The organism is Janthinobacterium sp. ROICE36, assembly GCF_002869965.1.
In the GTDB taxonomy this organism is placed as follows: Bacteria; Pseudomonadota; Gammaproteobacteria; order Burkholderiales; family Burkholderiaceae_D; genus Janthinobacterium.
In genome coordinates this window covers 1-57076 of sequence record NZ_PEBS01000025.1, presented here as the reverse complement: position 1 = coordinate 57076, position 57076 = coordinate 1, and the positions used below count along the sequence as shown (strand labels likewise).

Annotated in this window: 48 protein-coding genes, 5 tRNA genes and 3 pseudogenes (1 of these 56 cut by a window edge); 35 read left to right on the top strand and 21 right to left on the bottom strand. The window is 62.4% G+C overall.

Annotated elements, in window-relative coordinates; genetic code table 11:
• Positions 1-189 carry the beginning of a S9 family peptidase gene (locus CSZ94_RS12645; RefSeq protein WP_374703577.1) on the bottom strand. The gene continues 1905 nt to the left of window position 1, outside the view, so 189 of the gene's 2094 nt are visible here — the first part of the coding sequence; it begins with the start codon at positions 187-189; the stop codon falls past the left edge of the window.
• A 306-nt stretch (positions 190-495) separates the two neighbouring features.
• Between CSZ94_RS12645 and CSZ94_RS12640 the strand changes: the two genes are divergently transcribed.
• On the top strand, positions 496-1086 hold the full coding sequence (locus CSZ94_RS12640; protein ID WP_102121823.1) for a hypothetical protein: 591 nt from the start codon (positions 496-498) through the stop codon (positions 1084-1086).
• Between the two features lie 382 nt (positions 1087-1468).
• Positions 1469-2698: an HD-GYP domain-containing protein gene (locus tag CSZ94_RS12635; RefSeq protein WP_102121822.1), complete on the top strand. Its 1230-nt coding sequence runs from the start codon at positions 1469-1471 to the stop codon at positions 2696-2698.
• Positions 2699-2962: 264 nt separating this feature from the next.
• On the opposite strand, the gene CSZ94_RS12630 is transcribed toward CSZ94_RS12635, so the two are convergent.
• The 3 genes from CSZ94_RS12630 to CSZ94_RS12620 all read right to left on the bottom strand — a co-directional run bounded on the left by CSZ94_RS12630 (position 2963) and on the right by CSZ94_RS12620 (position 5827).
• On the bottom strand, positions 2963-3811 hold the full coding sequence (locus CSZ94_RS12630; RefSeq protein ID WP_102121821.1) for a DUF2071 domain-containing protein: 849 nt from the start codon (positions 3809-3811) through the stop codon (positions 2963-2965).
• A 64-nt stretch (positions 3812-3875) separates the two neighbouring features.
• On the bottom strand, positions 3876-4658 hold the full coding sequence (locus CSZ94_RS12625; RefSeq protein WP_102121820.1) for a 3-hydroxybutyrate dehydrogenase: 783 nt from the start codon (positions 4656-4658) through the stop codon (positions 3876-3878).
• Between the two features lie 92 nt (positions 4659-4750).
• A complete protein-coding gene (locus CSZ94_RS12620) occupies positions 4751-5827 on the bottom strand; it encodes an AraC family transcriptional regulator (RefSeq protein ID WP_102121819.1) in 1077 nt (358 codons plus the stop codon).
• 126 nt (positions 5828-5953) lie between these two features.
• Between CSZ94_RS12620 and CSZ94_RS12615 the strand changes: the two genes are divergently transcribed.
• Genes CSZ94_RS12615 through CSZ94_RS12600 form a run of 4 tightly spaced genes read left to right on the top strand, consistent with a single transcriptional unit; the run spans position 5954 to position 11078 of the window.
• Positions 5954-7564 carry an FAD-binding oxidoreductase gene (locus CSZ94_RS12615; RefSeq protein ID WP_102121835.1) on the top strand — a complete coding sequence of 537 codons (1611 nt, stop codon included), beginning with the start codon at positions 5954-5956 and terminating at the stop codon, positions 7562-7564.
• Entirely contained in the window at positions 7561-9129 is a 1569-nt protein-coding gene (locus CSZ94_RS12610; RefSeq protein WP_102121818.1) for a glycerol-3-phosphate dehydrogenase/oxidase, read from the top strand. Before CSZ94_RS12615 ends, CSZ94_RS12610 begins: the two co-directional genes overlap by 4 nt.
• A gap of 59 nt (positions 9130-9188) precedes the next feature.
• A complete protein-coding gene (locus CSZ94_RS12605; protein WP_102121817.1) occupies positions 9189-9494 on the top strand; it encodes a hypothetical protein in 306 nt (101 codons plus the stop codon).
• Positions 9495-9497: 3 nt separating this feature from the next.
• Entirely contained in the window at positions 9498-11078 is a 1581-nt protein-coding gene (locus CSZ94_RS12600; protein ID WP_102121816.1) for an FGGY-family carbohydrate kinase, read from the top strand.
• Between the two features lie 12 nt (positions 11079-11090).
• Here CSZ94_RS12600 and CSZ94_RS12595 read toward each other — a convergent pair whose 3' ends face one another.
• The 3 genes from CSZ94_RS12595 to CSZ94_RS12585 all read right to left on the bottom strand — a co-directional run bounded on the left by CSZ94_RS12595 (position 11091) and on the right by CSZ94_RS12585 (position 15027).
• Positions 11091-12449, bottom strand: coding sequence for a diguanylate cyclase domain-containing protein (locus tag CSZ94_RS12595; RefSeq protein WP_102121815.1), 1359 nt, complete (start codon positions 12447-12449; stop codon positions 11091-11093).
• 291 nt (positions 12450-12740) lie between these two features.
• Positions 12741-13934, bottom strand: a complete 1194-nt coding sequence (locus CSZ94_RS12590; protein WP_102121814.1) for an aminotransferase-like domain-containing protein — start codon at positions 13932-13934, stop codon at positions 12741-12743.
• Positions 13935-14109: 175 nt separating this feature from the next.
• Positions 14110-15027, bottom strand: a complete 918-nt coding sequence (locus tag CSZ94_RS12585; RefSeq protein WP_102121813.1) for a DMT family transporter — start codon at positions 15025-15027, stop codon at positions 14110-14112.
• Positions 15028-15154: 127 nt separating this feature from the next.
• Between CSZ94_RS12585 and CSZ94_RS12580 the strand changes: the two are divergent.
• The 3 genes and pseudogenes from CSZ94_RS12580 to CSZ94_RS12570 all read left to right on the top strand — a co-directional run bounded on the left by CSZ94_RS12580 (position 15155) and on the right by CSZ94_RS12570 (position 19031).
• Positions 15155-16574 (top strand): annotated as a pseudogene (locus tag CSZ94_RS12580) (aminotransferase-like domain-containing protein).
• A gap of 98 nt (positions 16575-16672) precedes the next feature.
• Entirely contained in the window at positions 16673-18592 is a 1920-nt protein-coding gene (gene htpG, locus CSZ94_RS12575) for a molecular chaperone HtpG (RefSeq protein ID WP_102121812.1), read from the top strand.
• Between the two features lie 73 nt (positions 18593-18665).
• Complete coding sequence (locus CSZ94_RS12570; protein WP_146009796.1) at positions 18666-19031, top strand: hypothetical protein; 366 nt, start codon at positions 18666-18668, stop codon at positions 19029-19031.
• On the opposite strand, the gene CSZ94_RS12565 is transcribed toward CSZ94_RS12570, so the two are convergent.
• Positions 19008-19748 carry an alpha/beta fold hydrolase gene (locus CSZ94_RS12565; protein WP_102121834.1) on the bottom strand — a complete coding sequence of 247 codons (741 nt, stop codon included), beginning with the start codon at positions 19746-19748 and terminating at the stop codon, positions 19008-19010. The genes CSZ94_RS12570 and CSZ94_RS12565 overlap by 24 nt on opposite strands.
• A gap of 133 nt (positions 19749-19881) precedes the next feature.
• Between CSZ94_RS12565 and CSZ94_RS12560 the strand changes: the two genes are divergently transcribed.
• Positions 19882-20919, top strand: a complete 1038-nt coding sequence (locus CSZ94_RS12560; RefSeq protein ID WP_102121810.1) for a hypothetical protein — start codon at positions 19882-19884, stop codon at positions 20917-20919.
• Between the two features lie 10 nt (positions 20920-20929).
• On the opposite strand, the gene CSZ94_RS12555 is transcribed toward CSZ94_RS12560, so the two are convergent.
• The 5 genes from CSZ94_RS12555 to kynU form a co-directional block, all read right to left on the bottom strand.
• Positions 20930-21955, bottom strand: coding sequence for a hypothetical protein (locus tag CSZ94_RS12555; RefSeq protein WP_102121809.1), 1026 nt, complete (start codon positions 21953-21955; stop codon positions 20930-20932).
• A gap of 2 nt (positions 21956-21957) precedes the next feature.
• A complete protein-coding gene (locus CSZ94_RS12550; protein ID WP_102121808.1) occupies positions 21958-24012 on the bottom strand; it encodes a toxin-antitoxin system YwqK family antitoxin in 2055 nt (684 codons plus the stop codon).
• Positions 24013-24117: 105 nt separating this feature from the next.
• Complete coding sequence (locus CSZ94_RS12545; protein WP_102121807.1) at positions 24118-24663, bottom strand: RBBP9/YdeN family alpha/beta hydrolase; 546 nt, start codon at positions 24661-24663, stop codon at positions 24118-24120.
• Between the two features lie 9 nt (positions 24664-24672).
• Positions 24673-25545: a tryptophan 2,3-dioxygenase gene (gene kynA / locus CSZ94_RS12540; protein ID WP_102121806.1), complete on the bottom strand. Its 873-nt coding sequence runs from the start codon at positions 25543-25545 to the stop codon at positions 24673-24675.
• A 20-nt stretch (positions 25546-25565) separates the two neighbouring features.
• Positions 25566-26816, bottom strand: a complete 1251-nt coding sequence (kynU, locus tag CSZ94_RS12535) for a kynureninase (RefSeq protein WP_102121833.1) — start codon at positions 26814-26816, stop codon at positions 25566-25568.
• A 606-nt stretch (positions 26817-27422) separates the two neighbouring features.
• Between kynU and flhD the strand changes: the two genes are divergently transcribed.
• From flhD to cheY, 14 genes and pseudogenes are all read left to right on the top strand, one after another.
• Entirely contained in the window at positions 27423-27740 is a 318-nt protein-coding gene (gene flhD / locus CSZ94_RS12530; RefSeq protein ID WP_034758381.1) for a flagellar transcriptional regulator FlhD, read from the top strand.
• A gap of 39 nt (positions 27741-27779) precedes the next feature.
• Entirely contained in the window at positions 27780-28343 is a 564-nt protein-coding gene (flhC, locus tag CSZ94_RS12525) for a flagellar transcriptional regulator FlhC (protein WP_102121805.1), read from the top strand.
• 103 nt (positions 28344-28446) lie between these two features.
• Positions 28447-29208, top strand: coding sequence for an SAM-dependent methyltransferase (locus CSZ94_RS12520; protein WP_102121804.1), 762 nt, complete (start codon positions 28447-28449; stop codon positions 29206-29208).
• Between the two features lie 219 nt (positions 29209-29427).
• Positions 29428-30288 carry a flagellar motor stator protein MotA gene (gene motA / locus CSZ94_RS12515; RefSeq protein WP_102121803.1) on the top strand — a complete coding sequence of 287 codons (861 nt, stop codon included), beginning with the start codon at positions 29428-29430 and terminating at the stop codon, positions 30286-30288.
• A gap of 58 nt (positions 30289-30346) precedes the next feature.
• Positions 30347-31312 carry a flagellar motor protein MotB gene (motB, locus tag CSZ94_RS12510; protein WP_102121802.1) on the top strand — a complete coding sequence of 322 codons (966 nt, stop codon included), beginning with the start codon at positions 30347-30349 and terminating at the stop codon, positions 31310-31312.
• 46 nt (positions 31313-31358) lie between these two features.
• Positions 31359-31907, top strand: a complete 549-nt coding sequence (locus CSZ94_RS12505; RefSeq protein WP_102121801.1) for a chemotaxis protein — start codon at positions 31359-31361, stop codon at positions 31905-31907.
• 83 nt (positions 31908-31990) lie between these two features.
• Positions 31991-32356: a response regulator gene (locus CSZ94_RS12500; RefSeq protein WP_034758362.1), complete on the top strand. Its 366-nt coding sequence runs from the start codon at positions 31991-31993 to the stop codon at positions 32354-32356.
• 43 nt (positions 32357-32399) lie between these two features.
• Positions 32400-34583, top strand: a complete 2184-nt coding sequence (gene cheA / locus CSZ94_RS12495; protein ID WP_102121800.1) for a chemotaxis protein CheA — start codon at positions 32400-32402, stop codon at positions 34581-34583.
• Positions 34584-34613: 30 nt separating this feature from the next.
• Positions 34614-35120, top strand: coding sequence for a chemotaxis protein CheW (locus tag CSZ94_RS12490; RefSeq protein ID WP_102121799.1), 507 nt, complete (start codon positions 34614-34616; stop codon positions 35118-35120).
• 195 nt (positions 35121-35315) lie between these two features.
• Positions 35316-37033 (top strand): annotated as a pseudogene (locus tag CSZ94_RS12485) (methyl-accepting chemotaxis protein).
• A gap of 71 nt (positions 37034-37104) precedes the next feature.
• The gene (locus CSZ94_RS12480; protein WP_102121798.1) at positions 37105-37977 is read left to right on the top strand and encodes a CheR family methyltransferase; all 873 of its coding nucleotides are present in this window, start codon (positions 37105-37107) and stop codon (positions 37975-37977) included.
• A 9-nt stretch (positions 37978-37986) separates the two neighbouring features.
• Positions 37987-38595 (top strand): chemoreceptor glutamine deamidase CheD, encoded by a 609-nt coding sequence (gene cheD, locus CSZ94_RS12475; protein WP_071078257.1) that lies wholly within the window; start codon positions 37987-37989, stop codon positions 38593-38595.
• Positions 38596-38700: 105 nt separating this feature from the next.
• Positions 38701-39771, top strand: a complete 1071-nt coding sequence (locus tag CSZ94_RS12470; RefSeq protein WP_071078256.1) for a protein-glutamate methylesterase/protein-glutamine glutaminase — start codon at positions 38701-38703, stop codon at positions 39769-39771.
• 147 nt (positions 39772-39918) lie between these two features.
• Complete coding sequence (gene cheY, locus CSZ94_RS12465; protein WP_010396677.1) at positions 39919-40317, top strand: chemotaxis response regulator CheY; 399 nt, start codon at positions 39919-39921, stop codon at positions 40315-40317.
• Between the two features lie 75 nt (positions 40318-40392).
• Here the strand turns inward: cheY and CSZ94_RS12460 are convergent.
• Positions 40393-40982: pseudogene (locus tag CSZ94_RS12460) on the bottom strand (SDR family oxidoreductase); the annotation flags it as partial.
• Between the two features lie 336 nt (positions 40983-41318).
• On the opposite strand from CSZ94_RS12460, the gene CSZ94_RS12455 reads away from it, so the two are divergent.
• Positions 41319-41783 (top strand): hypothetical protein, encoded by a 465-nt coding sequence (locus CSZ94_RS12455; protein ID WP_146009795.1) that lies wholly within the window; start codon positions 41319-41321, stop codon positions 41781-41783.
• A 39-nt stretch (positions 41784-41822) separates the two neighbouring features.
• Here CSZ94_RS12455 and panC read toward each other — a convergent pair whose 3' ends face one another.
• From panC to metG, 5 genes are all read right to left on the bottom strand, one after another.
• A complete protein-coding gene (gene panC, locus CSZ94_RS12450; protein ID WP_102121796.1) occupies positions 41823-42662 on the bottom strand; it encodes a pantoate--beta-alanine ligase in 840 nt (279 codons plus the stop codon).
• Between the two features lie 54 nt (positions 42663-42716).
• A complete protein-coding gene (locus tag CSZ94_RS12445; RefSeq protein ID WP_102121795.1) occupies positions 42717-43643 on the bottom strand; it encodes a segregation and condensation protein A in 927 nt (308 codons plus the stop codon).
• Between the two features lie 17 nt (positions 43644-43660).
• Positions 43661-43870 carry a DUF3460 family protein gene (locus tag CSZ94_RS12440; protein ID WP_034778041.1) on the bottom strand — a complete coding sequence of 70 codons (210 nt, stop codon included), beginning with the start codon at positions 43868-43870 and terminating at the stop codon, positions 43661-43663.
• 108 nt (positions 43871-43978) lie between these two features.
• Positions 43979-44458, bottom strand: coding sequence for a GNAT family N-acetyltransferase (locus CSZ94_RS12435; protein WP_102121831.1), 480 nt, complete (start codon positions 44456-44458; stop codon positions 43979-43981).
• A gap of 19 nt (positions 44459-44477) precedes the next feature.
• A complete protein-coding gene (gene metG / locus CSZ94_RS12430; protein WP_102121794.1) occupies positions 44478-46637 on the bottom strand; it encodes a methionine--tRNA ligase in 2160 nt (719 codons plus the stop codon).
• Positions 46638-46797: 160 nt separating this feature from the next.
• Here metG and apbC point away from each other — a divergent pair, with 160 nt between their 5' ends.
• From apbC to CSZ94_RS12415, 3 genes are all read left to right on the top strand, one after another.
• Entirely contained in the window at positions 46798-47886 is a 1089-nt protein-coding gene (gene apbC, locus CSZ94_RS12425) for an iron-sulfur cluster carrier protein ApbC (protein WP_102121793.1), read from the top strand.
• 232 nt (positions 47887-48118) lie between these two features.
• Positions 48119-48526, top strand: coding sequence for a DUF4399 domain-containing protein (locus tag CSZ94_RS12420; protein ID WP_102121792.1), 408 nt, complete (start codon positions 48119-48121; stop codon positions 48524-48526).
• A gap of 139 nt (positions 48527-48665) precedes the next feature.
• A complete protein-coding gene (locus CSZ94_RS12415) occupies positions 48666-50357 on the top strand; it encodes an alkaline phosphatase family protein (RefSeq protein ID WP_102121791.1) in 1692 nt (563 codons plus the stop codon).
• A 5-nt stretch (positions 50358-50362) separates the two neighbouring features.
• Here CSZ94_RS12415 and CSZ94_RS12410 read toward each other — a convergent pair whose 3' ends face one another.
• Both CSZ94_RS12410 and lysA read right to left on the bottom strand, forming a co-directional pair.
• Positions 50363-51928: a phospholipase D family protein gene (locus CSZ94_RS12410; protein ID WP_102121790.1), complete on the bottom strand. Its 1566-nt coding sequence runs from the start codon at positions 51926-51928 to the stop codon at positions 50363-50365.
• 62 nt (positions 51929-51990) lie between these two features.
• Entirely contained in the window at positions 51991-53235 is a 1245-nt protein-coding gene (gene lysA, locus CSZ94_RS12405) for a diaminopimelate decarboxylase (protein WP_102121789.1), read from the bottom strand.
• A gap of 101 nt (positions 53236-53336) precedes the next feature.
• Here lysA and CSZ94_RS12400 point away from each other — a divergent pair, with 101 nt between their 5' ends.
• The 7 genes from CSZ94_RS12400 (at position 53337) to CSZ94_RS12370 (ending at position 56504) form a co-directional block, all read left to right on the top strand.
• On the top strand, positions 53337-54248 hold the full coding sequence (locus tag CSZ94_RS12400; RefSeq protein WP_102121788.1) for a LysR family transcriptional regulator: 912 nt from the start codon (positions 53337-53339) through the stop codon (positions 54246-54248).
• Between the two features lie 70 nt (positions 54249-54318).
• Positions 54319-55725 (top strand): glutamate--tRNA ligase, encoded by a 1407-nt coding sequence (gltX, locus tag CSZ94_RS12395; protein ID WP_102121787.1) that lies wholly within the window; start codon positions 54319-54321, stop codon positions 55723-55725.
• A 112-nt stretch (positions 55726-55837) separates the two neighbouring features.
• Positions 55838-55913, top strand: a tRNA-Ala gene (locus tag CSZ94_RS12390).
• Between the two features lie 67 nt (positions 55914-55980).
• Positions 55981-56056, top strand: a tRNA-Glu gene (locus CSZ94_RS12385).
• Between the two features lie 133 nt (positions 56057-56189).
• Positions 56190-56265 (top strand) — tRNA-Ala (locus CSZ94_RS12380).
• A gap of 37 nt (positions 56266-56302) precedes the next feature.
• Positions 56303-56378 (top strand) — tRNA-Glu (locus tag CSZ94_RS12375).
• Between the two features lie 50 nt (positions 56379-56428).
• A tRNA-Ala gene (locus CSZ94_RS12370) sits at positions 56429-56504 on the top strand.
• The last annotated feature ends 572 nt before the right edge of the window (positions 56505-57076 follow it).

The following is a 57076-nucleotide window of genomic DNA, read 5'->3' as shown; positions in this document are numbered from 1 at the left end:
GGTGGTGCGCACCGTGTAGACGACGCGCGTGGCGTCCGGCGACAGCACTGGACTCCCCACTCTTTCCATGGCCACCATGTCTTCCACGGTGAAACCGCGCGGCGCGGCCAGCGCAGGTTCCGCAGCAACGGCGGCGGTGGTGGCCATGGCGGCACTGAATGCTCCCAAGAGCAGCAGACGTAAACTCATTCAAACTCCCGATTTTTATGACGACGTTATCGATATGGTATTGACGTGGCCGGCTGTACCGCCGGCAGCCCGACATCATAGCAATAAAGAGGCGCCTGCTGCGGGAGTTGACCGCCGGTTAGTCGGCAGCCAGTGCCAGTTGGTCGAGCGCCACGTGGCCGCGCAAGCGGCTCCAGGTGCGCCAGGCTGCCGTTCGTCGTGTGGATGGCCACTTCGCGCCGGACGCCGGGAAAATATCTCTATAGAAACAGCTGTTTTTATGCACAATGCTAGACTGCCGACCTTTGACGACTACTCTGGATACCCATGCGCCTGACGATTCTTGCCCTGACCTTTGCCTCCATGTCCGCCGCCTTGCCGGCCCAGGCGGCCGCCATGCCGACACTCGAACAAATTCACGCCGCCGTGCAGGCGGGCGTGGCCAAGACCCAAGCCAAGACGCAATCGACCATGCCGATCAGCGTCAAGGTGAGCAGCTTGCAGGGTTGCCAACAGTCGCAGGAAGTGCCAGGCGAGGTGGTGTGCCTGGTGGGCATGAGCGCCGGCATGCGCGACGGTTTCAATGTGTTGCCTCTGCGTAAAGAGGGCGATACCTGGGTCGGCGTCGAGCGCAAGCACGCCAAGTTCGCGGGACCGTCGCCGGCCGAGGCGCAAGCGATGATACGCGCCTGGGCCAAGGAAGAAGTGGCGCGCAATCCGGAAGCAGCCAAGGATGTGCAGATGCAGGAAGCGCAGAGCACCATGCAGGTCAAGGCCGTCAACGAGTGCGACGTCAAGCGCAAGACCGGTTACCTGGTGTGCGACACGGAATTGAGCGTGCCGAGCCGTCCGGAAGGCATCAAGACGGAACTGACCTTCATGCTGGAAAGCGCCGGCTGGCGCTACGTGCCGCGCTAGGCCGCCCGCCGCCACGCCGCTCGCGCATCAGCCTGATACGTCTCCCTGCATAGCGCCAGCGCCTTTTCGGGACGTCTGGCGCTGACGCGCTCCTTGCTTTCCTGCACATCATGCCCGTGTGGTGGCCCATGCGGCCGCCGGCAGGCATGCGCCTCCATCCTCGGCAGGATGCATACAATTCCACGAAACCAAATGGCTTAATTGATATATTTATTGATTAATCACCGATTTCCAATTAAAACGATACAATTTATGTTTTTTGCTGTATTTGTTGTTATTTTGCCATATAAGCTAAGTTATTTGATTTAATCATAATTATTTTGGCGTATTATATTGATAATGCGCAAGTAAATGCCGCGATCTGAATGTGTGGAGAACCACCGTGCTGAAAAAAATAAGGTGTAGCGAACTCATGTTGGGAATGTATGTCGAGCGCCTCGGCCGCTCCTGGCTAGAGAATCCGTTCTGGAAGCGTTCCTTCTTGCTCGAATCGCCGGCTGACCTGGAGCGTATCCGGGCGGCCCGGCTGAATGAAGTGTGGATCGATACGGCGCGCGGGCTGGCGCCGCCTGAACCTGTTGCCGTTGCCGCGTCGCCCGTTCCTGCCGCCGAAACGCAGGCCGTCTCCGTCCCCGTTTCGACGGCGGCGCCTACCCTGTCGCGCGAGGAGGAAATGGCGCATGCCCGGCGCCTGCTTGAACGCACGCGGCAGGCCGTGCAGACGATGTTCGACGAAGCGCGCATGGGCAAGGCCTTGTCCGTAGGGCAGGCCTACGGGCTGGTCGACGACATCGCCGCCTCGGTGCTGCGCGGCGGCGGCGTGCTGCTGGGCCTGGCACGCCTGAAAACCGCGGATAATTACACGTATATGCACTCGGTGGCCGTGTGTGCGCTGATGACGGCGCTGGCCAGGGAGCTGGAGCTGGCGCCGGAGCAGGTGCGCTCGGCCGGCCTGGCGGGCTTGCTGCACGATATCGGCAAGATGGCCGTGCCGGCCAGCATCCTGAACAAGCCTGGCAGCCTGAGCGACGCGGAATTTTCCTTCGTACGTACCCATCCGGCCGCCGGCCACCGCATGCTGCTCGAGGTGGGCGAGATCGATCCGGTGGCGCTGGACGTGTGCCTGCACCACCATGAAAAACTCGATGGCAGCGGCAATCCCATGGGCTTGCGTGGCGAGGAAATCAGCCTGTATGCGCGCATGGGCGCCATCTGCGATGTGTACGACGCGATCACCTCGAACCGGCCGTACAAGCAGGGCTGGTGCCCGGCCGAGTCGCTGCGCCGCATGGCGGCCTGGCGCGGCGGGCACCTGGACGCGACACTGTTTGCCGCCTTCGTCAAATGCCTGGGCATTTATCCGCTGGGCACCCTGGTGCGGCTGCAATCGGAGCGCCTGGCGGTGGTGGTGGGGCAGGCGGCAGGCAACACGCTGACCTCGCCCACGGTGCGCGTATTTTTTTCCATCCGCGCCGGCACTTGCATCTTGCCCAGCGTCATCGACCTGGCCGCGCCGGGTTACCAGGAGCGCATTGTTTCCACGGAAAGTGCCGCCCAGTGGGGCTTGCTGGACGTCGACCGTTACTGGGCCGGCGATGCTGGCGTGGCATAGAAGCAGCCACGGCTGGAATAAAGTGCATGTTGTTAGTGATAAAACACTAAAAAATACGAGCGTCAGTGCCGTGTCGCATCAGCGACATGTCCGTGCGCACCAAAGCCACGTGCCAGCAGACGGCGCCGAGATGCTGGACGCCGAGCAGGGCGTGCACGCCATCATCGCTGCAAGACCAGAACCTGCAGCTGTAGCAAGCGATGGCGATGTTCAAGCGGGAACGGCGGCGGGGCGGCCCGGCAGGCGCCGCCACGCCCCGGCGCGCTACAGCAGGCGCTCTGACAGCGCCTTGAAGGGCACCTTGGGCACGAGGAAGGCGAACGGCTTGGACACGGGCGGCAACTGCCCCAGCAAGCCGCAGTCGGCGCGCAAGGCCCTTAGCGCTTGTACTTGATGCAGATCAACGGGCAAGTCGATTTCACCGAAAACCAGCTTGTCGTTGCGCGGCACGTGCGCGATGGCTGCATCCTGGCAAGCCAGGAAGGCGACGGCATCGTGCCAGTTGCTGAACAGCTGGTGCCAATCCCCGTCGAGCGTCTTGCCGCCAACGATGTCGGCCCGCACGTCCAGTGCCGGGGCGCTGCCGGTGCCGCTGGCAATGCTGCAGTGGGCTTGCGTGGCGCTGACCTCCAGCGTCATGCCGGCGGCCAGGTGCGTCGGCAATATGTCGCTGAACAGTCGCGTGCCCAGCGCATGGGGCAGGCTATCCATGATGTTTTTCAGAAAATACACGCAGGGAACGGCGGGTGCACCCGGTGGCGTGTGGTCCAGATACAAACGCCAGTTGCTTTGCAGGGGAGATGGCAGCAGCCGGCGCAAGGGGCCGGCCAGGGCAGGGCCGAAATGTCCGTGACGGTAGGTCAGCACGGTAAACGGCGTCTTGCCATCGCGCTGCCACAGGGTCACGCCCGCAGGCAGCAATTGCTGCGCGGCAGCGGCGTCGACCAGCCAGCTCACATAGACGACGTCGCGCACGTCGCTATGCAGGGTCAGGAAGGGCAGGCGGGACAGGATAGTCTGGCGCGCGTTGGCGAAACGCGTGGAATTGGCGAGCGCGGCAAACAGGCGCCCCGGCCAGCCCGCGCGCGGGTGACGGTAAGTGTTGTCTTGCAATTGGGAAGTCTTTCGCTTGCGGTGATGCAGGCGGACGGCGCCGCCTGCCGGATACGTTAGCTATTTATTGCATATGCCAGCCGTGGCTGACAACGATAGACTGGCCGCTCAGTGCCGTCGACGGGAACGCTGCCAGGAAGATAGCCGTTTGCGCCACGTCCTGGGTGGTGGTGAATTCGCCGTCGATGGTTTCCTTCAGCATCACATTCTTGATCACTTCCTCTTCCGTGATCTTCAACTGGGCCGCCTGCTCGGGGATTTGCTTGTCGACCAGCGGCGTGCGCACGAAGCCGGGGCAGATGACGTTGGCGCGGATGTGGTCTTTCGCGCCTTCCTTGGCCACTACCTTGGCCAGGCCCAGCAAGCCATGCTTGGCGGCAACGTAGGCGCTCTTGAACGGCGAGCCTTCGTGCGAGTGCACAGAACCCATGTAGATGATGGCGCCGCCGCGGCCCGCCTTGATCATTTCGCGCATGCAGGCGCGCGTGGTGAGGAAGGCGCCGTCCAGGTGGATGGCCAGCATCTTTTTCCATTGATCGAACGGGTAGTCGACGACAGGGCTGATGATCTGGATGCCCGCGTTGCTGATCAGGATATCGATACCGCCGAAGTGGGCCACGGCATCGGCCACGCCCTTGTCCACCTGCGCTTCGCTGGAGACATCCATGGCGACGGCAAATGCCTGGCCGCCCGATTGCTTGATTTCCTCGGCCGTCTTGTTGGCCGCTTCCAGTGCCAGGTCGGCGATGACCACCTTGGCACCCTGTTTCGCGTATTCAATGGCCATTTCCTTGCCGATACCACTGGCGGCGCCGGTAATCAGTGCGACTTTGTCTTTGAGTTGCATATTAATCCTTTGCATTGCGGGTTGGAGTGATCGTGGGAAGTCAGACTATGCCAGTATAGCCAGAAAACGCGCCGGGCATGGCCCGCGCACGCCTACAAACAGGCTTGCCTCGCCTGCAACTCTTGCAGGCGCCAGGCGCCGGGATTGGTGCCTGCCCAGACGCGGAACGCGTGGTTGAACGCACTTTGTTCCTGGTAGCCGAGCAGAAAGGCGATGTCGACCAGGGACAAGTCCGGCTCGCGCAAATAATCGCGCGCCAGGCCATAGCGGGCCTGGTCCAGCAGTGCCTGGAAACTGGTGCCCGCATCGGCCAGTTTGCGCTGCAGGGTGCGCGGCGTGACGGCCAGGGTGGCGGCAACGGTGGCCAGTCGGGCCGAACCCTGGCGCAAGCCCGCCACAATGGCGGCATGCACCTGTGCCTCGATGCCGCCGCCGCTCTCTGCTGCGGCCTTGCGCTGCGCCAGCAACTGTTCCGCATGCTGGCACAGCACGCGATACAGGCTGACGTCGGCGTTCGGCACGGGCCAGCCCAGCAATTGCGCATCGAAGGTGGCGGTATTGGCGGGGGCGTTGAAGGCGGGCAGGCTGCCCAGCACGCGCACGTATTCGTCGCGGTGCGCCGCCTGGCGCAGCAAGTCGCCGCCGCCATCGTGGGTGAATTCCAGCCGGGCCGGCGGCAGCGGCAGGCCCGCCAGCCAGTCGCCGCAGACGCGGATGCCGGCAAAGACGCTGTCGACCAGGTGCCGGCTGGCGCCCGGGTAGTGGCTGGCCCAGCGGTAATGCGCGACGGCGCCATCGCGCTGCAATGTCGAGCGGCCCAGGTCGTGCGCCAGCCGTTCATAGCGGGCCGTCTGTTCCAGTGCCTGGCCCACATTCTTGCAACTGAGCAAAATCAAGCCATACGCGCTGTAGGTACCCATGCGTACGCGCTGGCCCACATGCAGGCCGAAATGCGCGTCGCCCGCCAGCTTTGCTGCCGCATCGAGCAGGCGCACGTAGTCGCGCGCGGCCAGGCTGGCCGCGGACGCTTCCAGGCTGTGCGGCGCCACGCCGGCCGCGCGCGCCAGGGTGGCGGCAGCGATGCCGTGCGCGCCGGCCGCTTCCAGCAGCGGCTGCAGATAGGCGCCCGCGACCCTGCCTTCCGCGTGGCGGCTATCAGTGCCTGGCATGATGGAACAATGCAATTGTCATGAAAAACCAATACCCTTGGCCTGTGGCGGCATATGCTGTTGATTAGGCAAGGACAGTATAGCAAGCCGCCGTGGCGCGCAACTGGCCAAACACGGGGGATGTCGATGCAACGCTGGAATGGCTGGGGTGACGAGAGCGTCACGTATGCGCTGAGCGCGGAGGCGCAGGCTTTTTTGGGCGCGCGCCTGGGGCCGGGCAGCGGCATGCTCGATGCCACATTTGACGAGGCCTGCGCGCAAGTGCCCGCTTCGCGCCTGGCGCCGCATCCTCTGATCGATACCCTGCCTGCCACGCGCGTGCGCCATGCGCTCGGTCAAAGCCTGCCTGACTGGTTCAAGCTGCGCCATGGCCGCATCGGTGCCGTACCCGATGGCGTGGCCTTTCCCGACAGCGCGCTGCAGGTACGCCAGCTGATCGAATATGCGCGCCAGGCGTGCGTGGCCGTGATACCCCACGGTGGCGGCACCAGCGTGGCCGGGCACCTGACGGTGGCGGCGGGGTCGCGCCCTGTGCTGTCGCTGAGCCTCCGGCGTTTATCCGCGCTGGGCCATCTGGACCGCGAGGCGCAACTGGCCACGTTCGGCGCGGGCGTCTACGGTCCCGACCTGGAAGCGCAACTGCGCGCGCACGGCTATACCCTGGGCCACTATCCGCAGTCGTTCGAATATTCCACCCTCGGCGGCTGGATCGCCACGCGCTCGTCGGGCCAGCAATCGCTGCGCTATGGCCGCATCGAGCAGTTGTTTGCGGGCGGCGAAGTGGAAACGCCGTCCGGCACCTTGACGATTCCCACGTTTCCCGCCTCGGCGGCCGGCATCGACTTGCGCGAAATGGTGCTCGGTTCGGAAGGGCGGCTGGGCATCCTGACGCAGGCCACCGTGCGCATCTCGCCGCTGCCGCCCCATGAAGCATTCCACGCCGTGTTTTTTGCCGACTGGGGCCAGGCGCAGGCTGCCGTGCGGGCGCTGGCCCAGTCACGCCTGCCCCTGTGCATGCTGCGCCTGTCGAACGCGCTGGAAACGCAAACCATGCTGACCCTGGCCGGCCACAAGAAACTGGTGGGATTGCTGGAGCGCTACCTGTCCCTGCGCGGCTGCGCAGAAGGAAAATGCATGCTGATGGTGGGCGTCAGCGGAGACGCGAAACCGGCGCGCGCGGCCCTGCGCGCCGCCCTGGCGCTGGCGCGGCGGCACAAGGGCGTGCACGTGGGGCGGCACATGGGCGACAAGTGGAAACAGGGGCGCTTTCGCAACGTCTATCTGCGCAATGGCGCCTGGGAACATGGCTATGTCATCGACACGGTGGAAACGGCCGTCGACTGGCCGCGCGTCACGCTCATGATGGCGGCGCTGGAGCAGGCGGGGGCCGGTGCGCTGGCCGCGCATGGCGAGCAGGTGCACGCCTATACGCATCTGTCGCATGTGTATGCGCAGGGCGCCAGCGTCTACACCACGTATGTGTACCGGCTGGCACCTACGTATGAAGAAAACATGGCGCGCTGGCGCAGCCTGAAGGACGTGGCCTGCGCCGCCATCGTCGCCAACGGCGGCACCATCAGCCACCAGCATGGCGTGGGCACGGATCACGCGCCGTGGCTGGCCGCCGAAAAGGGCGAGCTGGGTATTGCGGCCATGCGTGCGCTGCTGCGCCAGTTCGACCCGCAGGGTATGATGAACCCCGGAAAACTGCTGCCCGAGGCGGGGGGCGGATTGTGAGCAGGGAGGATTTGCCTGGCGTGCTGGCGCGCGACTGGGATGTGCTGATCGTCGGCGGCGGCATTACGGGAGCCGGCATTCTGCTGGAGGCATCGCGGCGCGGCTTGAAGGCGCTGCTGGTGGAGCAGCGTGATTTCGCCTGGGGCACGTCGAGCCGTTCATCGAAGCTGGTGCATGGCGGCTTGCGCTACCTCAAGCAGGGACAGTTCGCGCTGACGCGCGAGTCGGTGCATGAGCGGCAAGCCTTGCTGACGGATGCGGCCGGGCTGGTCGAGCCGCAGGGCTTTGCCTTTGGCGACTACGTCGGCAGGAAACCGGGGCGGCGCCAGTTCATGCTGGGGCTGGCCATCTATGACGTGATGGCGGGCCGGCGCGCGCGTCGCTATGTCGCCGCAGACGATTTTGCCATGCTGGCGCCGCACGTCCAGCGCGAAGGGCTGCGCGGCGGCATGCTGTACCAGGATGCCAAGACGGACGATGCGCGCCTGGTGCTGCGCGTGCTGCAGGAGGCGCGCCGCCATGGCGGCGTGGCCGTCAATTACCTGGGCGTGGCATCGCTGCGGCGTGAAGATGGCAAGGTCGTGGGCGCCATGCTCAAGGATGCGCTCGACGGCACGGCGCCTGCCGTGCGCGCGCGCCTGGTGATCAGCGCCACGGGTGCCTGGGCCGACGGCTTGCGCGGCCAGGTGGGAGAAAAGCCGAAGCTGCGGCCCTTGCGCGGCAGCCATCTGCTGCTGCCTGCCTGGCGCCTGCCGCTGGCGCAAGCCGTCAGCCTGATGCACCCGCACGATGGCCGCCCCGTCTTCGCCTATCCCTGGGAAGGCGTGACCCTGGTGGGCACCACCGATGTCGACCACGGTGCCAGCCTGGACCTGGAGCCGGCCATCACGCGCGGCGAACTCGATTACCTGCTGGTGGCGCTACGCTGGCAGTTTCCGCAGCTGGCGCTGGGCGAGGGCGACGTGCTGGCCACGTTTGCCGGCGTGCGCCCGGTTATCGACAGCGGCCAGCTTGACCCGTCGAAGGAAGCGCGCGAACATGCGCTATGGCTGGAAAATGGCTTGCTGACGGTGGCGGGCGGCAAGCTGACGACGTTTCGCGCGATCGCCCTCGACGCGTTGCGCCAGGCCGCGCCGCTGCTGCCGGGCTGGCAGGCGGATCTGCGCCCCTTGCCCATTTTTGACGCCACGCCACCGTTGTCGGGCAAGGCCTTGCTGCTCGATGGCGAGCAGCGTGCACGCCTGCTGGGCCGCCATGGCGCGGCCGCGCAGGCGCTGTGCGATGCGGCGCAGGACGGCGAACTGGAACAGATTCCCGGCACGCAGACTTTATGGGCGCAGCTGCGCTGGGGCGCGCGCATCGAGGACGTGCAGCACCTGGATGACCTGCTGCTGCGGCGCACGCGCCTCGGTTTGCAGCTGGCCGGCGGCGCGCTGGCTATCATGCCGCGCCTGCGCGCCATCTGCCAGCGTGAACTGGGCTGGGATGATGTACGCTGGGATGTGGAGCAGGCGCGCTATCTGGCCCTGTGGCGCAGTCATTACAGCGTGCCGCAGGGCGAGTGAAGCGAACGATAAAAACAACGATAAAAAAATATAAAAAGGAGAGCATCATCGAGACCACCTTGTTTGGTCAGCCCCTGGCGCTGGGCGACGCCCGCATCACCTATGACAGCCTGTCGCCGCTGGACCTGCGCCAGCCCGTGGAGGTTCTCGTCGAGGACCTGGGGGAAGACTTGCTGCAAATCACGTGCGCGAATGGCGATATCGTCGACGTGGGCTGGTATCCGGCCTGGAACGAACAGGGACGCTTGCGCGTGGTGGCCGTGCGCGGACAGGACTGGGAAGCGCCCGTGTTCAGCGCGCAGCCGGAAAAAGATCCGCAGGCGCTGCTGGCCGCGCTACGCGCCGCGCTGGCCAGCTTGGCATAAGCCATGGCCACCGTAGCGGGCAATGGCCCCTATATACTTTCCATCGACAATGGCACGCAAAGCGTGCGCGCGCTGCTGTTTGACCGGGACGGCAACCTGGCGGCCAAGGCGCAGGTGTTCCTCGAAGCGTATTACTCCGAGCGCCCCGGCTGGGCCGAGCATGACGCCGACGCTTACTGGCAAGCGGTGTGCGAAGCGTGCCAGCAGCTGTGGCGCAGCACCGTCATTGAAAAATCGTCGGTCGTCGGCGTGGCGGTGACCACGCAGCGCGGCACGGTGGTCAATGTGGATGAAGATGGCGTACCCCTGCGCCCCGCCATCACCTGGCTGGACCAGCGCAGCACGCGCCAGATTCCCCGGCTGGCGCCATGCTGGCGCGCCGCTTTCCGCGTCACGCGCCTCGAAGGCACGATCACCTACTTCCGCCGCGAGGCCGAGATCAACTGGATCAGCGCGCACCAGCCCGACATCTGGCGCCGCACGCATAAATTCCTGCTGCTGTCGGGCTTTCTGAATCACCGCCTGTGCGGAAAGTATATCGATTCGACGGGATCGCAAGTGGCGTACATCCCGTTCGACTACAAGCGCCACGCCTGGGCCGGGCGCTTCGACTGGAAATGGCAGGCGCTGGCGATTCAACGCTCCATGCTGCCCGAACTGGTGGCCCCGGGGGCGCGCATGGGCCTCATCACCAGAGTGGCCGCCGCAGCGACGGGAATCCCGGAGGGCACGCCCTTGCTGGCGGCTGCCGCCGACAAGGCGTGTGAGGTGCTGGGCGCCGGCTGCGTCGAACCGCATATGGCGTGCCTGAGCTACGGCACCACGGCCACCATCAACACGACCAACCGCAAGTATGTGGAAGTGACGCGCTTCATTCCGCCGTATCCGGCCGCCATGCCGGGCGCCTACAGCACGGAAGTGCAGATTTTCCGCGGCTACTGGATGGTCAACTGGTTCAAGGAGCAGTTCGGCGACCGCGAACGGGCGGCGGCGGCCGATGATGGCACGGGCTTGTCCGCCGAGGCGCTGTTCGACCGCCTGGTCGAGGCCGTGCCCCCCGGCTCCATGGGCCTGATGCTGCAGCCGTACTGGAGCCCCGGCATCAAGGTACCGGGCCCGGAGGCGAAGGGCGCCATGATCGGCTTTGGCGACGTGCACACGCGCGCGCACATATACCGCGCCATCCTGGAAGGCCTGGCGTATGCGCTGCGCGAAGGCAAGGAGCGCATCGAGCGGCGTAGCGGCATGGCGATTACGGAGTTGCGTATTGCGGGCGGTGGCTCGCAAAGCGACGCGGCCATGCAGCTGACGGCCGACATCTTCGGCTTGCCTGCCGCGCGCGCGCACGTGTATGAAAGTTCGGGCCTGGGCGCGGCCATCGCCGCTGCCGTGGGCCTGGGCTGGCATGCGAATTTTCCCGCCGCCGTGCAAGCCATGACGCGCAAGGGCAAGGTGTTCCAGCCGCACCCCGGACACAGCAAGGTCTATGAGCAACTGTACCGGCGCGTGTACCAGAAAATGTATGCGCGGCTGCAACCGCTGTATCGCGAGATCGCCGACATCACCGGTTATCCTGAAAAGTGAAGGTGAAACCGGCTAGCGCTGCACGAGCGCCTTGACCGTTTCCCAGGCCGTGCTGCCCGAATGCGTGGTGCGCACCTGGTTGCGTCCCCCTTCCTTGGCCACATACAGGGCGCGGTCGGCGGCGACGAACAGCACCTTGCGGTCGTCCAGCTGGTGCGGGTGAATGGTCGCCACGCCGATGCTGACGGTGATCCACGGCGAGGTGGCGGAGCGCGGATGCGGCAGTTGCAGTGCCTCAATGTGCGTGCGGATGGTTTCGGCCAGGCGCAGGGCGCCGTCGGCGTCCGTGTCGGCGAAGAGCATGACGAATTCCTCGCCGCCGTAGCGGGCCGCCAGGTCCCCCGGGCGGGCGGCATGCGAGGCGATGGCTTGCGCCACCTGTTGCAGGCAGCTGTCGCCGGCCGGATGGCCCAGGCTATCGTTGTACAGCTTGAAATGGTCGACGTCGAGTACCACCAGCGACAGGGCGCCGCCGCCGCGCACGGCGCGCTGCCACTCTTTTTCCAGGAAGCTGTCGAACTGCCGGCGGTTGGCGATCTTTGTCAGCGGGTCGAGGTAGGCGGCGCGCTGCAAGGCGTCTTCCGACTGCTTGTGGTGCGTGATGTCGTGCAGCAGGCCGATATACAGGGGCTGGCGCAGATACATGGGCGTCAGGGTCAGGTCCATGCACAGCGTCTCGCCGTTGCGGTGGCGGATCGCCACTTCGCGCGTGCCGTGCTTGTGCGCCTTATCGGGATTGGCCGCGTACATGGCGAAGTAATCGAGGTATTCCTGCGTCACCAGGGGGCTGAGCAGCTCGCCGATGGAGCACCCCGCCAGTTCGTTTTCGCGATAGCCCAGGTTTTGGTCGCAGGCCGGGTTGGTGTACTGGATGCGGCCATCGGCTTCGATGATCAGCAAGCCCTCGGCCATGTTGTTGACAATGGTGCGCAGGCGCTCGGCCTGTTCCTGCTGGTTTTCATTGTTGCTGCGGATGTGCAGCTGGGTGCGCACGCGCGCGCATACTTCGGCCATGCGCAGCGGCTTGCTGATGTAGTCGACGGCGCCGCAGTCGAAGCCGGCCACCACGTCTTCCGTTTCCGTCTTGGCGCTCATGAAGATGACGGGAATACGCTGCGTCAGCGGATGCTGCTTGAGGCGGCGGCAGGTTTCGATGCCGTCCATGTCTGGCATCATCACGTCGAGCAGGATCAGGTCGGGGTGGGCGCGCTGGGCGATCACCAGCGCCCGTTCGCCGGACGTGGCGACATAGGTTTGATAACCTTGTTCGCTCATCAGCTTGCGCAGCAGCTCAAGGTTGGCTGGCGCATCATCGACGATCAAAATGGCGGCGTTGCGCCGCTGGGAATGCTCCACACTGCCTGGACTCATTGCTACCGGCCTTCTCGATGTACTCTGCGATGCCAGCGTTTGCTGCACTTTCGGTGATGCTGACTGGGTTGAAATCGGATACAGCGGTCAAATCATACCGCTTTGCTAATTTTTTGGGTGGAAAAATCGATGCTGCACGAGGAGGTAAAATATTATTATATTAATATTTTTATGAATAAATACACGCAATTGCTATCGTGAAGGCGGTTTTTGGGGGGAGAAAGACGTGTGCCCCTTGGCGTTGGGAGCAGCAGTGACACGCCCCGCAGAAGGCGGGGCGTGGCGGGTGAGTTACATTTTTGCGGCGATCAGTTTGCCCAGGATGGCGATACCCTCGCGGATGCGTTCCGGCGGCACCGTCACGAACGACAGGCGCAGGGTGTGCGTTTCCGGTGTGTTCGCATAGAACGGCGCGCCCGGCACGAAAGCGACCTTGTTGGCGATGGCTTCATCGAGCAGTTTCATGGCGTCGATGTGTTTCGGCAGCGTGACCCAGATGAACATGCCGCCTTCCGGTTTGGTCCAGGCGACGCCGGCCGGGAAGTGTTCTTCCAGCGCCGACAGCATGGCCTGGCACTGCTTGCCGTACAGGCTACGGATGCTGGGGATATGCTGGTCCAGGAAGCCATCCTTGATCACTTCATGCACGACCATCTGCGTCAGCTGCGAGGTGTGCAGGTCGGCCGCCTGCTTGGCCAGTTCCAGGCGGCGCACCAGCGGCAGCGGGGCCACCACGTAGCCGAGGCGGATGCCGGGCGTGAGCACCTTGGAGAAGGAGCCCATGTAGATCACGCCGTCCGGATTCATGTTGATCATCTTCGGATACGGTTCGCCGCTGTAGCTCAGGGCGCCGTACGGATCATCCTCGATCAGCGGCAGGCCGTGACGGGCGCAGGTTTCCACCAGTTCCACGCGGCGCGCCACGGACAGGCTGCGCCCTGTCGGGTTCTGGAAGTTCGGCAGCGCATACAGCAGGCGCGCGCCATCGGCGACGGGATCGATCGACGCCGGCACCAGGCCTTCGTCATCGGTGTCGACGGAAACGAATTCGGGACGGTAGACGGAAAACGCCTGCAGTGCACCCAGGTAGCTGGGGGTTTCCACCAGCACGCGGCTGCCTTCGTCGATCAGGACCTTGCCCAGCAAATCGAGCGCCTGTTGCGAGCCGGACGTCATCAACACTTGTTCGGGCAGGATGGTGCTGCCATGTCTGGATAAGGAATCGGCGATCCACTGGCGCAGCGGCAGATAGCCATCGGTCGGGCCGTATTGCAGGGCCACCTTGCCATTGTTCGACAGGACCTTGTCGAAGGCGATCTTCATTTCTTCCACGGGGAAGGTGGCGGGCGAGGGCAGGCCGCCGGCAAACGAGATGATCTCGGGACGCTGCGTGATCTTCAGGATTTCGCGGATGAACGAGCTTTGCAGCTGTTCCGCGCGTTCGGCAAAGCGCCATTGGATCGGATTCGGATTTTCAATTTTCATACGAGTCTCACGGAAGATGCCGAGCTGCGCCGGCTGGTTTTGTTGGCCCGCTTGTGGCGGTGCGTGCGCAAGCGGCGCCGGATAAGCGTCGCCATGGTGCTGCAGTATTGTACGGCTTGCACGCCGCTCTGCCCATCGGCACGCGCAAGGGCGTTGCAAACGGGCGTCAAGCCGGTCATTTCAGCTTGCGTCCGATGCCCACCACGGCGATCACGGCACCGGCAAACAGCAGGCTTTCGCCCGTCAATGGCTCGTTCAGCAGCACGGCCGCGCCCACCAGCGTGAGGAAAGGCTGCAGCAACTGCGTCTGTCCCACGCGCGCCACGCCGCCCAGCGCCATGCCCCGGTACCAGAAAAAGAAGCCGATAAACATGGAAAACACGGAGATATAGGCAAAGCTCAGCCAGGCAGCGCCACTGGCCTGTGCCATCAGCGCGCGCTGCGGCCAGGCGTTCAACAGCACCACGGGCAAGACAAACGGCACGGCCAGCAGCAGCGCCCAGGAAATCACATGCTGGCCCGGCATGGCTTGCGCCAGGCGTCCGCCTTCCGCGTAACCGAGGGCGCCGAGCAGCACGGCGGCAAACATCAGCCAGTCGGCCAGGTGAAAGCTGCCGCCGCCCTGGCGCAGCGCGAACGCCACTACCAGCGCCGTGCCGAACAGGGCCATCAGCCAGAATCCCGGGGAAGGGCGTTCCTTGCCGCGCAGCACGGCAAACACGGCGGTGGCCAGCGGCAAAATGCCCACCAGCACGGCGCCGTGCGAGGCGGGCAGGCTGCGCATGGCGATCGACGTCAGCCAGGGGAAGCCCAGCACGCAGCCCAGCGACACGAGCGCCAGCGGCAGCCATTGTTCGCGCCGCGGCATGGGCGCGCGCTGCTGCCATAGCCACAGGCCGGCCAGGCTGGCGGCCACCAGGGCGCGGCCCAGGGCGACAAAGGTGGGGTCGAGTTCTGCCACCGCCAGGCGGGTCAAGGGCAGGGTCAGGCTGAACAGCGCGACGGCGATCAGGCCCAGCAGCAACCCCTTGCGATCATCGCTGAAGCGGGGCGTGTGGGTGGTAGAGGTGGCGGTGCGCGTGAGTGAAGACATGGGTTTCCTGGTGCGTGCAGTAAAGGAAAGGCATGGATTTGTGTGATCCATGCTGCTATGCTAAGCCTGAATAGCAATACAGTACAAATACACTTTCGCGCATAATTTCACATACTGTAATGGTCATATGGGCAATACACTCCCTTTGTTGTCGCGCGCCTCGGGCGAAACCCTGATCGATCAGATCGCGCGCTCGCTGGCGGCGCGCATCGACGACAAGCTGCTGCGCGGCGGCGCGCGCATGCCTTCGATCCGCCAGTGCGCCGCCAGCCTGAACGTGTCGTGCGCCACGGTGGTGGCCAGCTACGACAAGCTGGTGGCGCGTGGCTACCTGGAATCGCGGCGCGGCGCCGGCTTTTTTCGTGCGCGAGCGCTCGCCGTTGAACACGCCGGCGCCACCCGTTGGCGCGCAGGATGCGGCGGCGCAGACTATGGATGTAGTCTGGTTGATCCGAAACATGTTTCGCCAGACGCCCGCCATCCCCGCGCCCGGCTCCGGCATGCTGCCCGCCGAGTGGCTCGATGGCGACCTGGTGGCGCGCGCCTTGCGCGAAGTCAGCCGCCAGCCCGGCAATTTGCTGCTGGGCTATGGTGCGCCGCAGGGTTTCCTGCCGCTGCGCCAGCAGTTGCAGCTGAAACTGGCGGGGCTGGAAATCGCCTGCCCGCCCGAGCAGATCGTCACCACGGTGGGCGTGATGCAGGCGCTGGACCTGGTGGCGCGCGAGTTTGTCCGCCCTGGCGAAACCATTTTCGTCGACGATCCTGCGTATTGGCTGATGTTCGGCGCCTTTGCCGCCATGGGCATGCACGTCATCGGCATCCCGCGCTTGAACGACGGCCCCGATATTGCCGTGCTGGCCGAGCTGGCGGCCTTGCACCGTCCCAAGCTGTACGTGATCAATTCGGTGCTGCATAATCCCAGCTCGACGTCGCTGTCGGCGGCCAAGGCCTTCCAGGTGCTGCGCCTGGCCGAACAGCACGATTTCCTGCTCGTCGAAGACGATATCTATTGCGACATGCATCCCGGCGGCGAGGTGCAGCCGGCCACGCGCCTGGCTGCGCTGGACCAGCTGCGCCGCGTGATTTACCTGGGCGGCTTTTCCAAGAGCCTGGCGGCGAACCTGCGCGTGGGCTTCATCGCCACGTCGCCGGAGCGGGCGCAGCGCCTGGCCGACCGCAAGATGCTGGCCACGCTCACCACCAGCGACATCGGCGAGCGCGTGGTGTATAAAATCCTCTCGCAAGGGCTGTACCGCAAGCATGCGGAGCGTCTGCGCGCACGGCTCGACAAGGTGCGCGAGGGCACGTACCGCAAGGTCGAACAGGCGGGCTTGCGCTTCGATCCAGCGCCGGCCGGCATGTTCGTGTGGGCCGACGCGGGTTGCGACACGAATCTGCTGGCCGAAAAGGCGCTGGCCGAGGGGCTGGTGCTGGCGCCGGGCAGCCTGTTTTCCCCGCGCCAGCTGCCGTCCACCCGCATGCGCCTGAACCTGGCCACCGTGCAGGACGAGCGCATCTGGGCGTTTTTCGCCCGCGCACTGGGCTAAACCGGATATTCCAGGACATTCGGCAGGGGCTCTTGAAATTGCTTGTACCATCCCCAACTCCGTAGCATCCGTCCCATCCACAAGACTATGAGGTAAAAATGGCTGTCTCCGAAAAGCAAACCCTGGGTTTTCAGACCGAAGTGAAGCAAATGCTGCACCTGATGATCCATTCCCTGTACTCGAACAAGGAAATCTTCCTGCGCGAACTGGTCTCGAACGCGTCCGACGCGGCCGACAAGTTGCGCTTCGAAGCGATCGATAATGACGCCCTGTACGGCAACGATCACGAATTGAAGATCAAGGTCAGCTTCGATAAGGATGGGCGCACCATCACCATTTCCGACAACGGCATCGGCATGACCCGTGACGAGGCGATCTCGCACCTGGGTACCATCGCCAAGTCGGGCACCAAGGAATTCTTCGGCAAGCTGTCGGGCGACCAGCAGCAGGATGCTGCTTTGATCGGCCAGTTCGGCGTGGGCTTCTATTCGGGCTTCATCGTCGCCGACAAGATCACCGTCGAAACGCGTCGCGCCGGCGTCGACGCCTCTGAAGGCGTGCGCTGGGAATCGGGCGGCGAAGGCGATTACAGCATCGAGAACATCGACAAGCCGTCGCGCGGCACGGACATCATCCTGCACCTGCGTGAAGGCGAGGACGAATTGCTGTCGAGCTGGAAGATCAAGTCCATCATCCGCAAATACTCGGACCATATCTCGCTGCCGATCGTGATGCAGAAGGAAGAGTGGGACGAAGAGAAAAAAGAAACCGTCCTGAAAGACGAATTCGAAACCGTCAACCAGGCCAGCGCCCTGTGGGCCCGCAACAAGGCCGACATCACGCCGGAACAGTACGACGAATTCTACAAGCACGTCTCGCACGACTTCCAGTCGCCTTTGAGCCACACGCATAACCGCGTGGAAGGCCGCAGCGAATACACGCAGCTGCTGTACATTCCGGCCAAGGCGCCGTTCGACATGTGGGACCGTAACAAGCGCGGCGGCATCAAGCTGTATGTCAAGCGCGTCTTCATCATGGACGATGCCGAGCAGCTGATGCCGACCTATTTGCGCTTTGTGCGCGGGGTGATCGACTCGGCCGACTTGCCGCTGAACGTGTCGCGTGAAATCCTGCAAGAGTCGCGTGACGTGAAAGTCATCCGCGAAGGTTCGACCAAGCGCGTGCTGGGCATGCTGGAAGAACTGGCGAATGCGGACGAGCAGGACAAGAAAGACAAGTACGCCGTCTTCTGGAAGGAATTCGGCCAGGTGCTGAAAGAAGGCATCGGCGAAGACGCGGGCAACAAGGAACGCCTGGCCAAGCTGCTGCGCTTTGCCTCGACCGCCAACGACAGCGACGAGCAAATCACCTCGTTCGCCGACTACGTGGCACGCATGAAGGAAGGCCAGGACAAGATTTACTACGTCACGGCCGACAATTACGCCGCCGCCAAGAACAGCCCGCACCTGGAAATCTTCCGCAAGAAGGGCGTCGAAGTGCTGCTGCTGACGGACCGCGTCGATGAATGGATGCTGTCGTTTATCCAGGACTTCGAAGGCAAGGAACTGGTCTCCGTCGCCAAGGGTGGCCTGGACCTGGGCGCGCTGGAAGACGAGGCGGAAAAGAAAGAGCACGAAGAAACGGAAACCTCGTACGCCGACCTGGTAGGCAAGATGAAGGCCGTGCTGGCCGACAAGGCCAAGGACGTGCGCGTGACGTTCCGCCTGACCGATTCGCCAGCCTGCCTGGTGGCCGATGAAAACGAATTGTCGGGCAACCTGCTGCGCATGCTCAAAGCTGCTGGCCAGAGCGCGCCGGAATCGAAGCCGATTCTGGAAATCAACCCGAATCACCCGCTGGTGGCGCGTCTGAAATACGAAGATGCGCAAGGCGGCAAGTTCGGCGACTGGGCCAACATCCTGTTCGACCAGGCCATGCTGGCCGAAGGCGGTTCGCTGGCCGATCCTGCCAGTTTCGTCAAGCGCCTGAACGAATTGCTGCTCAATACGGCGAAGTAATCGCCTTGTTGTCAGCATCAGCAAGCCGGCCCTTTCTGCGTGAAAGGGCCGGCTTTTTCTTTTAAGGGGCACCATGAAGAATCGCTTGATGGCGGGCCTGGGCGCGCATGCGCTGGGCTGCCTGCTGTTTATTGTGTTGAGCTGGCTGGGGTTTTTCCTGTACACGCAGCTGTTCGGCAGCCTCGGCTCGCGCGGCGTGGCCGGCGGCCTGGCCCTGCTGCTGGTGTTTTACGTGTATGCGGGTACGAATTTGCTGCTGGCGCTGCTGCCGCCCGGCTGGTGGAAGCCTGCGCTGTGTGGCTTGCTGGGCGCGGCGGTACTCAGCTACCTGCTGCCCCAGCATCCGCTGCGGGTCATCTACTTCAGCGTGCTGTCGGGCGGCTTGAGCTGGCTGGCCGTGCTGGCCAGCGCGCGCTTAAGCAGATTCCTGCGCGGATGACAGTCCGGCGATGAAAGCGGCGACAGCCACTGCGGCCGCCTGCGGTGCCGCTTGCAGCAGCATGTGCGGCGCGTCGATGTCGATCAGCTGCGTGCCCGCTGCCTGCCGCAGTATCTGCAAGGCGTTTGCCGGCGGTACCAGGCGGTCGTGGCGGGCGCGCAAATACAGCACGGGCAGGCTGCCGCGCGCGAAGCTGGGTGAGGCGTCTTTTTCTGCTATCGCCAGCACGGCGCGCAGGCGCTGGCGCAGCACGCTGGGCGGCACCTGTGCCAGCGCCGCCGCCAGTTCCGCCTGCAGTGGCGGCGTGGCGTAGGGCGCCAGCAGCGCCTGGCGCAGGGCGAAGCCGGGCAGGGCGCCAAAGGGGACGAAGTCCAGCAGGTGGCGCAGTGGCGCCAGCATCGGGCGCGGATTGCGCACGAAGGAACAGCACAGGACCAGGGCGCGCATACCGGGCGGTGGATGGGCGCGCAAAGCTGCCCCCAGCGGTCCCGAAAACGATTCGGCCAGTACGACGAAAGGGCGGTCTTGCGGCAAGCGCTCGCGCACGAACGCTTCGAGTGCGGCATAGTCCAGCGGTGCGGCCGGATAGGCGATGGCCTGGGTGTCGATGGCGGTTTGCGCGCGCAAGGCGGCGTCAAAACGCTGGAATAGCCGGGCCGTGCCATCCATGCCGGGCAGGAGGACAAGCAGTGTCGAGGCAGGGGGGGATATCGTCATTGCGGCCATCATAACAGCCGCGCCGGCCACACGCCGTCCGCCAGCCGCACCGCATGGGGGCTGGCGCCATGCTAGAATCGCCTGCGCTTCATGCGTGGCCGTCATAGCGGCCAAATCCCCGACAGACAGAATCATGCATATCATCTTTTCGAATTTCCGCACACTTGGCGGCGCCTTGCTGGCAGCGGCCTGCGTCCTTTCCCAGCCCGCCCGCGCCACGGCGGCACCCTCGGCGCCGGCCGGGAAAAGCCTGTCTTCCCTGCTGGCAGGCGGTCCCTTGCCGCGCCTGAGCGACGACGCGCAGGTGCGCGCGGCCCTGTTTGATTTCTTCGGTTACGCGCGCGGTAGCTACACGGAAGACGACGAATTGTTGTTGGTACAGGCGCTTGAAGCGATCAGCGAAAAGCGCGACGCCACGCGCGCCGTGCTGGCCGATGGCCGCCAGTTGCTGGCGTCGATGAATGACCGCAAGCAGGGTCGCGAACGGGGCGCCATGCTGCTCGACAAGCGAGGTGTCATCCTTGCTTTTGGCCTGGTCAACGGACATTGCCACCTGGAGGGCCAGCCGCTGGCGAAAGTCTGCAATCCCGATCCGAATGCGGTACTGACGGTGTTCCACCGCAAGGGCATGCTGGTCGGCGAAGCGGCGCCCTTGCTGGCCTGGGCTCGGCAATTGCCGCCCATGCTGGCGCTGATCGCGGGCGACAAGGAAGCGGGCGCCGATGGGCAGAAGATCGCCAGCGTCGAGTATGTGCTGGCGCAGCCGGCCTTGCCGGGCTGGAACCGCGCCCAGTTGCCACCTGCGTATCCACCGGCGCTCTTGCCGCTGCTGCTAGATAAATCCACGGTGCTGACGTCGGCCGGTGCCGGCGTGTTTGCCTATCCGCTCACACTCAAGGGCAAGAAACAGAATAATGTGCTGGACCATGCCGAAGGCCGTCCACCGCGCGACCTGGAAGTGGCGCTGCGCAGTTATGCCAGTTTCGACATGGTGGTTGAACGCTACCGCCAGCTGGCCAAGGGCGCCAGATTGCAGCGCAACGAGCGCACGGCATACCTCGATGGCGACATGGGGCAGGGCAGCTACCGCGTCTACATCCGCAATACGGGCGCAGATGGCGTGATGATCGACGTGGCATTGTGGCAGCGCAAGCTGGCGGTCGGCAGGTAAGTCCGCCAGGTCAATACAGGCGCGCCTCGTCGTAGCCCAGTTGCGCCAGCTGCGCGGCGATGGCGTCGTCGCGTGTTTTCCTGCCGGTGCGCAGGCGCGTATGCGTCAGGGACGCGGGCAAGCCATGCGCCAGCAACGCGTCGATGTCGAGCGTGGTCTCGGATGCCGACAGCAGGCGCAGGGTGGGCAAGGCGGCGAGGCCGGGCAAGCTGTCGAGCGTCTTGCAGGTGTGAATGTTCAGGCGTTCGAGCACGGGATTGGGGCCCAGCGCGATGTGCCGCAGCTTGATCTGGTCTTCCACCCATAGCGCCTGGAGTAGGGGAAAGCGGCCGATATCGCCCAGCGTTTCCAGGCCGCGCACGCGTATCACTTCCAGTTTTCTCAACAGCGGCGCCTCGATGTGCGCGAGCGATTCTCGGCCGCCCAGCTGCAACAGCAGCCTGTCCAGGCGGGCCATCTCCGATATGAAATCCAGCGCTACCTTGTTCTTGATGCTGTACAGCGACAGCTCATGCAGCGTCGCCAGGCTGGCCAGGGTGTCGATATGCTGGCTGTGGCCCTCGATGACCAGGCTGGCCAGATGTGCGTAGTGGCGCAGGGGCGCCAGATCGATATTGTTCCTGGCTGATACACCCAGGTGCAGGTACTCGAGGCCGCGCAAATTATCCAGTTGAAGGATGTCGGCTTGCGCCAGCTCGTACACGCCCAGGCTCAGGCGCTTCAGGTGGCGCAACTCGCCCAGGGTTTCCAGATACAGGGCGTTGCGGTGGCAGTCGATGGACAGGCTGGCCACATGCGGCAGCGCGCGCAGGATGCGGGCATCGAACACCCTCGGATCGTAACCGTAGATACGGATGGTCAGCGCCGTGCCGCAGGTGGCGGCCAGGGCGTCGAGGTCGGCCAGCAGCGGCCCGGGCTCGCCCAGGGTATTGAACTGCACCAGCACCTGTTGGCCGTTCGCGATGGCGGCGCGGATCGCCCCGGCGTCGATGCGCCCGGGGTTCTGGATGCACTGCGGCTGTCTTGTTTGCGTCATGGTCACAGTCCGATGGGGTAGTCCACTTTTCTGGGAGGCGGGCAGCCTTCCGGTCCTGGGAACGTCTGCTTGCCCGTGTCATCGTAGCGCTTGCCGCAATCGACGAGCACGCGTTTGCGGAAGGTGAAAATGCTGGCCACCTTGCCGTTCGGGTGGTAACAGATATTGTCGCCATCGCGGTCGGCCGAAGCGTAGCTGATGATGGTCTCGCCATTCACGGTGCGCGTGCTGTGGCCGCTGCGCGGCTCCGTGCATTTGAGCTGGCCGCTTTCGTAATACGCGTTGACGACGGACCTGTCGGCGGCGCGGTCGAGCAGCAGTTCGTCCTTGCGCTTGCCATTCGGGTAGTTCGAATAACCTTCCTGGCGCTGGCCGTACTGGAAGGCGTAGTCATACTGCGGCTTGCCGTCCGGGTAGTACATGTGGTGGTATTCGCAGACGTCGTCGCGCGTGCTGCCGTATTCTTTGAAGGTGCAGCGGTGAATGTCGTTGAGCAGCTGGCCGTCTTCATCGTATTCGCGCAGGTGCGTGAGCAGGCGCCCCTGGTCGATGACGGCCAGGCGTTCCGGCTTGCCGTTCGGGTAGTAGCGCGCGTCCAGGCCCTGCTTCTTGCCCTTGTCCCATAGCGTATCGAGGCGCAGGACTTTGCCGCTGTCGTCGAACGCCTGTTCGCGGCCATCGAGCTGGCCGTTGCGGTAGGTGGCCGTGTAGATCAGGTATTCCTTGCCGGCCGGACCCAGATAGCGCGTGCGGCTGCCATCGAGCACGCCCGCCTGGTAGTGGTCGCGCACGCGCAGTGCGCCTTGCGCATCCGTGTCGAGGGCCTCGCCCTGTTTTTTGCCTTTCACAAAAGTGACGCTTTGCGTCACCTTGTCCTTGAGCTTGAGCTTCCACGGCCCGTCGCGCAAGCCGTCGATAAAGCTGCCGTCGCCATCTTCCGTGATCCATGCGCCATGGCGCGTGCCGTTCACGTAGTTGCCGCGCGTTTGCAGCTTGCCGCCCATGCGGCGTTCGTGCGGGCCGTTCAACTGGCCGCCCGCGTAGGTGTCGAAACCCGTCACTTCCTCTTCATCGGCATAGTTGACGATCGCCCAGCGGCCTTCGCGCTTGCCGGCCCGGTACATGCCGCTCTCGCTCTGCTTGGGATACTCGAAGTGCCACAGGCCTTCCTGCAGGCCGTTGACGAAGTGACCTTTCTCGCTGCCTTCGTGCATGCCCTCGCGCACCCACAGTCCCTGGCGCTTGCCCTTTACGTACTGGCCCCGCTCGATCACCGAGCCGTCATCCCAGGCCAGGCTGTAGAGGACGGACGGGCCGTCTTCGCTGCCAGTGAATTGCTGCGGCGCCGTTTCCCACGTCACTTGCCACAGGTGGTAATTGGGCAGGATGCCGGCGCCCGCATCGCTGTACAGGGTGTAGCTGGCGGTGAGAAAACGCTCGCCTTTTTTCTGGAAGGTTTTCTTGTAGGTGATGGCGTCCTTGGCGCCTGCCGCCACGGGCTTGCCGTCATCGCTGTAGTAGCCGACGATGGTGCCTTGCGTATGGTCGATGGCGTCGAAGTCCGCATTGCCGCTCTTGCCCCGCGCGACGCTGTAATCCATGGGCGCCAGTTTCGCCAGCGCCGCCTTGACCTGGCCCGCGTTGGGCGAGCCACTTTGCGCCACGATGCGGTTCAGTGCCGGCTGCAAGCCGTCGAGGCGTCGGTACTTGCCGGAGCTGCGATGGTAGCGGTAGGCGCGCAGGTCGTTCTTGTCACCCTGGCGTAACAGCACCAGCATGGTCTGCACGCTGGTGTCCGACTCCTTGTCCAGCGACGCGTAGAAGACGGAGCGGATGACGGCGTTGCCGAACTGGTCGAGCAGCAGGGGTTTTGCGCTGCTGCCCTTGCATTCGCAGTAATAGCCGTTGACGCCTTCTTTTTCCTTGATGAAGGCGATATCGAGGCCGCTATCCTGCGAGGCGCTGATGGCGGGGTGGGCGAGGCTCTTGCCTTCGTAGAAGGGTGCGCCGTGGGCGAGCGCGGAGCAAAGCAGCAAGGGCAGTAGCAGACGTTTCATCGTGGGGCAGGCGCCGGGGCGCCGCTATGGAAAGGCCACGATTCTGCCTGTCTTCGGCGATGCGGGCAAATGCGCACGCGTATCGTGTGCGGTGCGCGCCCCGGTTCAGGCCTGGTGGGCGGCGCAAAAATCCAGCAGCAGCTGCTCGCCTTCCGGCCAGGGGCCGTAGCCGGCATCGCCATTGATATGGCCGGCATCGCCGATCATGGTCAGTTCGCTGCCCCAGGCGGCGGCAAACGCGCGCGCCCGCGCGAAGCTGACGTAGGGATCATCGCCGCTGGCCACCACCAGGCTGGGAAACGGCAAGGCTTGCAGCGGCATGGGCGCAAAGCCCGTCGTGCCGGCGGGGTAGGAGGGCGCTTCCACATCGCTGGGGGCGACCAGGAAGGCGCCGGCGATCTTGTGCGGCGAGCCGCTGGCAGCCCAATGGGCCAGCAGCGCGCAGGCCAGGCTGTGCGCCGCCAGCACGGGCGGGCGCTCGCAGGCGGCGATGGCGCGGTCAAGCTCCGCCACCCATTCATCCTTGTCCGGCGTCTGCCATTCCCGGTGCGGCACGCGCAACCATTGCGGGTGGCGCGCTTCCCAATGGCTTTGCCAATGCTGCGGCCCGGAATTCCACAGGCCGGCCAGGGTCAGGACGAGAGGCGACATCGATGCTCCTTAAAGTTCGGTGCGTAGGGCAAACAGTTCCGGGAACAATACCACGTCGAGCATCTTGCGCAAATAGCTCACGCCCGCCGTGCCGCCGGTGCCCGTCTTGAAGCCGATGATGCGTTCCACCGTCGTCACATGGCGGAAGCGCCAGAAGCGGAAGGCCGTTTCCAGGTCCACCAGTTTTTCGGCCAGCTCGTACAAGGCCCAGTATTTCGACGGGTCGCGGTAGACTTCCAGCCACGCCGCCTTGACCGAGGCGTCGGCGGCGGTCGGCAGGGTCCAGTCGGCGTCCAGGCGTTCGGGGGCGATGGGCAGGCCGCTGCGCGCCAGCAGCTTGACGGCTTCATCGTAGACGGACGGCGTGCGCAGGGCGGCGTCGAGCACCGCATAGGTGTCCGGCGCCGTCGTATGCACGTTGAGCAGGGCGGCGTTCTTGTTTCCGAGGATGAATTCGATTTCGCGGTACTGGAAGGACTGGAAGCCGGACGAGGCGCCCAGGTAGGGGCGGATGGCCGTGTATTCGGGCGGCGTCATGGTGGCCAGCACGTCCCAGGCATGCACCAGTTGGTCCATGATGCGCGCCACGCGGGCCAGCATTTTAAAGGCGGGCGCCAGCTCGCCGCTTTGCAGCTTGGCGCGCACGGCATGCATTTCGTGCAGCATCAGCTTCATCCACAATTCGCTGGTCTGGTGCTGCACGATGAACAGCATTTCGTTGTGGTTCGGCGACAGCGGATGCTGGGCCGTCAGGATGCGGTCCAGCGCCAGGTAGTTACCGTAGCTCATCGATTCGCTGAAATCCATCTGCGCGCCATGCCACTCGGCGCCTTGCTGGGCGCCCGCATGCATGGGGCAGCCGCTGCTGTTTTCTTCGCTCATGGTCTTCTCTTGGTCCAGGTTCAGGTGACGGCATCGCGCTTGGCGGCGATGTCGTAGGCTAGTGTGTCGAGGATGTCGCGCAAGATTTCCACGGCATCCCAGACGTCGGCAAAGCTGGTGTACAGGGGCGTGAATCCGAAGCGCATGATGGCCGGTTCGCGGTAGTCGCCGATCACGCCGCGCGCGATCAGCGCCTGCATCACGGCATAGCCGTGCGGGTGCGTGAAGCTGACCTGGCTGCCGCGCCGCGCATGCTCGCGCGGCGTGACGAGGCCCAGCGGATGGCTGGCGCAGCGCTGTTCCACCAGGGCGATGAACAGGTCCGTCAGGGCCAGCGACTTGCGGCGTATCGCTTCCATGCTCGTTTGCGCAAAGATCTCCAGGCCGCATTCGACCAGGGCCAGCGAGACGATGGGCTGCGTGCCGCACAGGGCGCGGGCGATGCCGTCGGCCGGTGTGTAGCCCGGGTCCATGGCGAACGGCGTGGCGTGGCCCCACCAGCCGGACAAAGGCTGGCGGAAGCGCGCCTGGTGCTCTGCCGGCACCCAGATGAAGGCGGGCGAGCCGGGGCCGCCATTCAGGTATTTATAGGTGCAGCCGACGGCCAGGTCGGCGCCGGCGCCGTTCAGGTCCAGCGGCACGGCGCCGGCCGAATGGGCCAGGTCCCACAGCGCCAGCGCGCCCTGCGCATGGCAATGGCTGCTGATGACGGCCATGTCATGCTGGTAGCCGGTACGGTAGTTGACGTGCGTGAGCATGGCGACGGCGCAATCGGCGGCGATGGCTTGCGCCAGTTCCTCGGGACTGTCGACCAAGCGCAACTGGTAGCCGCGGTCGAGCCAGGCGGCCAGGCCTTGCGCCATGTACAGGTCGGTGGGGAAGTTGCTGCGTTCGCTGACGATGATATGCCGCGCGGCATGCGCGGGATCGCTGGCCTGCATCTGCAGGGCGGCGGCCAGGGCCTTGAACAAGTTGACGGAGGTGGTGTCGGTGATGACCACTTCGCCCGCACCGGCGCCCAGCAATGGGGCCAGGCGGTCACCGAGGCGCTTGGGCAAGTCGAACCAGCCAGCCGTATTCCAGCTGCGGATCAGGTCCGTGCCCCATTCGGCCGTGATGACGTGCTGGGCACGGGCCAGGGCTGCTTTCGGCCGGGCGCCCAGGGAATTGCCATCGAGGTAAATTACGCCTTGCGGCAAATCGAATTGCTGGCGCAGGGGCGCCAGGGGATCATCGAGATCGCGCGCGCTGCAGTCATGTCGAGAAATCATGGTGGCTTTCATGTTGGTATTTGTCTCAATGGCGCGATATTGCTTGAGGCTTAAAGTATTGTGCGGAAGCAGGCAGTGTAGCAAATCCCCGTCATAAAGCGGAGTTTCCGCGCCGGACGGGGGACGGAAAGTGCCTCCCTGCGGGGCGTCAACGAAAAAAATCGCGATTTTTAAAAATATTTTCAACAATCCCTAAAGTTCTGCGCTTCGCCGCCGTCAACGATTACATGAACGGTGTCAAACCGGCCGAAAAAGAATGCGGCTTTTTAAAATATTTTTCAAAAAAGCCCTAAAGTTCCCGCCAAAGCAGCCGTTATCTAGGTAAGCAGGCTTGATTCTGATCAAGTTGTTGTAAGAAAGTGAAATTTTTTACAGACCTGAAGTGGGGTAAATCACACTCCGGGCACACCCTTCACATCCGCGCCGTTACGGGCGTGCAAGCATGATCGAGCAGTGTTTGTCAGACAAACACCTACGGTCCTGCCCGCCATTTCCCGACCTAAAATACAGTCCTTCGCCTCTGTTGCGTTTGATGTTGCTCCTGCAGAATGTATCTCACTGGCAACAAACAATGCCAGCTGAATTCAACGGATTGAGGAGATGGAAATGACTGCTAACGACATGATGGCTGAGATTCGCGACGCTAACCTGAGCTACCTGATGCTGGCCCAGCAAATGATTCGTGCGGACAAGGTAACGGCCATCTTCCGTTTGGGCATCGCCGCCGAAATCGCCGAATTGATCGAAGGCATGAGCAATGCGCAGATTCTGAAGCTCGCTGGCGGCAACATGATGCTGGCCCGCTTCCGCTTCGACGACAGCGCCATCTTGGGCATGTTGACGAACTACAATAAAGACCGCTCGCTGGCCCAGTCGCATGCCGCTATCCTGATGGCCGGCCAGGGCGTCGAAGAAATCGCCTAAGTTTTTAAATTAGTACTCGTCAGTCGCGGAGCAGTCAGCATGGCCAAGAAAAGTGTCGTATCGGAAGCGCAAGAAATCCAGTTGGCCATCGAGCTGATACAGCTGGGAGCGCGCCTGCAACTGCTGGAGACCGAAGTCTCGCTGTCGCGCGAACGCCTGCTGAACCTGTACAAGGAATTGAAGGGCGTCTCGCCGCCCAAGGGCATGCTGCCCTTTTCCACCGACTGGTTTCTCACCTGGCAGCCGAATATCCATTCCTCGCTGTTCATCAATATCCACAAATTCCTCGTCGACCACGCCGGCGCCACCGGCATCGAAGCCGTGATGAAGGCGTATAAGCTGTATCTGGAACAAATGCCGCCAGAGGCCGGTGAAGAGCCGCAGCTGTCGCTGACGCGGGCCTGGACCCTGGTGCGCTTTTTCAGCAGCAAAATGCTGAACATGGCGCCGTGCGGCAAGTGCGGCGGCAAGTTTGTCGTCAACTGCCTCGACCTGAACACCGATTATGTCTGCGGCCTGTGCCACATGCCTTCGCGTGCAGGCAAGACCAAGAAGGCGCGCGATGAAGCGGCAGCAGTCGCGTCGCCCCGTGTGACCGCCTGATACTGCCTGCGCATCGGTCAAGCCGGAGCCGGTCGTCAGACCGGACTCCGGCTTTTTCATGGTGCTTTCGCTTACACTGGCGTTTTTCTCCGATGACTGCCCCATGCTGCAACAAATCCTGCGCGCGCCCGCGCTCAAGGCCATCCTGATCCAGGTGCTGGCCTTTCCCTTGATGTTGCTATTGGTATATGGCCTGGCGCGTGCGGGCCTGGTCATGTCCTTGCCGGTCGTGACCTTGCTGCAGGGTGTGCTTGCGGCGCTCATGACCTGGCGCGCGGGCCTGGCGCGCTGGTGGTGCGCCATCGGCTTGCTGTTTGCGCCCGCGCTGCTGGCGGCCAGCCTGTTGCACTGGCCCCCGGCCGTGTTCCTGGCGGCCTTTGTTTTCCTGCTGAGCCTGTATTGGTCCACATTTCGCACGCAAGTGCCGTTTTATCCGTCGGGGCCGCGCGTGTGGCATGCGGTCGCCGAGCTGATCGCGCACCGTCCCGGCGTGCGCCTGATCGATATAGGCAGCGGCCTGGGCGGCCTGGTGCTGGACCTGGCGCGGCGCCGGCCCGATGGGCAGTTTTCAGGCATCGAACTGGCGCCGCTGCCGTGGCTGGCAAGCCGTTTGCGCGCGCGGCTGTCGGGGAGTCGCGCGCGCTTCCTGCGCGGCGACTACGAAGCGCTCGATTTCAGCCGCTATGATGCGGTCTTTGCTTACCTGTCGCCGGCGGCGATGGCGGCCCTGTGGAGCAAGGCAGAAAGGGAAATGTTGCCCGGTAGCATGCTTCTTAGTTACGAATTCCAGATTGTGGCACGCGAACCCGATAAGACCATCGCCGCCACAGAGGGTGGCCCTTTGCTTTACATATGGTGCTTTTAAGCAATTGTCTGCGTTATTTGCTTGCCCGTGGGGCAATCTCACGTTATTGTAGTTCCACACGGCATTTTCTCGGAATTGCATTGAAACGCAGTACATTTCAATTAACTTCCGGTTGCTTTTTTGCCGCTGTCTTCGTCGGCGGCGCAGCCGCCAGAGGGCAGGAACAGGTTTGAACATGCCGGGCACACAGGCCAGGCCATTATTGGGAGTCAGGGCACTTTGTTAGTCATAATCGGATACATCCTCGTCTGCGCCTCGGTCTTTGGCGGCTTCGCAATGGCCGGCGGCCATCTGGCGGCCCTGTTCCAGCCGATAGAATTGCTGATGATCGGCGGCGCCGCCCTGGGCGCCTTCCTTGTTGGTAACAATAACAAGGCCATCAAGGCGACGATCGCCGCCTTGCCCAGCCTGTTCAAGGGTTCGCGCTATACCAAAGAGCTGTACATGGAGCTGATGTCGCTGCTGTTCGAAGTACTCAGCAAGGTGCGCAAGGAAGGCTTGATGTCGATCGAAGGCGATATCGACAAGCCCGAAGAGAGCCCCCTGTTTTCCAAGTATCCGGCCGTGCTGGCCGATCACCACATCATCGAATTCATGACCGATTACCTGCGCCTGATGGTGTCGGGCAATATGGATGCCTTCCAGATCGAAAATCTGATGGACAACGAAATCGAGACGCACCATCACGAAGGCGCGGTGCCGGCCCACGTGATTGCCAAGGTGGGCGACGGCTTGCCCGCTTTCGGTATCGTTGCCGCCGTCATGGGCGTGGTGCACACGATGGAATCGGTGGGCATCCCCCCGGCCGAGCTGGGCATGCTGATCGCGCACGCGCTGGTCGGCACCTTCCTCGGTATCTTGCTGGCGTATGGTTTCGTGGGCCCCCTGGCCAGCCTGCTGGAGCAGAAGCTGGAAGAGTCGAGCAAGATGTTCCAGTGCGTGAAAGTAACCCTGCTAGCCAGCCTGAACGGGTACGCGCCGGCGCTGGCCGTGGAATTCGGCCGCAAGGTCCTGTTCTCGACCGAGCGCCCGACGTTCAACGAGCTGGAAGACCACATCAAGAAATCGAAAACGAAGTAAGCAGTGAACATACGCCTGGACACTATGAGTCATTTGCAGCACACGGAAGGGGGACGCCATGGCCGATGAAGGCATGCGCCCGATTATCGTCAAGCGTATCAAGAAAACGGCTGGCGGCCACCATGGCGGGGCGTGGAAAATCGCCTACGCCGACTTTGTCACGGCCATGATGGCCTTCTTCCTGCTGATGTGGCTGTTGGGCTCCACCTCGAAGGGCGACTTGAACGGCATTTCCGAATTCTTCAAGACACCGCTAAAAGTGGCGATGGCGGGCGGTTCCGGCAGCGGCGAGAGCAATTCCGTGATCCAGGGCGGCGGCCAGGACCTGTCACGCCAGGATGGGCAGGTACGCAAGGCGCAGGAAGAGCCGCAGCGCAAGTCGTTTGACCTCAATTCCGCCAAGGCCGCGCTCGAACGCGAGGAAGGCAAGCGCCTGCAGGCGCTCAAGGCGCGCATCGAAGCGACCATCGACGCCGATCCCCTGCTGAAAAAATACAAGAACCAATTGCTGCTCGATATCACCAGCGAAGGTTTGCGCATCCAGATCGTCGACGAGCAGAATCGTCCGATGTTTGCGCTCGCCAATGCGAATCTGCAGCCATATACCAAGGAAATCCTGCACGCCATCGGCTTCGTGCTGAATGAAGTGCCGAACCGCATCGGCCTGTCCGGGCACACGGATTCGACGCCCTACATGAGCGATGCCGGCTACAGTAACTGGGAATTGTCGGCTGACCGCGCGAATGCGTCGCGGCGCGAACTGGTGATTGGCGGCATGAAGGAAGAAAAAGTATTGCGCGTGGTGGGACTGGGCTCGGCCGCCCACCTGGACAAGCTCGATCCCTTCAACCCGATCAACCGGCGCATCAGCATCATCGTCATGAACAAACGTACGGAAGAAAATGTTCTGCGCGATGGGGCGGCGATAGAGCTGCCGGTGACCGATGCCGCTTCCGCCGCTGTCGCTTCAGGGCTGGCGGCAGGTGCTCCGCCCGCTCCCAGCCCGGCAGCGGCGAAAAAATGACACGCAAGGCTGCCAACGCGTGGTGTATTGAAACAATGAGACTTTTATGACAAGAAAGAAAGTACTTGGCTCGCATGTGAAACGCCTGCTGTCCGGCGTGTCGGACCATGGCCGCAAGCACTTAACGGAGGTGGAAACCGACCTGGTGCAGACCGGCTTCTTGCTGGAAGAGGCGATCGAGAAGCTGTCCTTCAATTTCATGGCGATACATGCAGCTGTCGCTGCGCAGCAAGATACCATCGCCCTGCTGCTCGAAGGTGGTATTCCGGCCGAACAACAGCGGGAAAAACTGCTGGCGTTGCAGGATGAGGTGGGGGGTTACGTGAATGCCGCCATCACCAGCCTGCAGTTCCAGGACATGACCAGTCAGCTGATCGAGCGTACCTTGAAGCGCGTGACGGGCTTGCGCGAGTTCCTCGGTACCTTGGGCTCGCATGGCGCGGAGATGTTGCCGGAGAGCGACAATGAAGAAATTGTCGCCTTGCTGGGGCGCGTCAGCATGGCGCTGGCGATTCAAAGCCTGGAGTTGCGCAGCGTGCTGCGCAAGGCGGTCAGTCAGCAGCATATGGAAAGTGGCGACATCGAGCTGTTCTAGCATGCCAGTGCGGAACGCTTGCGGTTGCATGGATTGATTAATCAAATACTCGGGCAGGATGCCCGGAATAAGTGGGAGCAAAGATGGCCAAAACGATACTTGCAGTGGACGATTCCAGCTCATTGCGCCAGATGGTGGCGTTCAGTCTGAAAGCCGCCGGTTACCAGGTGGTGGAGGCCGTCGATGGCCAGGACGGACTGGAAAAAGCCAAGCTGCAAACCGTAGACCTGGTATTGACGGACCAGAACATGCCGCGCATGGATGGCCTGGAGCTGATCAAGTTGCTGCGCGAACTGCCGACCTACCAGAAGGTGCCCATCCTGATGCTGACGACGGAGTCGTCGGACGAAATGAAATCGAAAGGACGTGCCGCCGGCGCCAATGGCTGGCTGGTCAAGCCCTTCGATCCGCAACGCCTGATCGAAGTGGTCAAGAAGGTGATCGGCTAATGCCAGCCGAGCAGCGCAACGATGCAATTGACGGAGTCACCCTATGACCATCGATATTAGCCAGTTTTTCCAGGTCTTTTTCGATGAGGCCGAAGAACTGCTGGCTGAAAAAGAACGGCTGCTGCTGGCCGTCGATATTGCGGCGCCCGACGCCGAAGACCTGAACGCCATTTTCCGCACCGCCCATTCGATCAAGGGCGGCGCATCGACGTTCGGCCTCTCCGACATGAGCGAGGTGACGCACATCCTTGAGTCGCTGCTCGACCGTATCCGTCAGGGCCAGATGGCCCTGACGGCGGAACACGTCGACGCCTTTTTGGCCGCCAAGGACATCCTCAAGATGCAGCTCGACGGCCATCGCCTGGGCAGCGCCGTCGACCAGGATGCCGTGGCCAATGTGCGCATGATGCTGCAGTCGTTCTCGCAAGACGTGCCCGTGGCCGCGCTCACGCCTGTCGCGCCAGCCTTCCATACGGCGGAAAAGGCAGCCGTCAGCCATGCCGGTGGCCAGCGCTATCGCCTGGAGCTGCCGAAGATGGAAGAGCGCGAAGTCGAGGCGCTGGCGGCCGAACTGGGCTTGCTGGGCGATGTTGCCGTGTCCACCCTGGCCGACGCACGCAAGGTGCTGGAAGTGACGACACATGAAAGCCTGGACGATATCCTGGCCATCTGCTCGTTCGTGCTCAATCCTGACGACATGGTGATCACGCAGGCGCCGCCATTGGCGCCAGGCGAAGCCGCAGCGGCCCGCGCGGCGCAGGAAAAAGCCCAGGGCTATGGTTTCTTCGACCCGCTGCCAGCGGCGCCTGGCGCGGCCGATCCCGGTTATGGCTTCTTCCAGCCGATTGAGGATATCCGCGCCGCCGCTGGTGTGCAGAGCGACGCCGAACAGGGCTATGGTTTCTTCCAGCCCCTCGAACAAATTCGCGCCGATGCGGCCAAGGCGGGCAACACCGGCGTGCCGGCCGTGGCGAGCGCCGCGACCGAGGTGGAGCAGGAAAAGAAACCGGCCAAGAAAGAGGGCGAGAAGGCAGGTACCGAATCGTCGTCGATCCGCGTCTCGATTGAAAAAGTCGACCAGCTGATCAACCTGGTGGGCGAGCTGGTGATCACGCAGGCGATGATCGAGCAGCGCGCCAGCGCGCTCGACCCGATGCTGCATGAAAAACTGCTCGACAGCGTCGGCCACCTGACGCGCAATACGCGCGACTTGCAGGAAGCGGTGATGTCGATCCGCATGATGCCGATGGATTTCGTCTTTTCGCGCTTCCCGCGCATGGTGCGCGACCTGGCGACCAAGTTGGGCAAGAAGGTCGATTTCATTACCAATGGGGCCGCCACGGAACTGGACAAGGGCCTTATCGAGCGCATCGTCGATCCGCTGACGCACCTGGTGCGCAACAGCATCGACCACGGCGTGGAAATGCCGGCCGCCCGCGTGGCCGCCGGCAAGACCGAGGCCGGCCGTTTGTTCCTCTCGGCCAGCCACCAGGGCGGCAACATCATCATCGAGGTATCCGATGATGGCGCGGGCCTGAACCGCGAGCGCATCCTGGCCAAGGCGCAGCAGCAGGGACTGGACGTGTCCGAGACGATGAGCGATGCCGAAGTGTGGCAGCTGATCTTCGCACCCGGCTTTTCCACCGCCGAAGCGGTCACCGACGTGTCGGGCCGCGGCGTGGGCATGGATGTCGTCAAGCGCAATATCAGCGCCATGGGCGGCGTCGTCGATATCCGTTCGGCGAAGGGTTTCGGCACGACGATTTCCATCTCGCTGCCGCTGACCCTGGCCATCCTGGACGGCATGTCGATCCGCGTCGGCGACGAAGTGTATATTTTACCGCTGGGCTTTGTCATCGAATCGCTGCAGCCAGCCGTTGAGGATATCAAGGACATCGCTGGCCGCGGGCAGGTGGTGAAAGTGCGCGGCGAATACCTGCCGCTGATCCCGCTGTACCAGATGTTCGACATCACACCGCGCTTTACCAGTCCCTCGGAAGGTATCTGCGTGATTCTCGAGACGGAAGGGCGCAAGGCGGCCCTGTTTGTCGACGACCTGGTGGGACAACAGCAGGTCGTGGTGAAAAACCTCGAATCGAATTACCGCAAGGTGGTGGGCATTTCCGGCGCCACCATCCTGGGCGATGGCGGCGTGTCGCTGATTCTCGATGTCGCTGCCCTGATCCGTTCCTCTCGCCAGCTGGCCGAAGAGTCCATTTTTTCGTAATACCGATAGATAAAGATAGGAAAACGCACCATGTCAGATACTCAACAAACATCCGGAAGCACTGCGGGCGACGGCAAGGATATCGCCGGCCGTGAATTCCTGGCCTTTACCCTGGGCTCCGAAGAGTACGGCATCGATATCCTGAAGGTCCAGGAGATCCGTGGCTACGAAGCGGTCACCCGCATCGCCAACGCGCCTGAATTCATCAAGGGTGTGATCAACCTGCGCGGTATCATCATTCCCGTGGTCGACATGCGCATCAAGTTCAACCTGGGCACGCCCGTGTACGACCAGTTCACGGTGGTGATCATCCTGAACATCGGCGGTCGCATCGTCGGCATGGTGGTCGACAGCGTCTCCGACGTCACAACCCTGACGCCGGAGCAGGTCAAGCCGGCGCCGGAAATGGGCACTGCCTTCTCGACCGACTACATGATCGGCCTGGGCACCATCGACGAGCGCATGCTGATCCTGGTCGATATCGACAAACTGATGTCGAGCAGCGAGATGGGCCTGATCGACAAGCTGGCGGCGTAAGCAGCCGGATGGCAGCAAGGCGGCGCCCGGTGCGCTGCCGTTTGGCCACGCAAAGTATCACTACAGATATGCATGTACCGGCGCGAGCAGCATCTAGCGGCGCGCCGGCAGGCTGCAAGGTCCGACAGAGACCCGGCCATAACACGGCGCCGTCCGGTTGAACGGGCGCCGTTCACATAAATATTGGAGACTGTAATGAGTTTGCGCGATTTCAAGATAGGCACCCGGCTGGGAATAGGTTTCGGCAGCATCCTTGCCATCCTGGTGGTGGTCATCGTTTCGGCGAATGCACTGAATTACCGTAACAAGGCCCAATTGCTCACAGGCCTGGCAGTGGCAAGCGAAAAGAATACGCAGGCGTCGCTGATGAAAAGCGCGATGCTGGAAACCGGTATCGCCATGCGCAATATCGGTCTGCAGGGCGATGTGGGCCTGATGCAGGTAGAAGAGGGCAAGGTGCGCGAGCAGCGCAAGCTGTACGACGGCGCGCGCGGCAAGCTGGCCAGCCTGGGCCTGTCCGATAGCGAGAAGACGCTGCTGGCCAATATCGCCAAGGTCGACGGCGAAGTCGATGCGGCCTTCAAGGAAGCCATGGGGCAGGTGCTGGCCTTTAACAGCGAGGGTGCAGCCAAGGTGATTGCCACTCGCATCGACCCTTTGAACAAGACGACCCTGGCCGATATCAACAAGCTGCTCGCCTTGCAGCAGGTGGCCCAGCAAAGCTTCATGGACGACTCGCTGGCGGCCGATGCGCGCCTGATGACAGTACTCTTCATCCTGGGCGGCGGGGCGGTACTGATCGGCGCCTGGTGCGCTATCTTCATCACGCGCTCGATCACGGTACCGCTGTCCGGTGCCGTGGCGGTGGCGCAAAAGGCGGCAGCCGGCGAGCTGATATCGCGCGTGGTGGTCGAGGGCAAGGATGAAACGAGCGCGTTGCAGCAAGCGCTCAAGGACATGAACGAGAGCCTGGTGCAGACGGTCAGCGACGTGCGCAATGGGACCGACACCATTACCGTGGCGTCGCGCGAGATCGCCAGCGGCAATGCGGACCTGTCGGCGCGTACGGAAACGCAGGCCAGTTCGCTCGAAGAGACGGCGTCGTCGATGGAAGAGCTGACGTCGACCGTGAAGCAGAATGCGGACAACGCGCGCCAGGCCAACCAGCTGGCCGTGTCGGCATCGTCGGTGGCGGAGCAGGGCGGCAAGGTGGTGGCGCAAGTGGTCGATACCATGGGTTCCATCAAGGACAGCTCGCGCAAGATTGTCGATATTATCGGCGTCATTGACGGCATTGCGTTCCAGACGAATATTCTGGCCTTGAATGCGGCGGTCGAAGCGGCGCGCGCAGGCGAACAGGGCCGGGGTTTTGCGGTGGTGGCGTCTGAAGTGCGTAATCTGGCCCAAAGATCGGCTGGGCAGCGAAAGAGATCAAGGGCCTGATCGGCGACTCGGTCGACAAGGTCGATGCTGGCAGCCGCCTGGTGGACGAGGCGGGACAGACCATGGGCCTGATCGTCACGTCGATCCGGCAGGTGGCCGATATCATGGGCGAGATCACGGCGGCAACCCAGGAACAGAGCCATGGCATCGAGGAAGTGAACCAGGCCATCGCGCAGATGGACCAGATGACGCAGCAAAATGCGGCGCTGGTCGAGGAAGCGGCGGCGGCAGCCGAGAGCATGCAGGAGCAGGCGCAGAAACTGGCCGACGCCGTCAGCATCTTCAAGCTGGACGGCGAGAGCGTGGCGCAAGCGGCCATGCCCGCGCCCGTGCCGGTGAAAGCGGCGACACGGCCTGCACCGGCAGTGGCGGCAACTACACGGCGGTTGGCAAAGACGGCGCAGGCCGGCGCGCCACCGCCCGCGAAAAAGCTGGCGGCGGCCGGCGGCGACGATTGGGAAGAGTTCTGACGCCAACCCGGTCCCGCTAGTTATACTTGCAAAGGCATTGGTCAGAGTAGTCATAGAGAGGTAAAAACAAAATGCCGCAAACTAAAACGGATTCGGTCAAGGAATTTGATTTCACCGGCAAGGACTTCGAACGGGTCCGCGCCATGATTTACAAGCGGGCCGGCATCGCGCTGGCCGACAGCAAGCAGGAGATGGTCTACAGCCGCCTGGCCAGGCGCCTGCGCGCGACCGGCATCTCCTCGTTCGTCCGCTACCTGGACGACCTGGAAGCCGGGCGCATGGGCGATGAGTGGGAAGCGTTCACGAATGCGCTGACGACCAACCTGACGTCGTTCTTCCGCGAGGCGCATCACTTTCCGCTGCTGGCCGAGCATGTGAAAAAACTAAGCGGGCCGATCACCATCTGGTGTTCTGCCAGTTCCACCGGCGAGGAGCCGTACTCGATCGCCATGACGGTATGCGAGGCGTTCAATACGCTCACGCCGCCCGTCACTATCATCGCCACGGACATCGACACGAATGTGCTGGCCACGGCCGCCAACGGCGTCTACAACCTGGACCGGCTCGAGAAGATGCCGGCGGACCGTGCGCGGCGCTTTTTCTTGCGCGGCAAGGGCGACCGCGAGGGGCAGGTGCGGGTGCGCCCGGAACTGCGCCAGATGATCACCTTCAAGCCGCTCAACCTGCTGGCCGACAGCTGGCCATTGACGGGCCAGTTCGACGTCATCTTTTGCCGTAATGTGATGATTTATTTTGACAAGGCGACGCAGCGCAAGATCCTCTCGCGCTTTGTGCCGTTGATGAAGCCCGATGCCCTGCTGTTTGCAGGCCATTCGGAGAATTTCCTGTACGTGTCGGATTCATTGAAACTGCGCGGTAAAACAGTCTATGAGCTCGATCAGCCTCGGGGCGCCGCGCCCAAGGCTTCGTCGCATCGTACATGAGAGTGAAATATGAGCCTGGAATCCAAAGAGCAATTTGCCACTAACGTCTATTACGACCGGACGTTCAATTGTGACGCCGCCAAGATTTTGCCTGGTGAGTATTACTTTACCAACAAGGACATGCTGATCGTCACCGTGCTCGGCTCCTGCGTCTCGGCCTGCATCCGCGACCGTGTCACGGGCCTGGGCGGCATGAACCATTTCATGCTGCCCGACGGCGGCAGCGATCCGAATAGCCCGATTTCGGCGTCGATGCGCTATGGCACTTACGCCATGGAGATCCTGATCAATGATTTGCTGAAGGCCGGCGCGCGGCGCGAGAACATGGAAGCGAAAGTGTTTGGCGGCGGCGCCGTGCTGCGCGGCTTCACGGCGATCAACGTCGGTGAACGCAATGCGGCCTTCGTCATCAATTACCTGAAGGCGGAAAAGATGCGCGTGGTGGCCGAGGACTTGAATGACATCCACCCGCGCAAGGTGTATTTTTTCCCCCGCAGCGGCAAGGTGCTGGTGAAAAAGCTGATGCAGACGCACAACGACACCCTGGTGCGCCGCGAACTCGATTACGCAAGCCGTCTCAAGGTTGCGCCCGTTGGCGGCGAGATCGAGCTGTTTTAAACATCTGGCGAAACCAGCTGCGCGTCGCTGTGGGACCTGCGACGGTTTTGTCGGACGTGCTAATTTGATAAAGAATAAGGGCTGCAAGGCCTGGAAGGATATTTTATGAAGATCAAAGTATTGATCGTGGATGATTCGGCGCTGATTCGCAGCGTCATGACGGAAATCGTGAACAGCCAGCCCGACATGGAAGTGGTGGGGGCGGCGCCCGATCCGCTGGTGGCGCGCGAGATGATCAAGCAGACCAACCCCGACGTGCTGACCCTCGACGTCGAGATGCCGAAGATGGATGGCCTGGACTTCCTGGAAAAACTGATGCGCTTGCGTCCGATGCCGGTGCTGATGGTGTCGTCGCTGACCGAGCGCGGTTCGGAAATTACCATGCGCGCGCTGGAACTGGGCGCCGTCGATTTCGTCACCAAGCCAAAGATTTCCATCCAGAGCGGCATGCGCGAGTACACCGACATGATCGCCGACAAGATCCGCGCCGCCTCGAAGGCGCGCATCCGCGCGCGCACCCTGCCGTCGGCTGGCGACAGGGTGGCCGCACCGCTGCCTGCGCTGCGCAGCCCCTTGACGTCGAGCGAAAAGCTGATCATCGTGGGTGCTTCCACGGGCGGCACGGAAGCGATCCGCGAATTTCTGATGCAGATGCCTTCGGATTGCCCCGGCATCCTGATCACGCAGCACATGCCGGAAGGCTTTACGCGCTCGTTTGCGCGCCGCCTCGATTCACTGTGCAAGATATCGGTGCAGGAAGCGGCAGGCGGCGAACGGGTGCTGCCCGGCCATGCCTACATCGCGCCCGGCCATTCGCACCTGACCTTGACGCGCAGCGGCGCCAATTACATGACCAAGATCGACCAGGGCGAACCGGTCAACCGCCACCGCCCTTCGGTCGATGTGCTGTTCCGTTCGGCCGCGCAATCGGCAGGCAAGAATGCCGTTGGCGTGATCCTGACCGGCATGGGCAAGGATGGCGCACAAGGCATGTTGGAGATGAAGGCTGCAGGAGCGTATAATTTTGCGCAGGATGAAGCCAGTTGCGTGGTGTTCGGCATGCCGCGCGAGGCGATCGCCATCGGTGCTACGCATGAGGTTGGCGCTTTGACGGCGCTGCCCGGCATGGTGCTGGGACACCTGGCTGCGCATGGCATGCGTGCTTTGCGCGTGTAAGCCACGTTTTGTATGATCTGGGGCAAGTTTGTTCGCCTAAAAGCAACGAAAATGCTATCCTACGACTTGCTGCCGTAGTGTCGACCATAATGTCGGCATTCATGTCGATATTATTAACAAACCGCTACAGAAACAACGGAGTTATTCATGGCTGATCCAAAGATGAAATTTTTAGTCGTTGACGATTTTTCGACGATGCGCCGCATTGTCCGGAATCTGTTGAAGGAACTGGGTTATGCCAACGTCGATGAGGCGGAAGACGGCGTGATGGGCCTGGCCAAGCTGCGCGCGGAATCCTACGATTTCGTCGTCTCGGACTGGAACATGCCTAATATGGACGGCCTGACGATGCTGCAGCATATTCGCGCCGATCCCGCACTGGCCAAGCTGCCCGTGCTGATGGTGACTGCCGAAGCGAAAAAAGAAAACATCATCGCCGCCGCGCAAGCTGGCGCCAGCGGTTATGTTGTCAAGCCGTTCACGGCCGCGACCCTCGATGAAAAGCTGAACAAGATTTTCGAGAAGCTGGAAAAAGCCGGCGCCTGATCACGGTTTGAACCGCTTCAAAAAAACGCTGCCAGTGCGAACGGGCAGCGTTTTTTTCGTCGGCATGGACCTTGCTTACACCAAGCCGCCGTTGGCGCGCAAGGTTTGTCCATTCACCCAGCGGCTATCCGGCCCCGCCAGGAAATCCACGGCGGCGGCGATGTCGTCTGGCGTGCCCAGGCGCTCCAGGGCGGCCATCTTGCTCATGCGTTCTATCGTTTCTGCCGTCTTGCCGTTCAAGAACAGGGCCGTGGCCGTGGGGCCGGGGGCGATGGCGTTGACGGTGATGTTCTTGCCGCGCAGTTCCTTGGCGAAGATAGTCGTCATCGTCTCGATGGCGGCCTTGCTGGCACCATAGACGGAATAGCCGGGCAGGGCGAGGCCAATCACGCTGGTCGAGAAGTTGACCACGCTGCCGCCCTGGCTCAGGCGCGTCGCCGCCTGGCGCATGCTGTTGAAGCTGCCCTTGACGTTGACGGCGAACAGGCTGTCGAAGGTGGCATCATCCGTGTCGACCAGGGCAGGCAGCGCGGGCGGCATGATGCCGGCGTTGTTGATCAGCACGTCGCCCGCATCGGCGACGTTGGCCTTGACCGCAATGGCGCTGCCGCCTCCTTGCCCCTGGCGTAATTGACGACGAGCTGCATGCCGTCGCGGGCCAGGCGCCCGTGACGATGGCGACCCTGGCTGGGGTGAGTGTGGTATGCAGCATGCTCTTCCTGATGGGTGGGAGGCCCGCGCGGTGTTTCTGCGAGCCGGTCTGGCGATTGTGATCTTTATTGTTGCGTGGATAAAGATCGTTGGAATGGTTTTAGTGTGCAATCCAGATTAACCATCCTGTTCAAACCACTGCGCCGGTGGCCTGGCAAAAGCTGCCATGCAACTAGTTGCGAAGTGGAATGAAATATTTCTAAAAGTTAACTTTACACGTCAACTAAAGTGCCTCATGATCGCTGCATTATTCCACCTCTGTCCCCGCCCCCGACAAGAAGGAGCGCAATATGCGCCGAACACCCGTATTATTCTTTGCCCTGAGCACGGCCTTGTTGGCAGCTTGCGGCGTGAGCCTTGAGCAAACCAGCGTTGCACCCGCCGTCGTCGAGGTGCAGCCCGACGACGCTCAGGAGTCTGCCATGCAGCAGGCAGCCGACGGCGATGGCCGGCATGCTTATCTGCACCGCGTGGGTGGCCATGATTATGTCAGCCTGAGCCAGCATGGCCCGCAGGATGGCTTGCCGATACGCACGGGGGCGCAGCGCGGTGCGCGCGCCATCCGCCTGCTGGCAGCCGATCCGGCCCAGGCACGGGCCATCCTGCGCAGCCTGAGGCTGCCTGCGAACCAGCGCAAGCTGTGGGCGGGAGAGGAAATCGTGCTCGATGCAGCCAGCTATGACTTGCTGCAAGCGGCACGCGGCCATCACAAGCCGCTGTTTGCCGAGCTCAAGTTGGTAGGGCTGGAGAAGTAGGCGGAGAAACGGGGCCGAACGGCCCCGTTGTGACAATGCTTAAATTTCCAGGTTGTCGATCAATCTGGTTTGTCCCAGCTTGGCGGCGGCCAGCACCACCAGCGGTTCCCCTGCGGCCAGTTCGGCGGCGCTCGGTGCTTGCAGGTTGGCGCGCTTGCGCACGGCGATGTAGTCCGATTTCCAGCCGCGGCTATCGAGCAGCTGCATCGCTGCCTGTTCCAGTTCGTCCACGACCAGGTTGCCCTTGCGCACTTCCTCGGCGACAAAATTGAGACCCTTGAACAGTTCCGGCGCTTCTGCCCGTTCACTTTCCGACAGGTACATATTGCGCGACGACAAAGCCAGGCCATCGTCGGCCCGGTACGTTTCGGCGGCGATGATTTCCGTCGGCAGCGCGAACTGGCGCGCCATGTTGCGGATGATCATCAGTTGCTGGTAATCCTTCTTGCCGAACACGGCCACTCTTGGTCCCACGCAGGAAAACAGCTTGGTGACGACTGTGCACACGCCTTCGAAGAAGCCGGGGCGAAATTCCCCTTCCAGGGTATTGCCCAGGTCATCGGGCGGGCGCACGCGGTATTCCTGCGGTTCCGGGTACAGTTCCTTTTCCGTCGGCGCGAACAGCACGTAGACGCCTTCCTTTTCCAGCTTGGCGATGTCGGCCGCCATGGTGCGCGGATATTTTTCGAAGTCTTCGTTCGGGCCGAATTGCAGGCGGTTCACGAAGATCGAGGCGACGACGGGGTCGCCATGCTTGCGCGCCAGGCGCATCAGCGACAAATGGCCTTCATGCAGGTTGCCCATGGTGGGGACGAACGCCGTGCGCAGCTGTCCGCTGAGCTGGTCGCGCAATTCTTCGATGTCGGAAATAATTTTCATGGATTGCTTTCGCTAAAACCCCGTTGTACGGTGGTCAGTGACAAAGGGAGGGGATCAGGCGGGCGAATACGCCAGCCGGACGTAGATGGGGGCAAACGGTTCTGCCTGCGTGATTTCGATCAGGGTTTCCTTGGCCAGTTCCAGCAGGGCCACGAAGTTGACCACCACCACGGGCACGCCGCCGGCAATGTCGAACAGCTCGCTGAACTCGACAAAGCGCGACGATTGCAAGTGGCGCAGGATGCTAGACATGTGCTCGCGCACGGACAGTTCCTGGCGGCTGATGCGGTGATGCTGGGTCAGCTTGGCGCGTTTCAGCACGTCGAGCCAGGCCTGCTGCAAGTCCACCGGTTCCACGTCGGGCCAGGTGGGCGTCAGGCTTTGCTCGATGAAAATCTGCGTGCGCACGAAATCGCGCTCGAACTGGGGAATGGCGTTCAGGTCGTAGGCGGCCAGCTTGATCTGTTCGTATTCGAGCAGGCGGCGCACCAGTTCGGCACGCGGGTCGCCGCCATCTTCCTCGACGTCGCTCTTGCGCGATGGCAAGAGCATGCGCGACTTGATCTCGATCAGCATGGCCGCCATCAGCAGGTACTCGGCGGCCAGTTCCAGGTTGCGCACGCGGATCTGGTCGACATATTTCAGATATTGCAGGGTCACCTGCGCCATCGGAATATCGAGAATGTTGAAGTTTTGCTTGCGTATCAGGTAGAGCAGCAAGTCGAGCGGGCCTTCGAAGGCTTCGAGGAAGATTTCCAGCGCGTCCGGCGGAATGTACAAATCCGTCGGCATGCGCAGCATCGGCTCGCCATACAGGCGGGCGATGCCCAGGGGATCGGCGGCGGGCGCCGCGTCCGTGCTTGCAGATGCTGCAGGGTCGCCGCTGCCGTCGCCGTCGGCGACAGCTTCGGGCGACGCGATGACTGCACCGGCACCGCAAGCGTCGGCTTCCGGCGTCACTGCAGACTCTTCAGGCAACATCGTGCCGGTTCCAGATCTTAGTTCTTGTTCTGGTAAACGTAAGCCTGTTGCTTGACAGCCGATGCCAGCTGGCGTTCCTGCTCATCGATGCTGACGGCCGGCTTGTCCCACAACAGGGCGCGGCCTGCTTGCTGGCCCGCTTCCATGCCAGGATTCTTGGCCTTCAGTTCGGCGATGAACAGGGTGTGGTCGGATACGTAGTTATTGTGTTTTGCAGGCAGTTTCATATTCTCTTCTGAGTGTCTTATAAGTAAGGTCAGCCGGCCGTATTTTACCGCGCCGTGTCGCTTGGCGGGTTGTCGTATCGGCAAGTCCGGGGGCGAAATTGCTAAAAATCAATAACGCAACAAACGCCGCATCACCATCGGTGCCGGTTCGGCGGGGTTGGCGTGCGAATATTCCAGTTCTTCGGCCAGCTCGAATTCAAAGGCGGCATAAAAATCGATCAGTTTGCGCTGGTCACGCCGCACCGCCAGACGCAATTCCTCGGCCTGGCACGACAGGCCGTGATGAATAATGGCTTCCAGCAAATGCTGCGAGACGTGGCTGCCCCGGTAAGCGGGCAGCACGCCCATGCGTGAAATCTTCCAGATGGCCGGGTCGCTGTCGAGCGGCATCCAGCGCAGCGAACCGGCTGGAGTGTCGTCGATCAACAACAGAAAACCGCCGCCATGGCACAGCTGGGCTTGCACCTGCTGCGCCGTTTCGTGGTGTCCACTGGACGAGGCCGCGACCTTGCCGGCCCACGCAGCGCGGGTCAGTTCGGCCATCAGCTGTGCATCGGCATTCTTTGCTTCGCGCACCACGAAATTCATCATCGGTCCTTGTGGAGGCTTAGCGGATGCGCATGCCAGGTTCGGCGCCCGGCCACGGGTTCAGGATGTAGATGCCTGGATTGGCCTTCTCGTCGGAGGCGGAGGCGGCCATGACCATGCCTTCGGAAATGCCGAACTTCATTTTGCGCGGCGCCAAATTGGCCACCAGCACCGTCATCTTGCCGACCAGCTCTTCCGGTTGATACGCCGAACGGATGCCGGAGAACACATTGCGCAAGCGGCCTTCGCCCGCGTCCAGGGTCAGGCGCAGCAGCTTGTCGGAGCCGTCCACCAGTTCGCAGTTGACGATCTTCGCGATGCGCAAGTCGACCTTGAGGAAGTCGTCGATCTTGATCTCGGGCGCCAGTTCTTCGATGGCGGCAGCGGTGGCAGCTTCAGGCGCTGCAGCGTCGTTGGCGGCGTCGCCGGCCGGCGCGGCAATGGCGGGGGCTGCTTGCGGCGCGTCAAACAGCGCTTCGATCATCTTTGCATCCATGCGCGTCATCAAGTGGCTGTAGGCGCCGATGGTGCGGCCCAGCATGCTGTTTGCGACGGCGTCGCCGAACACTTGCGTATCCGCCCAGCTGAACTCGGCGTCGTTGAGGAACGAGGCCACGTTCTTCGCCACGCCCGGCAATACCGGCGACAGCAAAATCGTCAGCTGGCGGAACAGGATCAGGGCCGTGGTGCACACGTCGTGCAACTCGGCTGTCTTTTCGACATCCTTGGCCAGGATCCACGGCTTGTTTTCATCGACATACTGATTGGTGATATCGGCGATTTCCATGATTTCGCGCAAGGCCTTGCCGAATTCGCGGTTCTCGAAGTGCGCGGCGATGCTGGCCTGGCGCTCGACGATGACGCCGTTCACGTCCACCGTCAGCGCGCGGTTGATCCAGCTTTGCGCGCCTTCCGACAGCGTTGATGCCAGCTTGCCGTCGAAACGCTTGGCGATGAAGCCGGCGCAGCGGCTGGCGATGTTCACGTATTTGCCGATCAGGTCGCTGTTCACGCGGGCGACAAAATCTTCGCCGTTGAAGTCCAGGTCTTCCACTTTCGAGTTCAGCTTGAAGGCGATGTAATAGCGCAGCCATTCCGGGTTCATGCCCAGGTCCAGGTAGCGCAGTGGCGAAATGCCCGTGCCGCGCGATTTCGACATTTTCTCGTTATTGACTGTCAGGAAGCCGTGGACGTTGACTTTCAATTTGTCGATCACGGGATGGCCGGCAAATTTCAGCATGGCGGGCCAGAACAGCAAATGGAAGGAAACGATATCCTTGCCTATGAAGTGAATTTGTTCCGTGGCAGGATCATTCAGCAGGGCGTCGAAATCGAGGCCTTGCTTGTCACAATAGTTTTTCAGGCTGGCCAGGTAGCCGACGGGCGCGTCCATCCACACATAGAAGAACTTGCCCGGCGCATCGGGAATCGGGATGCCGAAGTAGGGCGCGTCGCGCGAGATATCCCAGTCAGCCAGCTTTTCGCCCGCTTCGCCCAGCCATTCGCTGACCTTGTTGACCATTTCCGGCTGCAAGCGGCCTGGCGTATTCAGCCAGCTTTTCAGGAATTCGAAGCAGCGCGGGTCGGACAGCTTGAAGAAATACTGTTCCGACGGTTTCATCACGGGCGTCGCGTTGGTAAGCACGGAGAACGGGTTGACCAGGTCGGTTGGCTGGTAAGCGGCGCCGCACACTTCGCAATTGTCGCCGTACTGGTTCTTGGCGCCGCATTTCGGGCATTCGCCCTTGATGTTGCGGTCGGCCAGGAACATGCCTTTGACGGGGTCGAAGAAGCGGTCGACGGTTTTCGTGACGATCAGGCCCGTATCGCGCAGCTTGCGGTAGATAGCTTGCGACAAATCGACGTTTTCCGGCGAATCGGTCGAATACCAGTTGTCGAAGGCGATATGGAAGCCATCGAGGTACTGGGCGCGGCCGGCCGCGATGTTGGCGACGAATTGCTGCGGCGTGATGCCTTCCTTTTCGGCGGCGATCATGATGGGCGTGCCATGCGTATCGTCGGCGCCCACAAAGTGCACTTCACGGCCGGCTGCGCCATCGCGTTGCATTCGCTGGAACCGGACCCAGATATCAGCCTGGATGTATTCCATGATGTGGCCAATGTGAAAAGCGGCGTTTGCGTAAGGCAGGGCAGTGGTGACGAACAGCTTGCGAGTCATGATTGATGCACTTTTGGGATGGATAATAGGGCATTTTAACAGCGGAAAGGCAATATGAGCAGATGCAGCGCTGGCAAGTGATGCTTTTGCCGCCATCGCGCCATGCAAATTTGCGCTAGACTGCGCGTATTGCATATATGTAGTACACACGGAGATTTACATGAGCATCACAGTAGAAGACGTCAAGGCCGCGCTGGCCCAGGTTATTGATCCAAATACACATAAAGATTTCGTTTCCAGCAAAACCGTCAAGAATCTTAAGGTCGATGGCAATGACATTTCGCTCGACATCGAGCTGGGCTACCCCGCCAAAAGCCAGATCGACTTGATCCGCACATCCGTGCTGGCCGCGCTGCGCGTGCTGCCGGGCGTGGGCAATGTCAGCGTGGGCGTGTCGTCGAAAATCATTTCGCACACGGTGCAGCGCGGCTTGAAGCCGATGAGCAACGTGAAGAACATCATTGCGGTGGCTTCCGGCAAGGGCGGCGTTGGTAAATCGACCACGGCCGTCAACCTGGCCCTGGCCCTGGCCGCCGAAGGCGCCACCGTCGGCATGCTGGACGCCGATATCTATGGACCGTCGCAGCCGATGATGCTGGGCATCAGCGGCCAGCCGAAGACCTTGGATGGCAAGAGCATGGAGCCGATGGAAAACCACGGCCTGCAAGTGTCGTCGATCGGCTTCATGATCGATCCGGACGAACCGATGGTGTGGCGCGGCCCCATGGTTACGCAAGCATTGCAGCAATTGCTGGACCAGACCAACTGGCGCGACCTCGACTACCTGATCGTCGACATGCCGCCAGGCACGGGTGACATACAATTGACCTTGTCGCAGAAAGTGCCCGTCACCGGCGCCGTCATCGTCACGACGCCGCAGGACATCGCGCTGCTGGATGCGCGCAAGGGCCTCAAAATGTTCGAGAAAGTCGGCATCCCTATCCTCGGCGTGGTGGAAAACATGAGCACGCACATCTGCTCAAACTGCGGCCATGCGGAAGAAATCTTCGGCGCGGGCGGCGGTGCAAAGATGTGCGCCGACTTCGGCGTGGAATTCCTGGGCGCCTTGCCGCTGACCATGGCGATTCGCCAGCAGACCGATTCCGGCACCCCGACCGTGGTGGCCGAGCCCGATGGCCCCGTTGCCGAGATCTACAAGCAGATCGCCCGCACCATCGCCATCAAGGTGGCGGAAAAGGCAAAGGATATGACCAGCAAGTTCCCGTCGATCGTCATCAAGAACGACTAGCGGCTGGGCGGCCTTGCAAACCTACTGCGCAGCTCACTTTCGGGTCGGCGTTACTCACCGTACTAAAGTACGGTTGCGTTACTCAACCCGACATTGAGCTTGCTCGCTACGGTTTTCAAGGCCACCGTGGCACTGTTGAATTTATCCATGGGGTTAACTGCTCCCTGGCGCCAGTGTCAGCGGGAATGTGTTTTCATGCAGTCCGTGCTGTTACTAAACAAGAGGAGACATCATGCACTTGAACACTGTATTCCTGCGCCAAGCCGCAGCCGTGGTTGTGGGCAGCCTGCTGGCCGCCAGCGCCTTGGCCCAATCCGTGTCGTTCGTGGAACCGGCTGACGGCGCCACTGTCAGCAGTCCGTTCAAGGTGAAGTTTGCGCTCAAAGGCATGGACGTCAAGCCGGCCGGCGACATGACGGCGAAGACGGGGCACCATCATCTGCTCATCAATATGGGGCCGATGAAGGCGGGCGAGATGATACCGATGGATGATAAACATTTGCATTTCGGCAAGGGGCAGACGGAAACGGACGTCACCTTGCCGCCGGGCCAATACACCTTGACCATGCAGTTCGCCAACGGCGCGCACCAGTCGTATGGGCCGGAATTGAGCAAAAGCATCAAGGTGACGGTCAAGTAAGCGCGCATATTGATTCATGTCGGCATCAGGCCGGGTTCCAGCGATGGTGCCCGGCCTTTTTCATGCTCGCGTTTCTTGTCATGATTGCGTCATATCGTTTGCGTATGCTGCCCGGTGGCCTAACTTTGGATGAGTGCATATGAGCAAGAATTTCTCCCTTTCCCGGCAGCTGGCGCAGGCCTTGCTGCTGGTGGCCAGCATGGCGGCGTGCCAGGCGAATGCGGCCAAGGTGCTTCCTGCCGCTGCTGCTGCCACTGCGGCGCAGCCGAAGCTGGTGGTGGTACTGGTGGTCGATGGCTTGCCGCAAGAGCAGGTGACGCGCTACCGCGAGCAGTTTGGCCAGGGCGGTTTGCGCCGCCTGCTGGAGCAGGGCGCGTGGTTCAGCGATGCGCACCAGGCGCATGGCATCACGGTGACGGCCATCGGCCACTCGGCCGTGCTGACGGGCGCTTACCCGTACCAGCATGGCGTGATCGGCAATCACTGGATCGATCCCGTGACGAAGAAATCCGTGTACTGCACCGAGGATGGCAATTTCCACTACATCGGCGAAGAAACGAAACCGGACGACGGCACCTCGCCCGTGAAACTGCGCGTGAGCACCCTGGGCGACGAGCTGCGCTATGCCACGGGCGACAAGGCCAAGGTCGTCACGGTGTCGGGCAAGGACCGCGGCGCCATCCTGCTGGCGGGGAAAACGGGCACCGCCTATATGTACATGGAAAAGACGGGCAATTTCGCCAGCAGCACCTATTATATGCAGCAGCATCCGCAATGGGTGCAGCGCTACCAGGCCAGCAAGCCGCAGGACCGCTATTACGGCAAGAGCTGGACGCCGCTGCTGGCCGATTTTGCTTATGCGCGCGACGGCCGTGATGATCTGGCGCCGGCCAAGCCGGGCACGCGCAACACCTTCCCGTTCGCCTACTACAGCGATAGTGGCAAGCTCGATGACGAGTACTACAGGCGCTTGAAGTCCGGCCCCTTCCTCGATGAATTGACGCTGGAATTCGCGCGCGCCGCCATCGATGGCGAAAACCTGGGCCGCAACCCGGCCGGCGTGCCCGATATCCTGGGCGTGAGCCTGTCCGCGCACGATTACGTGAACCACGCCTACGGCCCGGAAAGCAAGATGTCGCATGACCACCTGCAGCGCCTGGACCGCATGCTGGCCAGCTTCTTTGCCGACCTCGATAAAAAAGTCGGCATGGACAAGGTACTGGTGGTGCTGACGGCCGACCATGGCTTTGCCAACGTACCCGAATTTACGGAAGCGCGCGGCGGCTTTTCCGCCAAGCGCATCGACGGCGACAAGCTGGTCGCAAGCCTGAACCAGCACCTGGCCACTACCCTGGGCGTGGACAAGCTGGTGACGACATCGTCGCTGCCGAATATCTACCTCGATTATGCGCTGGCGGAAAAGAGCGGCGTCCATCGCGCCGCCCTGGAAGACGCGGCGGCCCGCTTCCTGCTGCAGCAGGACGGCCTGGCGCAAGTCTACACGCGCACGCAGATGGAAACGGGGGCGGTGGCCACGCGCATGGACACCCTGATGCGCCGTGCCTGGAACCGCCAGTTGTCGGGCGACCTGATGGTAGTCACAAAGCCGGCCTGGTACTTTGGCAAGGGCGTTGGCGGCACCTCCCATGGCTCGCCATACACGTATGACACCAACGTGCCGCTGATGGTCTACGGCCCCCGCTGGATCAAGCCGGGCGCTTATGGTCAGTACGCGGAAGTGGTGGACATCGCCCCGACCCTGGCCCATTTGCTGCGCATACGCCAGCCATCGGCGTCGGAAGGGCGGATTTTGACGGAGGCGGTGCGGTAGGTCGGTTACAGCAGCCAGTCGATCGGCAGCACCGACAGAATCGCCACTCCCAAGCGCTTCCACACGCTGGTGCCGGGTTCCGTGTCGTAGCGCGTGGTGGCGCCGCTGGCGTCGCGGGCGATCCAGTACAGCGCGCCGTCGTCGCCTAGCCGCACCTGGTAGGCGCGTTGCGGGATGGTGCTGCGCATGGCTTGCCCCAACTGGCTGGCCAATGCTGGGCTGTCGATGACAAGGCCCATTTCCGTGTTTAATGCGATCGAGCGCGGATCGAAGTTGAACGAGCCGACAAAGATGCGCTGGTCATCGACGGCAAAGGTCTTCGCATGCAGGCTCGATGCGGAGCTGCCCAGGTGGCCAGGCTGCGCGCGCGCGTCGCCCCGTTCCCACGAGCGGCGCGATTCATACAGCAGCACGCCCGCTTCCAGCAGCGGTTTCCTCCATTTTGCATAACCGGCATGCACGGCCGCCACGTCGGTCGCTTCCAGTGCATTCGTCAGGATGCGCACGCCCACGCCTTTTCTTGCCAGGTCGGTAAAGGCCTGCGTGCCGGCTTTGCCGGGCACGAAATACGGCGACACCAGGTCGACTTCCTTTTCCGGCACGCCCAGCAGGTTTTGCAGGTTTTCCGCCACGCCCGTGCCTGGCCGTGCCTTGTCCAGCACTTTTGCCGGGTCGTCGCTGACCATGCGCGTGCGCGCCCATTCGAAGGGCAGGGTGCGTTCCATCATCTGCTTGACGAAGGGCGAGGTACGCAGCGCCTGCACGTATTCGTCGGCCGCCTGGGTGTCGTCGATGCGCTCCGCTTCGGCGGCGATGGTGGCCGCGTCGCCCTCGACCGGGCTGGTCAGCAGCAGGCTGGCCGGGTAGGCCGAGGCGCTGTTCCAGTAGCGGTCGAAATCCTGCGAGACCTCGTCGACGACGGGGCCGACGGCCAGCACGTCCAGGTCGGCAAACAGCACATCGCCGGCCGCGCCGAAGTATTCATCGCCCACATTGCGCCCGCCCACGATGGTGGCCTGGTTATCGGCCGTAAACGATTTGTTGTGCATGCGCCGGTTGAGGCGCGAAAAATCCGTGGCAAAGGCCAGGGTGCGCGGCGAACGTGGAACAAAGGGATTGAACAGGCGGATTTCCAGGTTCGGCTGCTTGCCCAGCATGGTCAAAGTCTGGTCCAGGCCTGCCGTGTTGTTATCGTCGAGCAGCAGGCGCACGCGCACTCCCCGTTCGGCCGCCTGGCGCAGGGCGTCGAACAGCAGGGTGCCGGTAATGTCCTTGTGCCAGATGTAGTACTGCACGTCCAGGCTGCGCTGGGCTGCGGCGGCCAGCAGGGCGCGCGCGGCAAAGGCGTCGCGCCCGTCGACCAGCGGATAAATGCCGGAGACGCCGGGATGCTGCGCCACCAGGGGCGCGATGGCCGTAGCCAGTTGGGTGTGCTTTGTGTCGGCGATGACGCTGGAGGGTACGCGGCCTTCCAGTGTAGGCAGCGCAGCGCAGCCGGCAAGGACGGCGGACAGCAGCAGAGGCAGTAGCAGACGGGTGGCGCTGCGGAAGGGGAGTACTTGGGCGGGCATGGCGGGCTTTCATCGAATACCCCGATGTTAGCAGATGCGCATGCCCGCACGCGGGCGAGGTTTTAGAGTTGTTCCAGCGCGATCAGCTCGGCCACCGTCTGGCGGCGGCGGATCAAACGGGATTGCTCCCCATCGACCAGGTATTCGGCCGCATGGGGGCGGCTGTTGTAGTTCGACGACATCGACGCACCATACGCGCCCGCGCCTTCGAAGACGACATAGTCGCCTACCTGCGCTGCGGGCAACAAGCGGGTTTCCACCACGCCGCCATCGCGCTGGGTGAAGACGTCGCCCGATTCGCACAGGGGGCCGCCCACCACGGTGGCGCATGCCGGGTTGGCATCGAGAGCGCGGCCGTCATGCGCAATCACCGACATTTCATGGTAGCTGCCGTACATGGCGGGGCGCATCAGTTCATTGAAGCCCGTATCTAACAAGGTGAAGTGCTTGCCGCCCATTTGCTTGGTGGCGCGCACTTCGGCCACCAGCAGGCCCGCATCGGCCACCAGGAAGCGGCCCGGTTCGATTTCCAGGTGCACGGCGTGGCCCAGGTGCGCCTCGATCTGCTTGCGCGCCGCATCCCACAGCTGGAAGTAGTGGTCCGTGTCGACCGGCTGCTCGCCTTCGCGGTAGGGCACGGACAGGCCGCCGCCCGTGGAAATGGCTTCCAGGTCATGGCCCATGTTTTTCACCAGGTCGACCATGGTGCCGCAGACGGTTTCCAGGTGGCTGTAGTCGACGCCCGAGCCGATGTGCATGTGCAGGCCTACCAGGTGCAGTCCATGGGTGCGGATGACGGCCAGCGCCTCTGGCAGCTCTTCATGCCAGATACCGTGCTTGCTGTTTTCGCCGCCCGTATTCGTCTTGTTGCTGTGGCCATGGCCATAGCCGGGATTGATGCGCAGCCAGACGCGGTGGCCGGGCGACACTGGGCCCAGCTGGCGCAACATGTCGACGGAGCCGCAATTGACTTCGATCTTCGCCGCCGCCACGCGCGCCAGGGTGGCGCGGTCGAACAGGTCGCAGGTGAATACCAGGCCGGCCGCGCCATGCGTTTGCGCCGGCGTAAAGCCTGCCTGCAGCGCGCGCTCGATCTCGCCCAGCGAGACGGCGTCCACGTGCACGCCCGCCTCGCGCATCAGGGTGAGCAGATGGATGTTCGAATTGGCTTTTTGCGCGAAGCGGACCGTGTCGAACTGTGCCAGTTGGGCCACGCGCGCGCGGATGGTGGCCGCGTCATACACCCACAGGGGCGTGCCGTGTTCCTGGGCGAGTTTGGCGAGGGTCTGGTCGTTGACGGGCTGCATCGTGTGCTTTCGGCGGAATGAGGGAATGACTGCATGATGGCCGATTGTGCATCGACTATAAAATATCTATTTAAGCCTACCTTATTCATTTATGATATGGCATGACCATCTCCTTGCGCCATATCGAAGTGTTCCGCGCCATCATGACGACGGGTAGCGTGACGGCCGCCGCCGCCATGCTGCACACGTCGCAGCCCACCGTCAGCCGTGAGTTGGCGCGCCTTGAACATTTGACGGGCTTGATCCTGTTCGAGCGCGAGCGGGGGCGGCTGCGCCCCACGGCCCAGGCCCTGCAGCTGTTCGAGGAAGTGCAGCGCGCGTATTTCGGCCTGGAGCGCATCGTCAGCACGGCGGCGGCCTTGCGCCAGTTCGACCAGGGGCAGTTGTCGATCGCCTGCCTGCCCGTGTTTTCCCAATCGCTGCTGCCGCAGGCGTGCAAGCGCTTCGTCGCCGACTTTCCGAACGTGAGCATCAGTATCACGCCGCAGGAGTCGCCGCTGCTGGAAGAGTGGCTGTCGGCGCAGCGCCACGACATCGGCCTGACGGAAGTGGGCAATGCGCCTCCGGGCACCGCGCTCGATACCCTGATGTCTGTCGATGAAGTGTGCGTGCTGCCCGATGGTCATGCGCTCGCCAGCAAGGCCGTGCTTGCGCCGGCGGATTTCGCTGGCCAGCCTTTCATCAGCCTGGCCGCCGTCGACCCCTACCGCCAGCAGATCGATGCCATCTTTGCGCAGGCCGGGGTGGAACGGCGCATGGCGCTCGACACGCACAGCGCCGCCTCTGTCTGCGCCATGGTGCGCGAAGGCGTGGGGCTGGCCATCGTCAATCCGCTCACGGCGCTGGACTACGCGGGGCAGGGCTTGCAGATCCGCCGCTTCGGCGTGTCCTTGCCGTTCACCGTGAATCTCGTGAAACCTTTGCACCGGCCCTTGTCGCAACTGGTCGCCCTGTTCGAGCAGGCGCTGCATGCGCAGGCGGACGAGGTGAAAAGGCGGCTGCTGCAGCTGTGACGGCGCTTATGGAGCGGCGGCGGTCAACAGAGTAAAATGGCGTTTTACTTATTCAAGCCTGATTACCTCGATGACCACAACCGCTACTCCCGTCCGCACCCGTTTCGCTCCCAGCCCGACCGGCTATCTGCACCTGGGCGGCGCCCGCACCGCTTTATACAGCTGGGCGTATGCCCGCCACTTCGGTGGCACCTTCGTGCTGCGCATCGAAGACACGGACGTGGAGCGCTCCACGCCGGAAGCCGTGCAAGCCATCATCGAAGGCATGAAGTGGCTGGGCCTGGACCACGACGAAGGCCCGTTCTACCAGATGCAGCGCATGGACCGCTACCGCGAAGTGGTGGCGCAGATGCTGGCCGAAGGCACTGCCTACCATTGCTACTCGTCGCCGGAAGAAGTCGAAGCGATGCGCGAGCGCATGCGCGCCGCCGGCGAAAAGCCGCGCTACGACGGCACCTGGCGCCCGGAGCCGGGCAAGACCCTGCCGGCCATCCCTGCCGACCGCAAGCCCGTCGTGCGCTTCAAGAATCCGCTCGATGGCGACGTGACGTGGGACGATGTCGTCAAGGGCACGATCACGATTTCCAACCGTGAGCTGGACGACCTGGTGATCGCTCGTCCGGACGGCACGCCGACGTATAACTTCTGCGTGGCAGTCGATGACTGGGACATGCAGATCACGCACGTGATTCGCGGCGACGACCATGTCAACAACACCCCGCGCCAGATCAACATCCTGCGCGCCATCGGCGCACCGCTGCCGCTGTATGGCCACCTGCCGATGATTTTGGGTGCGGACGGCGAGAAGCTGTCGAAGCGCCACGGCGCCGTCAGTGTGATGGATTATCCGGCGCAGGGCTTCCTGCCGGAAGCGATGCTGAACTACCTGGCGCGCCTGGGCTGGAGCCATGGCGACGATGAAGTGTTCTCGACCGAGCAGTTCTGCGAGTGGTTCAACCTGAACCACCTGTCGAAATCGGCGGCCCAGTTCAACAATGAAAAACTGGCCTGGCTGAACAATCACTATATCAAGCAGGCCGACAACACCCGCCTGGCCGACCTGGCGCGCCCGCAAATGGCCGCTGCCGGCGCCGTCTTCGAAGGTGCGCCTGACCTGGCACAAGTGCTGGGCATGATGAAAGAGCGCGCCAATACGGTCAATGAACTGGCTGCCGCTTCGATGCTGTTCTTCCGCGCGCCGCAACCGGAAGCGGAACTGGCGGCGCAGCACATCACGGATGCCATCAAGCCCGTGCTGGCGCAGTTTGCCGAGCGCATCGCCACGGTGGAGTGGAGCAAGGAAGCTGTGGCCGCCATGATCAAGGAAGTGCTGGCCGCCAACACCATCAAGATGCCGCTGCTGGCCATGCCCTTGCGCCTGATTTTGACGGGCCAGCTGCAGACGCCGGCCATCGACCAGGTGGTGGTGATCTTCGGCCGCGACACCGTGCTGGCGCGCCTGGCAAAGTGGCTGTAATCGACGCGTAAAAATAGTGTGCGGAAACCGCCCCTATGAAAAGTTGCTCATAGACGAAAAAGGGTATTTGCAGAGTGAAACTTCTTTGCTATACTCTTGTTTCTGCACCAACGGGGGTATAGCTCAGCTGGGAGAGCGCTTGCATGGCATGCAAGAGGTCAGCGGTTCGATCCCGCTTACCTCCACCAGCAGCAAAATCGCAGTCAGGTTTTGTTAGTCGTTGAAGTGGTGCAGAGGTTGTTTGGAAGTTCCGCGGTCCCCATCGTCTAGAGGCCTAGGACATCACCCTTTCACGGTGAGTACAGGGGTTCGAATCCCCTTGGGGACGCCAGGTAGTTGTGGTATAGTAGTGGCAGTTGTTTGTACTGATTGTTGTAAGTTCAGGCCCGTAAAAAACAGGTTCTGGATGGAAAGCAAGTAGTGGAACAAAGTCGCCAAGTGCGGCTTTTATTATTTCTGCGCCCGGGGGTATAGCTCAGCTGGGAGAGCGCTTGCATGGCATGCAAGAGGTCAGCGGTTCGATCCCGCTTACCTCCACCAACAGCGCAGAAGTAAGGTAGTAAACTGCAGTTCCGTGGTCCCCATCGTCTAGAGGCCTAGGACATCACCCTTTCACGGTGAGTACAGGGGTTCGAATCCCCTTGGGGACGCCAGTTCGGTCTGGTGTTGTGGTAGTGAAGAAGTAGCAGTGTTTCTGCGCCCGGGGGGTATAGCTCAGCTGGGAGAGCGCTTGCATGGCATGCAAGAGGTCAGCGGTTCGATCCCGCTTACCTCCACCAATTAGCGCAGAAACAGGTAAGTAAAGTAGTGAATAAATCAAAGTCGCATCTAGCGGCTTTTTTTATTTTCGTCAGCGACTTCCTCGCTCGGGGGAAATATTGCTAAGCTGTTAGCGCGCTTGCATGGCATGCAAGAGGTCAGCGGTTCGATCCCGCTTACCTCCACCAACAGCGCAGAAATCACATGATAATCAAAGTCGCCTTGAGCGGCTTTTTTTACGTCTGCGAATTAATCGCCATACCCCTCGGGGGAGTGTGGCTAGCTGTTAGCGTGCTTGCATGGCATGCAAGAGGCCAGAGTTAGCTCCCGCTGACCTCCACCAGCAGCGCAGAAAATGGGGGGGGGGGGCTTGGGAGTCGAGTTTGATCCCTGTCGCGCCACGATTTGCGTTGCTATCAAGTTCGCATGTTTGGGTGGCTAGTTTTTTCTAGTGAGGTGACTTGGTGTTGGCGCCGACCTAAAATTGACCCACCGCGCCGATCCAAATTTGACCCAGGGCGGGGTGCTGCATTCTTGAGTTGCAGCTGTGGATAAGTGTACCAAATAGCGAAGTGGAATTCGTGGAGGGCGA

Coding starts and splice junctions, on each gene's coding strand:
- CSZ94_RS12640 (WP_102121823.1), top strand. CDS start 496: ATGCGCCTGACGATTCTTGCCCTGACCTTTGCCTCCATGTCCGCCGCC.
- CSZ94_RS12625 (WP_102121820.1), bottom strand. CDS start 4,658: ATGCAACTCAAAGACAAAGTCGCACTGATTACCGGCGCCGCCAGTGGT.
- CSZ94_RS12620 (WP_102121819.1), bottom strand. CDS start 5,827: ATGCCAGGCACTGATAGCCGCCACGCGGAAGGCAGGGTCGCGGGCGCC.
- CSZ94_RS12615 (WP_102121835.1), top strand. CDS start 5,954: ATGCAACGCTGGAATGGCTGGGGTGACGAGAGCGTCACGTATGCGCTG.
- CSZ94_RS12600 (WP_102121816.1), top strand. CDS start 9,498: ATGGCCACCGTAGCGGGCAATGGCCCCTATATACTTTCCATCGACAAT.
- CSZ94_RS12595 (WP_102121815.1), bottom strand. CDS start 12,449: ATGAGTCCAGGCAGTGTGGAGCATTCCCAGCGGCGCAACGCCGCCATT.
- CSZ94_RS12590 (WP_102121814.1), bottom strand. CDS start 13,934: ATGAAAATTGAAAATCCGAATCCGATCCAATGGCGCTTTGCCGAACGC.
- CSZ94_RS12585 (WP_102121813.1), bottom strand. CDS start 15,027: ATGTCTTCACTCACGCGCACCGCCACCTCTACCACCCACACGCCCCGC.
- htpG (WP_102121812.1), top strand. CDS start 16,673: ATGGCTGTCTCCGAAAAGCAAACCCTGGGTTTTCAGACCGAAGTGAAG.
- CSZ94_RS12570 (WP_146009796.1), top strand. CDS start 18,666: ATGAAGAATCGCTTGATGGCGGGCCTGGGCGCGCATGCGCTGGGCTGC.
- CSZ94_RS12565 (WP_102121834.1), bottom strand. CDS start 19,748: ATGACGATATCCCCCCCTGCCTCGACACTGCTTGTCCTCCTGCCCGGC.
- CSZ94_RS12560 (WP_102121810.1), top strand. CDS start 19,882: ATGCATATCATCTTTTCGAATTTCCGCACACTTGGCGGCGCCTTGCTG.
- CSZ94_RS12555 (WP_102121809.1), bottom strand. CDS start 21,955: ATGACGCAAACAAGACAGCCGCAGTGCATCCAGAACCCCGGGCGCATC.
- CSZ94_RS12550 (WP_102121808.1), bottom strand. CDS start 24,012: ATGAAACGTCTGCTACTGCCCTTGCTGCTTTGCTCCGCGCTCGCCCAC.
- CSZ94_RS12545 (WP_102121807.1), bottom strand. CDS start 24,663: ATGTCGCCTCTCGTCCTGACCCTGGCCGGCCTGTGGAATTCCGGGCCG.
- kynA (WP_102121806.1), bottom strand. CDS start 25,545: ATGAGCGAAGAAAACAGCAGCGGCTGCCCCATGCATGCGGGCGCCCAG.
- kynU (WP_102121833.1), bottom strand. CDS start 26,816: ATGATTTCTCGACATGACTGCAGCGCGCGCGATCTCGATGATCCCCTG.
- flhD (WP_034758381.1), top strand. CDS start 27,423: ATGACTGCTAACGACATGATGGCTGAGATTCGCGACGCTAACCTGAGC.
- flhC (WP_102121805.1), top strand. CDS start 27,780: ATGGCCAAGAAAAGTGTCGTATCGGAAGCGCAAGAAATCCAGTTGGCC.
- CSZ94_RS12520 (WP_102121804.1), top strand. CDS start 28,447: ATGCTGCAACAAATCCTGCGCGCGCCCGCGCTCAAGGCCATCCTGATC.
- motB (WP_102121802.1), top strand. CDS start 30,347: ATGGCCGATGAAGGCATGCGCCCGATTATCGTCAAGCGTATCAAGAAA.
- CSZ94_RS12505 (WP_102121801.1), top strand. CDS start 31,359: ATGACAAGAAAGAAAGTACTTGGCTCGCATGTGAAACGCCTGCTGTCC.
- CSZ94_RS12500 (WP_034758362.1), top strand. CDS start 31,991: ATGGCCAAAACGATACTTGCAGTGGACGATTCCAGCTCATTGCGCCAG.
- cheA (WP_102121800.1), top strand. CDS start 32,400: ATGACCATCGATATTAGCCAGTTTTTCCAGGTCTTTTTCGATGAGGCC.
- CSZ94_RS12490 (WP_102121799.1), top strand. CDS start 34,614: ATGTCAGATACTCAACAAACATCCGGAAGCACTGCGGGCGACGGCAAG.
- CSZ94_RS12480 (WP_102121798.1), top strand. CDS start 37,105: ATGCCGCAAACTAAAACGGATTCGGTCAAGGAATTTGATTTCACCGGC.
- cheD (WP_071078257.1), top strand. CDS start 37,987: ATGAGCCTGGAATCCAAAGAGCAATTTGCCACTAACGTCTATTACGAC.
- CSZ94_RS12470 (WP_071078256.1), top strand. CDS start 38,701: ATGAAGATCAAAGTATTGATCGTGGATGATTCGGCGCTGATTCGCAGC.
- cheY (WP_010396677.1), top strand. CDS start 39,919: ATGGCTGATCCAAAGATGAAATTTTTAGTCGTTGACGATTTTTCGACG.
- CSZ94_RS12455 (WP_146009795.1), top strand. CDS start 41,319: ATGCGCCGAACACCCGTATTATTCTTTGCCCTGAGCACGGCCTTGTTG.
- panC (WP_102121796.1), bottom strand. CDS start 42,662: ATGAAAATTATTTCCGACATCGAAGAATTGCGCGACCAGCTCAGCGGA.
- CSZ94_RS12445 (WP_102121795.1), bottom strand. CDS start 43,643: ATGTTGCCTGAAGAGTCTGCAGTGACGCCGGAAGCCGACGCTTGCGGT.
- CSZ94_RS12440 (WP_034778041.1), bottom strand. CDS start 43,870: ATGAAACTGCCTGCAAAACACAATAACTACGTATCCGACCACACCCTG.
- CSZ94_RS12435 (WP_102121831.1), bottom strand. CDS start 44,458: ATGAATTTCGTGGTGCGCGAAGCAAAGAATGCCGATGCACAGCTGATG.
- metG (WP_102121794.1), bottom strand. CDS start 46,637: ATGACTCGCAAGCTGTTCGTCACCACTGCCCTGCCTTACGCAAACGCC.
- apbC (WP_102121793.1), top strand. CDS start 46,798: ATGAGCATCACAGTAGAAGACGTCAAGGCCGCGCTGGCCCAGGTTATT.
- CSZ94_RS12420 (WP_102121792.1), top strand. CDS start 48,119: ATGCACTTGAACACTGTATTCCTGCGCCAAGCCGCAGCCGTGGTTGTG.
- CSZ94_RS12415 (WP_102121791.1), top strand. CDS start 48,666: ATGAGCAAGAATTTCTCCCTTTCCCGGCAGCTGGCGCAGGCCTTGCTG.
- CSZ94_RS12410 (WP_102121790.1), bottom strand. CDS start 51,928: ATGCCCGCCCAAGTACTCCCCTTCCGCAGCGCCACCCGTCTGCTACTG.
- lysA (WP_102121789.1), bottom strand. CDS start 53,235: ATGCAGCCCGTCAACGACCAGACCCTCGCCAAACTCGCCCAGGAACAC.
- CSZ94_RS12400 (WP_102121788.1), top strand. CDS start 53,337: ATGACCATCTCCTTGCGCCATATCGAAGTGTTCCGCGCCATCATGACG.
- gltX (WP_102121787.1), top strand. CDS start 54,319: ATGACCACAACCGCTACTCCCGTCCGCACCCGTTTCGCTCCCAGCCCG.